Raw genomic sequence first — 57,515 nt, 5'->3', positions numbered from 1 at the left:
TGGAAGAAGAACCTCAACCTTTGCGTTCCCTTTATATTCAGCGGTTTCGCCTCGATCCTGATCGTCGCCGCATTTTTTATCGCCATGTTCCTGGCTGCAATGCCATTTCTGGGTGAAGACTGGACTCATTTGGAGGATTTAGAGGATGCTGAGGTGATGGAGGGGTTATTTGCCGGGATGGACTGGCAGGATTTTCTCCCCATATTAATCCTCTTCCTGGGCATGATTGTGGTCCTCTCATTAGTGGGATCGTACTTCAATGCCGGAGCTATAGGCATGGCCAGGCAGGCTCTTGTGGAGGGCAAATCGAGAACGTCAGCCATGTGGTCCGCTGGAAGGAAGCACTTTTGGAATATGTTTCTCTTGAGCCTCATCATGGGATTGGCGACGATGGCCGGGCTCATCTTCCTCCTCCCTGGTATGGGGCAGCTTACTCTAGCCTTATCCGGAAATCTTGACAATCTCGAGGGGCTGGGAATGATCCTGGCTGGATTTATGCTGTTCATCCTCTATGCCCTAATCCTGTCAGTCATATTAGCCCTTGCACCTTATGCTCTGGTGCTGGAGGGCGCAGGGCCGGTGCAGGCCATAAGGGCAGGAATAGATTTCTTCCGCTACAACAAGTTCGACGTCCTGATTCTGTGGCTGGTGGTGATGGCTCTATCCGTGGTCTTGCAGATGATTGGCAGCTTAATCTCCTCGGGAAACGAGGTGGCATATCAGCTGCTGTCATTGGCCACCAGTCTGGTGAGTCTGCTCGTCTTAGCCCCCCTGGCCAATCTCTGGTGGACAAGGCTTTATATGGTCCGTAAGGGTATGCTCAAAGAGGAAGAGGTGAAAGATCCTTGGTGAATTTTCCCAGTTTGAGCTATTCGGCGATCATCCTGCGCTTTCGGCAGTATGCACTGATTCAGCAGGCAGCCATTGCCGCGGCTTTTGTGCTGCTGATTTATATTCCATACTCTTATTTTCTGTTGAGAATGAGCTTCACAGAATCCATTGCCATGGCGGTCTATTCTGCTGTGCTCTTTATGGCTATATACTATCTAACATCCAGGTTCATCCTGAGGAAGACCAGAAAGCTGGCCGTTCAATCTCATGGGCCTAAGAAGGGCCTGAGAAAATAGGCGGGCTTCTCAGACCAAAGTATAAGTCCTGACAGCGGCAATAGTGATCCTCGAAGGGTTGAATATGGAACTTAAGGTCGTAAAGATGGAAATCCCTGAGGGATCGAATCTGGTTTTAGGACAGAGCCATTTCATAAAGACGGCAGAGGACCTCTACGAGGCTATGGCAGGAACCGCCCCCGGGGCAAAGTTCGGCATAGCATTCTCTGAGGCCAGCGGCGACTGCCTGGTGCGCTCAGAGGGAAATGACTTGGAGCTGGTCGAGGCGGCAAAGAAAAACTCTCTGTGTTTGGCTTGTGGCCATACCTTCGTGCTGCTGATGAATGGGGCTTTTCCGATAAACGTTCTCAATGCCATCAAATCCATCCAGGAGGTCTGCGGCATATTCTGCGCTACTGCCAACCCCCTGGAGGTGGTGGTGGCCGAGACCGATCTCGGACGAGGGATCATGGGCGTGATCGACGGCTTCGTGCCCAGGGGCGCTGAGAACGACCAACAGGTGGAAGAGAGACGCCTCTTGCTCAGGAGGTTTGGATATAAACTTTGATCTGGCGGTATCAAACGGCTTGGTCTATACAAATAACGGGCTGAAAAGCATCGATATCTGGATCAAAGAGGGGAGGATCGCTGCCCTGGGCGGCCCGCACCGGGCGGCAGAGAAGATCGATGCTCAGGGAATGCTGGTCCTGCCGGGATGCATCGATGCTCATGTCCACTTTCGTGATCCCGGGCCAAGCTACAAAGAGGACTGGCTCTCCGGATCAACAGCCTCAGCCGCGGGAGGGATCAGCACGGTCATCGACCAGCCGAACACCGATCCGAGGACCCTAGACCGCATCTCATTCGAGATGAAGCTGGAGCGGGCGCGAGCCAGCTCCGTGGTGGACTACTGCATCAATGGCGGTCCGGGCAAGATCGAGGAGCTGAAGAAGGCAGGAGCCCAGGCTATCGGGGAGATATTCTGCTATGAGCACAGCGATCCTGAGATTGTTCGGATTCTCGCCGAGACGAGGAGATTGGGGTTGCTGGCTACGATTCATGCTGAGGATGGCTCTATTATTAAAGAGATGGCAATGGCCCTATCCAGCCGGCAGGATCCTGAGGTTCACTCCCTCGCCCGGCCGGTGGAGGCGGAGGTTCAGGCCATTGAGAAGGTCTCAGGCTGGTCGGACCGTCTGCATATCTGCCACATAAGCAGCGGCCAGGGACTGAATCTGATTGAGAGGACCAGGCAGGAATGGACAAGAGAGGAGACTGTTGCAGCCGAGCCAAAAAGTGCAGCTCATAATAATGCCAACTCGAGACTGACCTGCGAGGTCACCCCTCATCATCTCCTTCTCAATGTTATGGACTATAAAAAGCAGGGGTCATTGCTGAAGATGAATCCACCCCTGCGGGGTAAGGCAGACAGCGAACGGCTCTGGGAGGGGCTGAGGACTGGCAGCATCGATATTTTAGCCTCGGATCATGCACCCCATCTCCCGGAGGAGAAGGGAGAGGACATCTGGGAGGCACCAGCAGGGGTCCCTGGGGTGGAGACCATGCTGCCGCTTATGCTTTTCGCTGTGAGGAGAAATCTTCTCCGCCTGGACCGATTGGTGGATGCCCTGGCCACCAGGCCGGCGAGGATCTTTGGCCTGGCTGGAAAAGGAGCTATTAAAGTGGGAAAGGATGCCGATCTGGTGATAGTCGACCCCAAGAGGGTGGCGGAGATAAGGGCCGATCGACTGCACAGCCGGGCGGACTGGACCCCCTATGAGGGGATGAAGGCCATATTTCCCAGGATGACGATCATAAGGGGCAGTGTGGTCTGGGATGATGATCTGGCGGTCGGACCAGGCTACGGACGCTTCCAGGGAGCGCAATTGCAGTGAATGCAAAAGGTTTTATGAGAACAGAGCACTATTTTAAGTTATGAGATCCGATTCTTCAGGCACCAGCGATCTGGAACGCATGATCGGCAAAGCCGCAGTCGAGGCGGCGAGAATGTCCAGCCAGGCGAGCCAGGCGGCGAAGAAGATCCTGGGCGATGTGACGGGCGAGATATCTGAGACGAAGAGCCTTGACCGGGCACCTCTTGACCTCATAGATGCCGATGTAGAGCTGATCGCTCTGGTGGCCCTGCCCGGCGCCAGCAAGGATATGATCGACCTGAGGGTGACCGAGGACAGCCTGTATGTCGACGCCAAGGCCAGTCCCAGGGAGGGCCGATATCTGCGCCAGGAGCTCAATTCCATAAGCCTAAAAAGGGAGATCAAGCTGCCGGCGGAGGTCAAGCCAGAGCAGGTGCGGGCAATGTTCAAGGACGGCATCCTGGAGGTGCATCTTCCGAAATTGGTAGTGGTAAATGCTCAGAAGGTCCAGGTGGATTAACGCTGCTGTCCACTGGCCGATCAATTTTTTTTTTTGCAGAAAAAAGAGAGAGGTCTGGTTTAGTATTCTCTGTCCAGACTCTCTGTCGTCTTCACCTGATAGGTGTAGTTGATTGACATCTCCTGGCGGGGCATGACCTCCAGCTTCCACTTCAGGGTGGTGGCAGTTCTCTCATCGGGCTCGGGGGAGACTGAGATCATCACCGCCTCCTGAGGAACAGTGTCCGTTACCTCCAAATCTGCAGTCCGGTCCAGGTTGCTCTTGATCGAAAGGTGATAGGTCCAGGCCTGTCTGATCTCCTTGACGGTGCGGTTACCCTCAGGCGTGCTTATCGCTTTGATCTCTTCGGTCTTGTTATAGTCGGAGAGCTTTTTCTCCAGCTTCAGATCGGCAGAGGTGCCCACCACAATGGAGGCGTTGGTGCCGGCAGGAGTATAAGGCATCTGGATGGTGGAGACATATTCGCCATTGCGGTAGAGCATGGCCTTCCCCTCGGGCCAGGGATTTTCCAGGGTGTTATTGATACGGACCTCCTCATCTGCCGGACCCTCAGACTGCCGGCTGGCATCCCAGGTATAGATCCTCACCAGGGGTGACTCCTTCTCAAAGAGGGGGAATCCGATCTCCTTGTCCATTGCCAGGTCCTTTCGTCCTTCCAGCTCGAAAATATAAAGGGTCTCCAATTCGCCCGTGGCCGGAAGATCCGGGGCGGCTTCATATGCCACCTCTTCCATCGCATACGCCATTTTGGCATCTGCCGCACCTGCGCTTCTGGGTGCAGCAGGATAGGCATGCACCTCTGGAGAGAGACCGGCCACCAGCTTGAGGCGCACGTTCTTCAGGTCCTCTCCTCCCCGGTTGCTCACCACAGCATTGGACTTCACCAGCACCTGATCCTCGCTGAGGTGCAGGTCGTATATGGGCTTCCAGGTGGCAGAGCTGTACATGAGGTAGCTCAGATCGAATCTCTGCGATCCAGCGGACGATATGTTCAGGGTATAGATGGGATCTGACTCGTAGACCACCCTATCGGTGGTGGCATTGCTCACCGAGAGAAGGACAGAGCCGAAATCGGCCTTATCCGGAACATTGACCACGAACTTGTGAGCTCCCTCGGTCACATCCAAAAGTCCCGTCCTTTTAACTGCCATCAGGCCGTCAGGATAGATGGTGACGGAATCCACGGGCAGGGTAATGGCGGTTGTGGCCTCGACTTCGCTCGCCTCCTGCGAGGCCGAGGCAGGAACGCATAACAACAGCACTAGAATAATTGCATAGGGCTTCATAAGAACACCTCATTCTTAATGAGTGGTAAAGAGTATTAGCTTTTTCTCAAATGACTTCCATCTCTTAGACCAATCTTCCGGTAGGCGCAGAAAATATCAACCCTGGAATCGCTGATCATCAAGCCCCACTCTGCGCTGGGCGGCTAGGCCCCAGGCCCGTGAATCCCAGGCTGGCCAGAGACGCTGCCAAGAAAAGAGCAGATCCTGCGGCAGAGATACTAAAAAGAAATCGACTGCAGAGCCTGAGGCGAAGTCACATGGTCAATATACCTCTTGGTGAGTTCCCATCGAGACAAGAAGTACGTCATCCGCCCCTGAATCAGGATTCTTCAAGAACATGAAGAGAATACGATTATCGTAATCTATACTGCAGGCCCACATCCTCTCCAATTGCCCTTTCAATTTATGAGAATGCAGCTCAGGATGAAAAGGGTCCTCAGCCAGGAGGCGCAATGCCTTCTCAACCTTCGGCAAAATATCCGGCCTCTGTTTGACAATTCTTTTGAGGGCTCGGCGGAAGGCTTTGGCCCAGATGAGCCGCCTCACTCTCTCAAATCCTCTTCGAGATCCTTCAGGAGGTCATCCACAGTACCCGTATGAACCTCGCCTCGCCCGCAGGCTTCCAAAGATTCTTTCATATCTGCAACCAGGCGTTCTCGACGCTGCTCAATGATGCGTTTATTGATAATCTCCACAAGCATTTCCCGATCTTCGATGGGCAGAGCCTCTAAAGTCTCGATAAGCTCCTGAAAGCCGGGCTTTGCCATTACTTCGCTCATTGAAACCACCCATCACAACTGATTGTTATCATTTAGATGCAGCAAGTAGTTTACTGCGTTCCCCTTATTTATTATATTCGATTTGCTTTGGATAAAATATCCAGCCCGTTGCCTCCGCGCAGCTGCGCATCACGAGCGCTCGCCCGGCCCACCCGTCCTGCCCGATCCTGTCAAGCCAGCTCTGCCGCAGGGCGTGATGTTGCTGCTTTTCACCGTATACCCAAGCGTTCCTTAATTGCTCGGACATCGGCCTGTACCTGCCTGAGATTGTCAGCATATCCGGGCTGGATATCATCCCTCAAGCCCTTGATCTTTCCCAAGACATTAGATATAGCGCCAGTGATTGCCTTTATTTGAGGTATCATGCGGGTGCTCTTTCGCACAGGTGGGATGCTCAGTTTCAACCTGAGCGCAGAAGGCTTTAATCGCCACCTCATCGCCATCATTAAAGGCCAGGACTGCCTGGCCTTCGCTGCATCTCATATTGTGGGCCTCCGTCTCCTGGAAGGATGGGGTCATCCGCCGGATAATCCGGTCGTATCCTGTCCAGCCGGATATGCTCATGGCGATCACTGCGTAAAAAAGCCTAGGCCCCAGCATGCCTATTATGCCTGGGTGAGCAGGAGTCCGGGGAAAGAGCTTTTCATGTCCGCCAGCCTCATGAGCAGGCTATCCACCAGTCCGCCTTTGAATCCGGACAGCAGGCTCACAGTGGTTCTGATAAAGAGAGATATGACTACGATTATGGCGGGCATGAGCAGAGAGAGCCGGGCACCCAAAGATAATCCTTGAAAGGACATCCCGCCCGAGCTTATCACTTCCCAGGAGATGATCCTGGTTCGGCCACTGGAGCCTGTGACTGATTTAAAGACCATGGGCTCAAGACAGGGGATGAGCTCATCGTGGATGAGATTTGAATCCCATGGTCTCTTGATTATTTTATGGTTGAATCGCCGTTAGCTATTGTTTACACCAAATTCCTAGGACGAACCATCCAGGCTCTCCGTCGTTACCACTCGATAGCTGTAGTCGATGGCCGTCTTCTGCCGCGCCAATAGCTGTAGCCGCCATTTCAGGCTGGTGGCCGTGGTCTCGGCGGGTTTGGGGGTGACGTCGATCATCTCCGCCTCCTGGGGCAGGTTGTCTGTGGCCTCTAAAGTGGCCGCACGGTCCAGATTGCTCTCGACTTTGAGGTGATAGGTCCAGGTCTCAGTGGTCTCTTTTACGGTATGATTCCGTCCGTTGGACGTGATGGCCCGGATCTTCTCCGTGACGTTGTAGTCCTTCAGCTTTCTCGTAACCTTGAGATCCGCAGACGGGCCGATGACAAGGGTGGCATTGGTCCCGGATGCAGTGTAGGGCATGTCTATGGTGGAGACATAGTCGTCATTTCTGTAGAGCAGCGCCGTCCCGGAAGGCCAGGGGTTCTTCATGGTGTTATTGGCCCGGATCTCCTCCACTGCAGGCCCCTCCTCCTGAAGGTAGGCATTCCAGGTGTAGACCCTGACCAGAGGTACGTTCTCTTGGAAGAGCGGGAATCCGATCTCCTTGTCCATGGCCAGATCCTTTCTGCCCTCCAGCTCGAAGATGTAGAGCGTCTCCAGTTCGCCTGAGGATGAGCCCTCTGGGGCAGCTGCCAGATCAAAAGCCTCGTTTAACGCTGCTTCGGCCGCATATGCCTGCTGGATTTGTGCGGACCTGTATATCGGCTCGACGGCAAGAGGCAGTCCGGCCACCAGCTTGAGTCGCACGTTCTTCAGGTCCTCTCCGCCACGATTGCGGACGACGGCGTTTGCATTCAGAAGAACGGAATCATTGGCGAGATGCAGATCGTATCTGGGCTCCCAGAAGCCTGCACTGTGCATCAGATAGCTGAGCGCAAAGTCCTGCGGTCCCGAGGAAGAGATATTCAGAGCGTAAACGGGATTGGAGTCATAAACCACTCTCTGTACGCTGGCATTGCTCACGCTCAAGAGGATGGAGCTCTTGTCGGCTGCATCAGGAATGTTGATTACGAACTTATGCTCGCCGACAGTTGTATCCAGGGTTCCCATGCGCTTCACTGCCATCAGGCCGTCCGGATAAACGGTGACAGAGTCGACAGGCAAAGTCACGGCTGTGGTGGCCTCAACCCCGCTCGATTCCGTCGAGGCAAGGGCTGGGGCGCACAACAGCATCATCAGAAAAACTGCGAAGAATTTCATTACAAATCCCATTTTAGAGTAAACAGTCCGAGATATTATACTTTCCTGGGCACAAGCTCCTAAATAAGTGATGTAGGCAGGGCACATTCTATCACAAATTATTAATATTATGATAATCATGTACCCTGTGTGACCCTACAATGACTGAGATGCAATTAAGCTTGATAAATTTTCCGTATCGTGAAATGCTTTCAAATATCTTCCAGGATTACTCAAACGACTTTGAATTTACTGCGAGCGGTATTTTTCGGAAAATAGTGCCGCCATTATGTCCCGAATGTGGCCATCCAATGAGCCATAATGGTTTTAACACCTGCCAGAAGAGACATCTCGGAGGGGCAAACGTCGGGAAATATTTATGTGGCGCTTGCGGAAAGTCAACTGAAGAAAATCGAGACTTCTGGGTCAATCTAAAGGCAGACTTCTTAGGGATTATCACGGAAATCTGCACTCGTCTGAGGCTTAACCACGTATCTTATGAAGTGATAGAATCGATAATGGGCTATCTATATCCTCGGGATAAAGATACTATCCGGAACATGGTCCAGTGCGCGATTGATGAGATGGATATCCCTCCGGTCAAAAATATCCAGTTTGTGCATTATGATGAGCAACATCCCAAGGCAGGTCGAAACCAAAAGTATCGCTTGACACTCCTTGATTCGGTAACAAGGCAAGTAATCGCGGATGAACTTTATGATTCAAAAGACGCCGATACTATCGAAAGTTTCCTTCGAAGAAATCTTGATACCCAAAAGCAGATATTTATTGTCACAGATCTCTACCGAGGATACAGTGATATTTTTAAAAGAGTTTTCGGTAATAAGGTCATCCATCAATTCTGTTTGCTCCATTTGAATAAGCTCATAGTCAATGATTTTCCTCGAAAAACGAGCATTGAACAGGAATTAATTAAATACAGATTGCTTAATATATTTTATGATCGTGAGCCTGAGATAGAGTTTCTTTCCTGCTTGATCGAAGAAGAGAAAACCATGAAACAGAGAAGCGACAAGGAATATAAGTCCTGGATTAAGGAGGCAAAGAACGCATTTCATAAATTCGTCCGAGATTTGGAGTTGAAACGCAGAAGGGAAAACAAAAACCTTAAACAAAGAGATTATTATGAAGCTTTAAATAATTTTAAAATTTTAAAGATGCAATCTGACTCGTTCATGATATCTGTAAGAAAAAGACTGGCGAAAATCGAAGAGCTTTGGCCAAATCTTACAGCGTTTTACTTTGTCGATAATGCTCCAGCTACAAACAATCCTATAGAAAATTTCTATTCAGCAAGCCTCAAGACTCATAGAAAAAAGCAGTTAGAGGAACTTGGAATCAAAGAGCAGATAAAGCTCTCTGCGCTGAAGAAAGCCGGAGTCTTTGGAAGACCTCAAAAGACGCTACTCGATGCATTCTTTATGTTCATTCCTTTTCTAGATACGGGTTAAAAGATTCAGCACCGCTAACCGCATCTAACGCCATAGTTATAGCCAACGAAATTTTTTAAAATATAGATATTAATTTATAATCTATTTTGATAAATCTATTTTGATCGAATCAAATTATAACGATTTATGCGACCACATTAGCAATAATATCGGGGATAGGATAATTTCTCGCTGACAAAAAACCAAATTTCACTTGATTTCTAGATAGTGCCCTTTCCTGAATTTGAGACAAAAGAAATCGCAACGTAATCCTTATATCGATTCATCCTTTCAGAGGACTCAGATCTAATTATGGTGTTTCCATGTTTCTTGATTTTATGAGCGAGGTCGAGGGCCTGCTGAAAAGCGCCCTCGATCGCTGTGGCTTCGCGCCAGAGGAGGGTATAAACAGCCTGGGGCTTGAGCTTACCCCCCATGCCGATCTGGCCTCTTCAGTGGCCTTCCGCCTGGCACCGGTCCTCAAGAAGAGCCCGGCCGCCATAGCTGGAGAGATCCACCAGGCGATCCCCCATGAATTCCGCTATGTAGAAAAGGTGGAGCTTGCCGGCCCCTACCTCAACTTCTTCATGAACCGAGCGTTCCTGAATGCTGTCTTGAACCAGGCCCTGGCAGACAATGCCTGGACTGGGAGGATGAACGAGAAGGTCATAGTGGAGCACACCTCCGCCAATCCGGACGGGCCGCTCCATGTGGGCCATATCAGAAACTCAGTGATCGGCGATACCCTGGTCAGAATACTGCGCCGGGCGGGCTGCACTGTGGACGCCCAGTACTACGTCAACGACATGGGCCGCCAGGAGGCGATGGTGGTGGTGGGATTGGATCACTTCCAGCTGGACGGCAGCAAGCCGGACCATGCCATCGCTCGGGTCTACATTGCCGCAAACAAGGAGATGGAGAGCAATCCCGCCATCCGGGAGGAGGCAGACCGGGTGATCCAGCTCTATGAGGCAGGCGATCCGGAGGTCACCGCCAAGGTCCAGTCTGCCGTTCGTTATGCTATCGGCGGAATAGAACAGACCTTGCAGAGGATGAACATCTGCCACGACAGCTACCACTGGGAGTCGGAGTTCGTGCGGGATGGCAGCGTGGCCGAGATCGTAGAAAGCCTGGAGAAGACCGGCCTTGTCGCCTGGGATGAGGGATCTCTTCAGCTGGACCTGAATGATTATGGCTTTGAGAAGAAGATGGTCCTGAAAAGAGCCAATGGGACATCGCTATACATCACTCGCGACCTGGCCTACCACCGCTGGAAGTCGGCCAACTCCGATCGCTCTGTGGATATCCTTGGAGCGGACCATAAATTGGTCTCCGGACAGCTGCGAGTGGCTTTGGGCCTTTTAGGCGTCCGCGAGCCGGAGGTGGTGATATTCGAGTTCGTCTCTCTGCCTACAGGCTCCATGAGCACCCGCAAGGGCAAGTTCATCTCCGCGGACGAGCTATTGGATGAGGTGGAAAAACAGGCTATGGAAGAGGTTAGGGCCCGCCGGCCTGATGAGAGCCCGGAGTTTTTAAAGGAGGTGGCCCGCCAGGTAGCCAGCGGTGCAGTGCGCTACGATGTGGTAAAGGTATCCGCGGACAAGGCCACCACCTTCGACTGGAAGCAGGCCTTAGACTTCGAGAAGCTGTCAGCCCCCTTCATCCAGTACTCCCATGCCCGGGCCTGCAGCATCCTTCGCAAAGGCGAACAGAGTGAAAAGTTCCAGGCTGATCTGCTGGTAAGCGATTATGAGGTCGCCCTGATCAAGAAGATCGCCCAGTTCGATCTGGTCATCGACAGGGCAGCATGCGAGCTAAAGCCCCATCATCTGGCCACATATGCCCGCGAGCTGGCGGAGAGCTTCAACCTCTTCTACCGCTACAGCCCAGTGCTGGATGCATCTTTTGAGCTTCGGGATGCCAGGCTGGCTCTGGCTAAAGCGGCCAGAAACGCCCTGCGAACCACCCTGGAGACCCTGGGCATATCCGCCCTGGAGACGATGTAAGCCATGGGACGCTTGCGCCTGCATCCAATCTCCATCCCCCTTCGAGAATTGATCGGTCTGATGATTGTGATCCTGCTCCTGCTCCTGGCTGCATCGGCTCAAGCCTTGCCCAAGTCCAATTATAGCTGGACAGAAGCCCCTTGGGTCAGCGATGAGACAGGGGCGGATGAGAAAATGGCCACAAAGCTATCTGCTCCTCTGGCCTTCAATCCGGGCGATGCCGAGACTCCTTCGCTTAATATCGGATCGCATCTTCTGAACTTCTCGGAGCTCGCATCCCTGCCATTCTCATGCCAGCTCTGGATTCGAAATGACTTGCAGTGGAGCCACTACCTCAAAGCCATCCAGGGAGAGGATGTGGATATAATCATTTATATGCCCGAGTATGGCGAAGTGGACGTCTATTTGATCTCTTATGCCAGCGGCACACGAGATCGCTGGAGCTTCAATCTCCTTGAAGGATATCATCTCCTCAGGCTGAGGGCAGAGGAAGAGGGGCGATACTTCATGATAGCAGCTCGGAAGAGCGAGCCTGGTAATGCCCTGATCTTGGACCTGGTCGCAAAGTCCGATAACGCTTCAGTCTCGCCATTGGATGTAGGGACCATTTCCACTGGAAGGGCAATGGTGACGATAAAGAGCGAGAGGATAAAAGGATATGACGTCTATCTGGACGGGGCCTTCTACAGCAGCGATGTGGGAGATGGGTCTATTGATGGCGTTGCCAGCTTCACTCTAAGTGCAGACAAGACGCACACCATCAGCATCTCCCAAAGGGATGTCCAGGGAAATATAATCAACAAGAGCGAACATACAAAGAGATTCAAGAGGGATATGGCCTATACCCTGTTGATAGAATGAGAGCCGAAACCGTAAAACCATCGTGCTGGCTCTTCGCTGTTTCATATGGGTAACCTCAGGATAACGATTTTCATTCTTGATTGGATTAGGCTTCAGATTTCCATCTCATCCATACAAAACAGTGAGGAACCAGAAATTGAGCCTTCTCCGAAGGCTCCGGCGCTTCAGTGCAAAACATTAATAAATGATCATCAAGATAACATTTTAAGGAATGCTCCTGGGCAATTCAGAGCAATAATCTAACTGAAACTGAAGCCGCACTTCAATCATCTCTCGATCAGGAACCTGTTAGTATGTCGTCGTGGTCGGAGCGATGTTGTCAGATTAAGATAAGCGAACAGCATGACATGGACATTCGACTGAGCAATCTTTGGTGATAAATATGAAAGGACTAAATAGATATTTTCTGGTTATAGGCCTGGTGGCTTGGCTCTCAATGTTTATGGCCGAGGCAGCTCCTGACCTATTTGTCAGCGAGTTCTCACTGAATCCCGAAACGCCAGTTCAGGGATCTCCGGTAACTGTGAGGCTTGGAGTTTACAACCAGGGCACCGGCTCATCCGGTCCGTTCAGTGTCCAGTGGTGGCCTGGTGAAAACTACCGGAATCTGGGATGCAGCTGGGAAGTGGATGGATTGGTGGCACGAGGCGGAAAGATATTGACTTGCACCTACGACGGCTACCCCAGCTGGTATGCTAACATCAATACCAAGGTTTTGGTCGACTCCGGCGGAGTTGTGGCGGAAAGCGATGAGGCAAACAACATCTTCCTCAAGCCCATCAGCGTGAGCAAGCCTGGCGCAGGATCGCCGGGACCGGTTGGACCTGGGTCGGCGTCTGGCTCTCCTGACCTATTTGTCAGCGAGTTCTCACTGAATCCCGAAACGCCAGTTCAGGGATCTCCGGTAACTGTGAGGCTTGGAGTTTACAACCAGGGCACCGGCTCATCCGGTCCGTTCAGTGTCCAGTGGTGGCCTGGTGAAAACTACCGGAATCTGGGATGCAGCTGGGAAGTGGATGGATTGGTGGCACGAGGCGGAAAGATATTGACTTGCACCTACGACGGCTACCCCAGCTGGTATGCTAACATCAATACCAAGGTTTTGGTCGACTCCGGCGGAGTTGTGGCGGAAAGCGATGAGGCAAACAACATCTTCCTCAAGCCCATCAGCGTGAGCAAGCCTGGCGCAGGATCGCCGGGACCGGTTGGACCTGGGTCGGCGTCTGGCTCTCCTGACCTATTTGTCAGCGAGTTCTCACTGAATCCCGAAACGCCAGTTCAGGGATCTCCGGTAACTGTGAGGCTTGGAGTTTACAACCAGGGCACCGGCTCATCCGGTCCGTTCAGTGTCCAGTGGTGGCCCGGGGAGAACTACCGGAATCTGGGATGCAGCTGGGAAGTGGATGGATTGGTGGCACGAGGCGGAAAGATATTGACTTGCACCTATGACGGCTACCCCAGCTGGTATGCTAACATCAATACCAAGGTTTTGGTCGACTCCGGCGGAGTTGTGGCGGAAAGCGATGAGGCAAACAACATCTTCCTCAAGCCCATCAGCGTGAGCAAGCCTGGCGCAGGATCGCCGGGACCGGTTGGACCTGGGTCGGCGTCGGGATCTCCTGACCTATTTGTCAGCGAGTTCTCACTGAATCCCGAAACGCCAGTTCAGGGATCGCCGGTAACTGTGAGGCTTGGAGTTTACAACCAGGGCACCGGCTCATCCGGTCCGTTCAGTGTCCAGTGGTGGCCCGGGGAGAACTACCGGAATCTGGGATGCAGCTGGGAAGTGGATGGATTGGTGGCACGAGGCGGAAAGATATTGACTTGCACCTATGACGGCTACCCCAGCTGGTATGCTAACATCAATACCAAGGTTTTGGTCGATTCCGGCGGAGTTGTGGCGGAAAGCGATGAGGCAAACAACATCTTCCTCAAGCCCATCAGCGTGAACCATCCCTGAGAATGTGGCCGAATCGAGATTGGATCCTGGCCCTATCATCTCTTTTTTTAGCTCTTCGCTGTTTCATATGGGTAACCTCAGGATAGCGATTTTCATTCTCCGGGTATGACTCCCCCTTGGAATTCCGACCTGATGGAAGATTGGTATTGAGATTATTCATAAATGGCGATATCTCGGCATTTTGGCGATTACTTGGATTAGGCTTCAGATTTCCATCTCACCCATATGAAACAGCGAGGCCCCTCCTTTCTCAAATCCCCTGCTATTTTCGTCTCCCGCCCTGATCTCGATTATATTTATTTTTGCACCTCTCTGCCATTGGACATGCCGATGCTTGCCCTCAGGAAGGCGAAGTCTGCACTGGTGCCCCTCCTCCTGCCGTCCGGGATCCGGCCATAAGCGAAGTGAGAGTGGCTCTGGTCGCTCTGGGGATATACTCGATCCATATTCTCTCCAAGGGCATCATACAGATAGACTGTACCGTTGCCAGTTGTCGCCCAGGCGTCCTTGCCCTTCGCCACCTTGAATCCCAGGGGATCTATGATTCCCTGCAGAGGAATGATACCCTTCCAGGCCCCGTCTTCGATCTGCACCGTCCAGCCGGTAAGGTCCACAGGGTCATCACCCGCATTGTAGAGCTCCACCCACACAGTTTCGTTATGGGGCGCGCTCAGTTCAATCTCGTTTATGACCACGTCGCAGATTCCAGAGGCTGAGAATGCCAGCAGGCATAAAAAGGCCAGAGACGCTCTGATGCCGCCTCTTGATGCCGGACGTGTCGTCATCCTCCATTTTGATTTATCCTTAGATTCCAAGATCCCTCAATCCCAAAACTGCAGCATATGACCGCTCAGCGCACATTGGTCGCACCACGGGTGGCAGAAGCCAGACCCCAGTCGCCATCGGTGTTCGTATCGTATCCGTCCGGATTCCTGCCATAGGTAAAGTCGTTTCCCAAGCTATCCAGGCGAAGGGCGGTCCTGTCTACCTCCTCACCAGATGCACTATAGAGGGTGCAGTATCCTCCGTCAGTATGGTTCCAGGATTCCTGGCCATCCAGGACATAGAATCCTCCTGCGGGAAGAATCGTACCCAGGGGTACAGGGGAGAATTCTCCCTTCCAGCTGCCATCGGTGATGATGGCCGTCCAGCTGCTTATGTCGACGCTCTCGTTTCCGGAGTTAAAAAGCTCGATCCATTCCGCTCCCCCCTCCGGAGGGTTCAGCTCTATCTCATTTACGACCACCGATGCCATCGCGCTGCAGGCGAGGATCATCAATGCAGCGGCTAGACAGGTTGCCTTCAAGATTGATTTCAACTCTTATCTCCTCCATGCTCTTTTTTCGACTAATGATCGCAAGGGAGATTTCCTGTACTTTCCCTTTGCGAAGATGCCACGAACGATTTCGATATTGTCAGGGATAGGTTTCAGTATATTATCGTATCGCAGTCACGGCATTATCGATATATTCATGGGAAAAATTCGCTATAAATCGGGAAAATGCTATATAGTTAGAGAGTTATAAACTGGCGCATATAAACCCACAGTAATCGAAAGGAAGATAATGGAAATAGCAATGAGGTGGAGTGAATGAAGATTGCGATACCATGCAGGCCAGCAGATATAGGATTTGTGATCTCCCTATGTATAGTGCTTGGCCTTCTGGCAGCTAATCCTGCTGCTGCCCAGGATGATATAGAGGAGAGTTTAGCCCCCTTGAGAATGCCCATTGGCGACGAAGTGAATAACTATGCAGAGTTTGTCACTCTCGTTCCCTCGGCAGCAGAAGCAAAGCCAGTCGAGCAGGAGACATTGAATTATCCTGGCGGAAAGGACATTAAGACATCCTTTCTCCTGAATGGAAGTGCAGTCGATATCTTTCTATTATATCCCTGCCAGCCTCCGGAGGTACTTCTCGATGCAGAGGGATTGAAATCCCTGCTCGCCACTGCTGATGAGAGCATAACACTGGTGAACTATAGCGAAAACGAGCTTTTTATCGCTGACAAGCCTGCCATTTGGGGAGCACTGGGGCCGAAATTATTAGCTGCCTACCAGCCCACCAACCAGACGGCGGCACTGATAGTGATGGACATCAACCTGGATGAGTATACATTATTCAATTTTCTGAGTTATATGAACATAACCGTCGACGAGAGCTTAACCCCCATCCCCCCCGGCTTCTGCACGGACACCACAGCGATTGCCGATGGAGCAGCGACCACCACTGGTGCCACAGCCTCCGCTGAAGCCTCAATGGATGAAGCCGACGCCGTGGATGGTTCTGCAAGCACCGGGGCGACCGCAGCTGTGACACAGACCGCATCAGGTCTAAATCAATCTCAATCTCGCCAAGAAAAGGCAGAGGCGGATAGGGCCGCAGCCTTGGCAAGGCTGGAAGAGGCCAAAGCGGCCATGAGAAAGTAGGGACGGATTTCAGGGCGGCAAAAGACGGGTTCATAAGGAATCGTGTTTTGCACCCGATCGGGCTGAATTGCTGCGGTCCGTTGCACCATGCAGGCCGCAACCATATTCGGCTCAAACCTTTTTTATTAACAATAAATATTCTTTTAGTCTAAATCCGCCTGGAAAGCAGATCCGCCCAAAACCTTTTAACCAGGCTATTAGAAATATAGAGCCATCATGAGCTAAACACATACAGGAGGTGTATTAGATGCCATATGCAAATATAAGCGAGCTGCCCAAGAGCGTCCGAAATCTGCCCAGCCGGGCTAAAACCATATACATGAAAGCCTTCAATAGCTGCTGGGAGGATCTGGAGATAGAAGATGAGACAGCCCGCGAGAAGGCATCTCACGAATCAGCCTGGTCGGCCGTAAAAGAACAGTATGAGAAGGACGACGAGACCGGTGAGTGGGTTAAAAGCGATGGGTACGCAGGAAGACGCTCGCGCCATCGCAAGAGCAGGTCCAGCGGGACCTCATTGCAGGCAAAGGCACATGCATGATATCAAAAGAGAGATGCTGATAGAGGAACTGAGACTGATTTGGTCAATCGAGCTCCTCTTCAGCCATTTCATGGGTCATATTCAATAGGAAAGCTTTTTGCCCTAAAAACCCCAATCTCTTCTTAGCGAATATTTCAGATCAAGGAGTTGTTTAGCATGTCCAAAGATATTCTGGAAAAGGGTGCCATTATTCAAAGGGACAAAGAGACCTTTGCCATAGCACCGCATATAGCAGGCGGCATAATCGATCCAGCCGGCCTTCGAAGGATCGCCGATGTGGCGGAGAAGTATCATGCCAAGGCCTTGAAGATAACATCTGCCCAGAGGATCGCCATAGTAGGAATCGATCCTGAGGATATCGATAATGCCTGGGCGGACCTGGGGATGAAGACCGGGGCTGCCATAGGTCTATGCGTTCGCAGCATCAAAATCTGTCCGGGAACTACGTTCTGCAAGCGCGGCCAGCAGGATGCTGTGGGCGTGGGCCTGAAGCTGGACGAGAAGTATCACGGAATGCAGCTTCCCTGGAAGTTCAAGATGGGGGTATCAGGATGCGCCAACTCCTGTGCTGAGCCCGCGGTAAAGGACATCGGCCTGATCGGCACCGCCAAGGGATGGAGGCTTCTGGTAGGCGGAAGCAGCGGGGTAAAGCCAAGGCTGGGCACGTTGCTGGCAGAGAACCTATCCGACGATGAGGTATTCTCTTGCATAGATAAGATCGTCAACTTTTACCGGGATCACGCCAAGAAGCAGCGCCTGGGCGATTTCATAGAAGAGATTGGCTTTGAGACCTTCAAAAAAGAGATCCTGAAATAGAATATCCCAACAGTCAAGGATAATACTGAACCTGAGGCGGGCACCATTGTGTCGCCTCACGATTTCTTCATCATTCTGCTTGCAGCATCTCCCGCCAGAGCAGCGTGGTTGATCACCCTTAAATAACCCTACATTGTCAGTTGATGCTGGTGAAGAGATGGGACTGATAGATGATGCACGAGCAGGCAGACTGACAGAAGAGATGAAGATAGTGGCCGAGGCAGAGGGAAAGACCCCTGACTTCATACTTCGAGGTATAGCCAGCGGCAGGATAGTCATCCCTCGCAGCCCTTACAGATACACTAGATCGGTGGGCATTGGCAAGGGGCTCCGCACCAAGGTGAACGCCTCCATCGGCACCAGCAGCGATATCGTTGATGTGGAGATGGAGGTGGCAAAAGCGCGCACCGCTGAAGCGAACGGTGCAGACACTCTGATGGAGCTCTCGACAGGTGGGGACTTCCTGGAGATCAGAAGACGGGTGATTGAGGCCACAACATTGAGCGTGGGGAGCGTTCCCCTCTACCAGGCATTCATCGAGGCCATAAGAAAGTATGGAGCAGGTGTGGACATGCCCGAGGACGACCTCTTCAGGGCGACGGAGGAGCAGGCGAAGCTGGGAACCAACTTCATGGCCATCCACACCGGCATCAATAGCATCTGCATAGAGCGGCTCCGCCGCCAAGGCGGTCGATTTGGTGGCGTATGCAGCCGGGGAGGGGCCTTCATGATCGGCTGGATGCTGCATAATCAGAAGGAGAATCCCCTCTACCGGGAGTTCGATTATCTCTTGGAGATCCTTAAAGAGCATGAGGTCACCCTAAGCCTGGGCAATGGCCTTCGAGCGGGAGCGGTGCACGACTCCACCGATCGGGGTCAGATCCAGGAACTGATAATCAACTCCGAGCTGGCGGACAGAGCCCATGCGGCAGGGGTTCAGACCATAGTGGAGGGGCCGGGCCACATCCCCATCGATGAGATTGAAGCAAACGTCCTGGTTATGAAGAGGATGACTGATGAGAAGCCCTTCTATATGCTTGGCCCCCTGGTCACAGATATAGCTCCCGGATACGACCATATCGTGGCGGCAATCGGTGCCAGCCTCTCTAGTGCCTACGGAGCGGACTTCATCTGCTATGTCACCCCGGCTGAGCATCTGGCTCTTCCTGATGTGGAGGATGTGAGGATGGGCACGATCACTGCCAGGATAGCAGCCCATATAGGCGATATGATCAAGAACAACGATCGCCAGAAGGATCTGGATATGGGAAGGGCGCGGAGGGATATGCTCTGGGAGAAGCAGTTCCAACTGGCCATAGATCCTGAGACTGCAAAGCTGGTCCGGGCTGATAGAACCCCCTCGGATGCAGAGGTCTGTACCATGTGCGGGGATTTCTGTGCCTTAAAAATAATAAAAGAGAATATTGACCTTGCCCGCTAGCCGAAGAATGTGTCGTAACCGAACTGCAGGACAGAGGTGCTGGAGAAAGCGGCCTTCAATTTGGCCCTGGAGATCAGATTATTTGCCTCGAAGGTGATACTGCCAGCATCCCTCTCTTTTTCAAAGGCTCCGATCGGATCCTTTGACAGTCTGACATTGTCTATTGCCTCCTCTGAGGCAGTTATGGTGATTGATGGATCGTCCCAGCCTCCTTCAATTAATCTGTCTATTCTCGCTGATTTCACATCCAAGCCTACCTGGAAGGTGCTGGCATTTTTTCGGAGTACTTCCAGGTTGATCTTCTCATCGCCCAAAATGGTTTTCAGAACCTCTGGCGCTCGATCGATATTCCGGTTGTACGTATCGATTTGCTTTTGCGTCTCCGCCATGTCAATGGTAAAGGCACTGGCAAAGGAGACCAGGAGCACTAGAGAAATTGCAATGCATAAGATTAGTCTTCTCATAGCCATCCATTGGCTTTATTAAAATAAATATTTTTTGGATATGGCCGGATCTTTTCTCTTTGCTGTTTGATCACAGAATCCTTTAAGTACAATCTTTTCAAATAGTAGACCATGGATGTCCTTGTGCTCTGCATAGATCGGGACAATGACCTGGGCCGCAAGGGCGGGGTGATAACCCCCGTCGTGGGCAGAGAGGCCAATATAGAGGCCGCCCTGAAGTTGGGCATGTCTGACCCGGAGGACTCGGACGTCAACACCATATTCGGTGGCATCAAAACCTTTGATGAGATTGCTGCATCAGGCAGGAATGTGGAGATCGCCTCTATTGCAGGAGACCTGAAGGTCGGCCTGATCTCAGACAGCAAAATTGCCTCTCAGCTGGAGGATCTGTTGGCGCGCTTGCATCCTCAAGGGGTGGTTGTGGTCTCTGACGGGGCGGAGGACGAGGCCATCTTGCCCATCATCACCTCCCGGATCAAGGTAGAAGGAGTGCGTCGGGTTTTGGTCAAGCAGAGCCCCAACCTGGAGAGCACCTACTACCTTTTAAAGCAGCTCTTCACCGACCCCAAGCTCAGCCATACGTTATTCATTCCTCCTGCATTGGCTCTGCTCATGTTTGCATTCTTCAGCCTGATCGGCTACCCCAGCTGGGCGATAGTGGCCATCACAGGCTCGGTGGGTCTGTATCTCTTATTCCGGGGGCTGGGCCTGGACGACTCCATGGAGGAGGCAAAGCAGACGCTCAAGAAATCCCTTTATGCCCGGAAGATAGCCTTTATAACCTATATCCTGGCGGCAATGCTGGTGGTCATAGCCACCGTAAATGGAGTGGCATACTTCTGGCAGTACTTCCATGAGCCCACCTTTCCTGGATACTTCACCTTGATCATGATCTATCTCTACGAGAGCATCTGGTGGTACATGGCTGCTGCCTTATGCGTGAATCTGGGCAAGGTCATGGATATGTATATGGAGGGTATAAGAGACGCTCGCACCATATCTTACCTCTTCTTCATCCTGGCTACCGGCCTGGTCATCTGGTCGACCAGCAGCTTTATCCTGGCCAGCAATGCCGATCTGGAGTTTGGCATTGGCATGGTAGAATCGGTACAGAAGCTGGCCATCTCAGCTATTGGGGCTATTCTAATTACCGTTATCGGGATCAATGTATCCAAACGCATTGCGACCGATAGTGCCTTCCTTCCATCGAAGTGATATTTCAATGCTCCAGATCCTGGCTTCAGGGGAGAAGTGCCTTGGCGACTTCACATTTGACTTTTATTGGCAGCATCAAGGCTCAAGGCTGGATATGGATCAGAAGATAGGGGAGGCTAGCCTCAGGCAGATCGTGCAATCGCTCCGTGAAGGGGAGAGGGTGAATATCTCCGGGGATGTTGGCAGCCGCCTGGGCTCCAGCCTGGGCGTCGATCTCATCCGGCTGGGGGGAAAGGGCGGGCCGATAGAGGGGACGGGCAGCATAGTGGTGGAGGGAGACGTGGGCCGGCGCATGGGGATAAGCATGCTCAGAGGCGCGATCTATGTCTCCGGCAGGGTCAGTGAGCCCATGGGGAATGTAATCGAGGTTGATAGCGATCTGACTGGATATCGAATGTTCGTCTCCATCACCGAGGCTCTGGAAAAGGGGTGGGATGTGATGGAGCCGAATCATCTGGACCAGCAGGGTCTGTTCATCGAGGACGGGATTTTCAGGGATACCCTGGGGGCAAGAAATCCCGCCGACAAGACCATCAAACTGGAGGGAGACGCAGGCATGAGCACGGGCATACTCATGCGCTCCGGCCAGATCATCGTCGAAGGATGCGCTCAGGAGAACACAGCAGTTCTATTGCGAGGAGGAAGGATCTTGGTTAGAGGCAGTACGAAGGACTTCACAGGTGCAGAGATGAGAGGGGGCGAGGTCTTCATAGAAGGAGATGCCGGCAGCTTCACCTGTGCCCGGATGAAGGGTGGAGTGGTCTATGCCCGGCAGGCTCTGCCCCTGCCACCAGCAAAGAGGCATCCACTGAGCCCTTCCGAGAGGACCGTGGTAGCCAGGGCCCTGGAGCTGAGCCCAATGCAGGCCCTGATGTACAGTCGGTTCGGCCTTCAGTAGATCTCTTCCAGATCCTCTATATGGGCGAATGCGTCGTCTAGCTGCTTTCTTGCCCTTGACCTCTTCTCCTTCTCGTCCTGCATCCCTCTTGCCGCCTGAGCATAGATGGATTCAAGCTCCGGTGCAGCAGCCAATGTGAATACAGAGAGCACTCTTGGATGGCCCTTCTTGACCACAATTCCCTTGAATACATGCCCCGCGCTGGCGGTGATCTTCTCCACCTCTTTGGTGATCTGATCCACGTCCAGATGTTCCCTGGAGCCCTGGATTATGACCATTGCCCTGGCGGCGTCATCCGCCACGTTCGCCGGATAGAGGAGGTTGTTAGGCTTTAGACTGTTCTCGATGGCGTCCTTGACCGAGTTGTTCTTCCCATCTGCCTGATAGTATCCCATGGTGCCTATGCGCAGGCCGCCGTTCATGACCGTCTTGAAGTCACCCAGATCGGTAACGGAGAGCATCTCACTGTCCAGAGATTCGATCAGGAAGAGCAATCTTTTGGCGATGGTGCTGTTGATCTTGTCATAGGCGCTGGCAATGTCGCCGCTAAACCTTTTCATATACTGATTGTCTGCCAGGATGATGCCATCAGCGTCCAGCTCCATCAGCTCCCTCATGCTGAAAGCAGCATTCTGGAGGTAGATCGAGCCCTCCTCCCGGAAGGGAAGAATAGCCACAGTGACCACGGTGATGTTCGGGTACTGCCTCTTCAGCTCATTTATAAGGAGCGGCGAGAATGAGGAGCCCGTTCCACCAGAGGTAGAGGTGAGGACGAAGGCTATATCAAAATCGCCTCTCTTCTCGATCTCTCCCATGATGCTGTCCCGGTTGTCCATAAAGGCCTGCTTGCCCACGTTCCTGTTGGCTCCCATGCCGTGCAGGTTCGGAACATGCAATCTGTCTTTGGCGGTGGTGTATCTCAGCTCCTTGAGATCGTTTATCGCCGTGTTGATCGCCACCGTCTCTACCCGGCTGGGGAATTTGGGCTTGAGACAGTACTTGGCGATCTTCGAGGCACCCCCACCACCCATCGCTTCCTTGTTCACTGCGTCCAGTATTCTATTTCCGCATTGGCCTACACCAAGGATAAGTACGTTAAGCATGATATCAGCCTCACTTTACTGTGGAATTTTATTAATATTTATATTCTCTGTGCCGCCTATACAGCCAGGCAGCGATAATTATGATTGGGATAAGGAGTAGTAAATATTCATATTTATACTCTCGTTTTAGGACCACTACCTCTGCAGATCCTTCTCTGATCGCAGAGCCGTCTCCTCCATCGAATGTGGTCTTGAGGTGAATGGTATAGTTACCAGAGTCCTTGCCCGAAAGCATTACTGAGTAATTGACCTCGCCGCCTGGCGGTATCTCAAAGAAGCTCCTCTCGAAGCCCGATGCCTCCAGCCCCACTGGCGGTTTTATGTCCCCTTTGGCCTCGATTCTGGTGGCAGGCGCCTTTCCAACATTTTCTATGCTTATGTTCGCCATTCCAGTGCCGCCAAGAGGGAGCGGCCCAGGTACTTCCATCCTTATCGCCAGGTCTGCCACGCTCTTTGGATTGATGACGATATCAAAAGGCTCAGAACTGTTCAATAGGACGTTATCCTTGGAGTCGGTGTAGCTGACCTGTATGGCCGAGACGCGTATGGTGCCCTCTTTTATGGCATTCATCATATATACAGCCGAGTCGGACTGGCCAGGGTCCAGGGTATCCTTGATCTTGGGCGGATAGCCGGCCACATAGGAGAACTCCGGCAGGGGTGGTGCATCATCCAATTTTATGTTCTGTGCTTTGCCTGTGCCCTTGTTCATGATGGTGACTGTGACCTTGACCTCATCCCCCACACTCATCTCGCTCTTGTCAAAGCTCTTCTGGACTGTGAGGGCTGGCTTGTCACCGGAGGATACAGGCCGGTCCGAGGCCCGTCTGCTGGGCGTTCCCAGGCTCTCCTGGTACTCGATTCGCACCCTGGCAGACTCATCATCCAGGATATCTACTACCGTAAGGGTTATACCCCCTTTCTCCGCTCCTCCGGCGAAGTTATTGGCCCGGTTCTCCAAGAATGCTCTCTGCTCGTCCAGTCCGCCTCCGGTTCTGGAAACCTGCAGGACAGCTATGCCATCTTTGACCGACTGGATCTCAATGAGTTCTGCTCGATAGTTGCTGATGTCTATTCTGTCTCCGATCCCCAGGGTGAAATCGTTATAAGTGACCTCATCATCATCATCGTCATCCGCCCCCTGGACCGCTCCAATGAAGGCCGTTGACAGCAAAAGAATAAGGACGGCCAGGCAGACCAGGCGCAGAATATCGAGGTGCTGCTTCTTGCCCATATCTCTATCCTGCAGGTCAATGGTTCTTTTAAGCGATTTCACTCTTCGCTCTCCACTCTTCATCGTTCTCTATCTCCAGGCTCAAATCAATCCATCTAGCATTTTTGGTGAGAGCACCAAGCGATATAACATCTACCCCACTTCTTCCGTAATCCTTGATGTTATCCAGGGTGATGCCCCCTGACGCCTCCAGAATCACTCTCTCTCGTAGACCCTCCTTCTTCAAGACATCAACTCCCTCGGCTATCTTCGCGGGGTCCATGTTATCGAACATGATGATATCCGCACCCTCTTTTGCCGCTATGAGCATGTCCTCAAGGCTCTCGATCTCCACCTCGATCTTCTTGGTGAAGCTGGATTTATCTTTAGCTCGGCGCAGGCATTCTTTCAGGCCGAGGATCATTATATGATTATCTTTTATGAGGATGGCATCGGATAGATTAAATCTATGGGTGTCGCCGCCTCCAAGATAGACCGCTCTCTTCTCGAATAATCGAAATCCTGGGGTGGTCTTGCGCGTGGCTGCCACTCGCACCCCCCCGGCCAGGAGAACGCACTCCCGGGTGAGGGTGGATATGCCGCTCATGCGAGCCATGAAGTTTAGGACCAGCCTTTCGGACTGCAGGATTTTTCTCGCGCTGCCCACTACCTCTAAAACAGTGCTCATCGCTGGCACAAACTCGCCATCATCGAATAGCAGCTCGGATTTCAGGCCAAAATACTGGAAGATCTCCACCGCCTCCGCCAGCCCGGAGATGATGCAGTCCTCCTTAGCGATGATGATCCCGCAAGCCGTCAATTCTGGAATGAGAGTGCTGGAATCATCCCATTCGCCTAGGTCCTCACCTATAAATCGCTCCAGCTCTGACCTTAGCATACCGCAAGGATTTTGATCCTTAATTGATTTATAACCTGCGATGCCTCTCAAGGTCGGGCTTGTGGGATGCGGTGCCATTGGGGCCGAGATCGCCAAAGCGATAGATTCTGGCGTGGTTGATGCAGAGCTGATTGCTGTATGCGATCATAATCCTCAAACTGCCCTCGCTCTCATCGAGAGCTTGCAGCATAAGACGAAAAAAGCCGATCTTGCGGAATTGGTTCGCCTTTCGGATGTGGTGGTGGAGGCAGCCTCCCAGAAGGCGGTCCCAGCAGTCGCCAGGGCAGCATTGGCCGCGGGCAAAAGGCTGATGATAATGAGCGTTGGGGCTCTTGCCGATATGGATCTATTCAGAGAGATCAAGAGCCTGGCCAAATCTCACTGCTCTCAGGTCTACATACCATCTGGAGCCATATCCGGCCTGGATGCCCTCAAGTCCGCTCGCGCCGGGAGAATTGAAAGGGTTACCCTGACCACCACCAAGAATCCCAGCGGCCTGAGAGGGGCGCCCTATATCATGGAGAATAGGATCGACCTGGATAGCCTCTCCGGTCCTACCCAGATCTTTTCCGGCAGCGCAATCGAGGCGGTAAGGGCCTTCCCCGCGAATGTGAATGTTGCCGCCACCCTTTATCTTGCTGCGGGGGAGAAAGAGGTGCTGGTGAAGGTATTCGCCGATCCGAATATAAGAGTAAACCGCCACGAGATAGAGGTGGAAGGCGATTTTGGCAGGTTTTTTACCCGGGTGGAGAACGTCCCCTCGCCGCGAAATCCGAAAACCAGCTATCTGGCCGCACTCTCCGCCATATCCACATTGCGCTCTATTGTAGAGCCGATCAAGATCGGGACCTGATCGAAGACGATCTAAAAGAGGCCGTGAACCTCATTCATCTTTTCCTTCAGGCCCTGAAGAGTCCCAGAGAGCTCTTTATTGATCCTGTTCTCGGTATTCGTGCCGACCCTCATCTCTATATCCGGATTAGAGAGGGGCTCATGCCCGGTGAGGTTCATGAAAAGCTCTACCCAGTAAGGGGGCAGATACTCAGGCAGCGGCTCGCCTCTCATGATATGAAGGACACTGGTCCAGGCGGTGGGCACCACCTCCATATTATAGCCCCCTCCGCCCAGGGCCAGCAGCCGGGACCCTGAATGCTGGCGGGCCAGATCCACTATCCGGCGGACGAGGCCGGTATAGCCGTTAAGTGTCACGTTAAGGCTGGTGAGGGGATCGGAATAGTGGGTGTCTATCCCCAGCTGGGCTACCACTGCCTGGGGCCGGAACCATTCAAAAAGGATTGGAACGATCTGATCGAAGGCCCTGAGGTATTGCTCGTCTCCGGAGTACATGGGCATGGGGATGTTCACGCTGTATCCTTTTCCCTCACCATCTCCCGTCTCCTCTATGAATCCCGTGCCTGGAAAGAGGTACAATCCGGATTCATGCATGGAGATGGTCAAAACAGTGGGATCAGTATAGAATATCTGCTGTACCCCATCGCCGTGATGGCCATCGATGTCGATATACAGCACCCGATCAAATCCATCTCTTAAAACCCGGATGGCCAGGGCTGGATCATCAAAGACACAAAACCCGGAGGCGACTGTGGGCAGGGCATGATGCAGTCCTCCGCCGATGTTAAAAGCGCTGCAGTCCTCAGCTATTATGCGGCGGGCGGCATCGATAGAGGCCCCTGCCAGCATTCTGGATGACTCACATATGCCCGCGAAGACCGGGGTGTCGTCGCTCCCCAGGCCAAAGGCCAGATCCGGCTCCTCCAGCTTCACCGCCGCCAGGTACTCAGGGGTGTGCACTCGGAGAATATCCTCTTCGCTAGCTGGGCGGGGCTCAAGCCTGCATACCTTCTCGTCTATTAGACCAGACTCCTCCATGAGGCTAAAGGTGAGCATCAGGCGAGCGGGATTGAAGGGATGCTCCGGACCGAAGTTATACCCTTGAAATTTCTCGCTGTAATAAAGGTAGATCATTTATAGCCTTTCTCTATCAGGCCGTCGCTCCAGTAGTTATCACAGTTCTTGCAGTAATAGATCGTCTCGATCACAATCTTCTTCCATTCATCTGCGTCCAGTGCCCGCCGGAGGTCTTTATGCTCGCACTCGTTGCCGCATTTGGGGCAGAATGGTATGAAGTGTTCCAGGACTGCGTGGTCTTCATCAGCCATCTGATATTCCTCTTTGAGGCAGAGTGTCGCGGGATAAGGCAAAAAGCTGTCGGTGCCAGAACTATACCGTGCCGGGCTAGAAGGGCTGGATGCCTGCGGCAAGACAGCCGGCGAGAAATCCGAGGATGGATCCCGAGTTCAGGAAGGGAAGGCCAGCCTGAGGTCGGTCCCTCGATGTAGTCATCAGAAGGATAAAGCCGGCATAGGTTCCGAGCATGGCTCCAAGAGCAGGAAGGTTCAGGCCGAGGATATCACCTGGTGGATATGACCAGCTCGCAGATATCACCAGGATGGATGGTATGATGGCATCGCCCATGCCCAGGAAATAGGCTCCACGATCCCCCTTCTTCTTGTCGTTTCCCATTGAGATCGAGACTGCATCTTTTCGCCTAAAGCTGTAGTCCCTGCTCTTGGGGACTACAAAAAGCAGTGGTGCCTTCATCTTTATTGCGCCCTCTGCCAAAGCGACCATGTGGCGGGTTTTATAGACGGAGATGGCATCGTAGACCGCCAGGATCACCATAAGGATGATAACCGGCATCACGGTCATGCTCACTCCCAGGAGGGAGGTAACTCCTGCGCACACCAGGATTCCAAATGCATCCAGAATATACCATTCCGGGTAGTAGTGCAAGAGCAGCATCACCGCCAAAGTTGGCAGGAGGGCAAGCCACATGGGCATGATGGCGGAGATCACATAGAAGATGGTGAGGGCAATGGAGATCTGTATGAATCCTCTCACCAGCCAATCTCCCTTCAGTTTTATGGCCAAAAGGAGAATGGCGGTGAATATGAGGATGAGCAGCATATAGATTATGGGATTGGAGATCGATGCCGGATCCTCGAATACCCGATTGTCTGTGGCGGATATGGCCGGAGTTATGGCCAGGGCTATCAACTGCACCGCTACCAGGAACGAGAGCATGACCAGCACATGGAATTTCGAGCTTATGGACAAGATATCATTTCCATTATATCGTCATCGGTCTATAGATCTGCCCTCTTCTCCTCTAGCAATTCTATGTATGAGCGGCGGATGGTGTCCTCCAATTCCAGCCGCTTCAACACGGAGAGGACCCGATCCTTTTCGTTCTCCCAGTTCGCTTCCGCCTGAGCCTCCACCTCCAAAAAGGTGCCAAGCCCCTCCACCTCGTCCAGAGCGATGACCATTCCCTGATAGGAATACTTCGTCCTCCTTTTGCGAACCTCTGCCGATAAAACAAAACCCAAAAGGGATAGGATATCCCTCATCTGGGTGGGGTCATCGATCCTTATCGTCAGCTCCCGGCGAGACTTGGTCTGCTGGTCGAGCTTGGGCCCCTTATAGGTGAGCCGGGCCCCATCCTCCTTAATGCGAATGCGCAGGGCCTCGTCGCTCTTCTTGAAGTCCCTTAATGGCGAATTGAAATAAAGGTCCAGATGATTCTCCACCCCGATGGAGGTGGCGCCCAGGGCGGCTATTCTCTCTTTTGTGTCCTCCCTGGCCCGGGCTTTGACCTCCACCTCGATCATCTTCGGACCAGCACCGTGGCCTCTTTCGTCTTCAGTATATCCACCGCCTCGCCAGCAGAGAGAGTCTGGATCTCCACCTCCGCCGCCTCGGGCGGAAGCTCGAGGATCTCGCCATCCAGATCGACTGCAATCGAGCCTGCCTCCTTCTGGCGAGCGATATCAGCCGGGTCCATGCCCATCAGGGCCATAATGATCCGCTGGCTCCTATCCCTGAATCGAGGGCCGATGACCTTCATTTGCGGTTTGACCGCTATGGGCTTCATCTCCAGCGAGGGCTTTCCTGTTCTGCTCTCCACCGGGGAGTTGGCCACACCGGCCAGGTCTGCTGTCTCCAGGTCGAGGTCGGAGTATACCACGATTCCCGGAAGAGGGGAGTTGAGGGCCACTCCCTTCTCCGCCTTATAGCGGCGCAGAGTTGAAGCTACCTCTTTTATCGCCAGGCCAGCCCTATCCATCGGCTGCCCCTGGGCCACGGGCCAGCTTTGCACATGAACGCTCTGGCCAGTTAGGGTGTGGTAGATCTCCTCGGAGAGGAAGGGGGTGAATGGAGCCATGAGTCGGGCAAGAGTCTCCAGGGCGGTGAAAAGGGTGCCCTGCGCTGCCCTCTTCTCCGGCCCGTCCTGGCCGTACAGCCGGGCCTTGACCAGCTCGATGTAGTTGTCGGCCAGAACATCCCAGGCGAAAGCCCGGATGGCCTTCAAGGCCTCATCGAACTGGAATCTGTCCATGGCCTCCGTGGTCTTAGTGATCAGCAGATCCAGCTCTGCAGAGAGCCAGCGGTCGACCTGCCCAGAATCGGCATCATACGGGGCGATCAGGGGCAGAGAGAACCGGAATATGGACCAGAGCTTCTGCTGGAATCTGCTGGCGGCAGTTATCTCCTTCCACTGGAATGGTATGTCATTTCCCGGGCTGCCGCCGATAGCCGCCCACTGGCGGAGGGCATCAGCTCCGTTGCTCTCGAATACCTCCTCCGGGCGGATGAAGTTGTTCAGGGATTTGGACATCTTATGGCCGTCCTCGCCCAACGCCATGCCATTGATCAGAATGGCATCCCAGGGCCTGATCCCTTCCAGGGCTCTGGTCCTGAGAATGGTGTAAAAGGCCCAGGTGCGAATGATGTCGTGCCCCTGTGGCCGGAGCTGGGTGGGCATACGCAGATCGGTCCTGTCCGGCCAGCCGGCGACGGCTAGGGCGGATATGGAGCTGTCCATCCAGGTGTCCAGAACATCCTGCTCCGGAATGAATTCCGAGCTGCCGCATTTGCATTTCTTTTTGGGCTGGGTCAGGTTGGGGTCCAGGGGAAGCCAGCTCTCCTCTGCCACCAGTGCTTCATGGCAGTTTTTGCAGTACCAGGCGGGTATGGGGGTGGCAAAGATCCTCTGCCTGGATATGCACCAGTCCCATTCCATGGAGTCGGCCCAGTTCTCCAGGCGGACGCGCATGTGGGCGGGGATCCATTCTATCTCCTCGGCCATCTTTTTTATCTCCAGGGCATCGATTCGGACAAACCACTGCTGCTCGGACAGGATCTCAATGGGGGTCTTGCACCGCCAGCAGAGCCCTACGTTCTGCTCCAGAGGCTCTTGCTTGAAGATTATCCCCTGCTCGGTCAGATCCTGGGTGATCTTCTCTTTCGTCTCCTCTACGGTTAGGCCGGAGTAAGGGCCAGCAATAGGCATCATCCTGCCGCCGCGGTCTATGGCCTGGCGGAGGGGAAGATGATGCTCCATCCACCATCTGACATCCTGCTTATCCCCGAAGGTGCAGATCATGACGAACCCCGAGCCGAAGCTCGAGTCCACCGCCGGGTCGGCAAGAACGGGAACGGAATAGTTGAATATCGGCACTTTGACCGTCCTGCCGATGTATTTCTGATAGCGCTGGTCCTCAGGATGAACCGCCACCGCCACACAGGCGGCCAGGAGCTCAGGCCGGGAGGTGGCGATCTCTATCTCGCCGTCCTCGGCGCAAAAGTGCATATAATTCAGTGTCGAGGTGCGGGAGTCGTACTCCACCTCGGCCAGGGCTATGGCCGTTCCGCAGCGGGGACACCAGTTTACCGGGTGGTCCTCTCGGTAGATCTGGCCTTTCTGGTACATGCGCACAAATGAAGTCTGGGTCTTGACATAATACTCCGGCTTCATGGTGGCATATTCATTGGACCAATCTATGGACAGGCCCAGCCGGCCCATGGACTTATGGAAACGATCTATTGCCTCCTCAGTAAGTTTTTCGCAGAGCCGTCTGAACTCCTCCCTGGGAACCTGGTTCTTGGTGATATGGTTTAGCTGCTCCACCTTCACCTCGGTGGGCAGGCCGTGGCAGTCCCAGCCCTGGGGGAACATCACATTGTAGCCCCGCATGCGCTTGTACCGGGCGGCGAAATCAATGTAGCACCAGTTTAGAGCGTTGCCGATATGGAAGTTTCCCGTGGGATAGGGCGGGGGTGTGTCGATTATATATTGGGGCTTCTTCGACTCCCAGTCAAAATAGTAAATGGAACTATCCCAGCTCCGCTCCCATTTCTCTTCTACCTGCTTGAAATTGTACTCTTTGGACAGCTCGCTCATTAAATGGCTCCCTGCTATTGGCTGCTAGGGGAAGGAACACAATGTTAATAGGATTATCGGTAGTACCCTCCATGAATGGAACTTGTGATCTATCATGCCAATCAGTGCGACCCGCGGAAGTGTTCAGGAAAGAAGCTTGCCCGCTTCAATCTTGTCCGGCTGACCCACCATATAAGCCAGCTCCGGCCGTACATTGTCCTCAGCCCGTTCTCGGAAAAGGCCTTATCCCCGGAGGATAAAGGGGCCCGCGGGCTGGCAGCCCTCGACTGCAGCTGGGCGCATGCTGAGGAGGTCTTCGCCCGGTTCAGGCTGCAGGAGAGGGCTCTGCCTTTTCTAGTGGCTGCCAACCCGGTGAACTGGGGAAAGCCCTTCAAGCTCTCCACCGTCGAAGCCCTGGCTGCAGGACTGGTAATACTGGGAGAGAAAAGCCAGGCAGAGCTGATCCTCTCCAAGTTCAACTGGGGGCACGTATTTTTGGAGCTGAACCGCGAGCCCCTCAGTGAGTACGCCGCTGCCAGGGATTCAGCTGAGGTGGTCAGGATTCAGAATGAATATATGTCGGAATAGATTTAAGCGCCAAAGGCCCATAACATTATGGTGTTGAGGATGACCGCAGGATTGATTCCGGCAGAAGAATTGCGCAAGCTGCAGTTCAGGATGAATAAATTGATGGATGAGCTGGGCCTGGATGCACTCGGATCCAAGTATATCGATGAGCTCGGGAGGATGCAAAAGCGCATGGGCGACCTTATGGAGGAGGTAGAGGGCCCGAACCTGAAGAAAGGGGTGATAAGGCCCCTGGCTGATGTTCATGAGACTGAAGAGGCGTTGGTTGTGACCATGGATATGCCCGGTGTGGAAAAGCAGGATATCAACATCTCAGTGGTGGAGGATGAGCTGCAGATCTCCGCCCAGAGAAAGAGTGAGGCTGAGGTAAACGAGCAGGACTACCACCGCCGGGAGAGGACCTACACCCGGTTCGAGCGAAGGGTGCTCCTGCCGGAAAGCATAAAGACAGAGGAGGCGCGGGCGACTCTTACGAACGGCGTTCTGCAGATAACCCTCCCCAAGGTCTCTGTGCTCACCCGCAAGCGAATAGCCATCGATTGAGGACAGATAACCCCATATCAGCTATTTTTCTTTTGGCTCCTCGCCATTCGGTATGGGCGAACTTGAATCAGGAGTTCTCTGTATCCTTTTGCAGCTGGGGTGAACCGCGATCCTGACCCAACCACAGAGGCGCAGAGGAACAGAGACTATAACCACTGCCGGGCCCGACCCACATAATTCAGCGAAGAGCCATAAACCACAAAGCACACAAAGACCGCACCAAATGATTATTGGGCTATCAAGAACTGGATTAACCTTTGCGAGGCCTTTGTGATCTTTGTGCTCTTTGTGGTTAAAATCCGTTATCTGTAATCCAATCAAACCTATCTACGACGAGTATAACCAGGCTCCTCGCTATTTAGCACGGATAGACTTGAATCACAAATTCTCTGTGTCTTTTGCGCCTTCTGTGGTGAACCGCGATCCTGACCCAACCACAGAGGCGCAGAGGAACAGAGACTAAAACCACTGCAGTGCCTGACCCACATAATTCAGCGAAGAGCCTTTCTTTTTTACTGCCCCTCATTCTGGAGAAGAAGGTGGTGCATCTTGTCTCTCTTGGTCTCCAGGTACCGGCGGTTGATGTTATTGGGCTCAACCTCTAAAGGTACTCGCTCTGCGATCTCCAGGCCGTAGCCCTCAAGCCCTATCACCTTGCGCGGGTTGTTGGTCAGAAGGCGAATCTGCTTTATTCCCAGATCAACCAGGATCTGAGCGCCGATTCCATAGTCCCTGAGGTCTGCCGGGTAGCCCAGCCGGTGATTCGCCTCTACCGTATCCGATCCGCCATCTTGGAGGGCATATGCTCTCAGTTTATTGGCGAGACCTATGCCCCTTCCCTCTTGGCGCATATAGAGAAGGACGCCATTGCCGTTCTTGCTTATGAGCTGCAGAGCCCGGCGGAGCTGCTCGCCGCAGTCGCATCTTTTTGAGGAGAAGACATCGCCAGTGAGGCATTCGGAGTGGACCCGGACCAGGGCATCAGGGCAGGTGGGGTCTCCTGCTACCAGAGCGATATGGCATTGTCCGTCCAGGACGGACTCATAGCCAATGGCGGTGAAGAGGCCGTACTCCGTGGGCATGCTCACCTCGGAGATCCTGCAGACGAGCTTCTCATATTGCATCCTGTAGCGGATCAGGCTCTCGATGGTCAGCATCTTCAGGCCGTGCTCCTGGGCGAAGCGCTCGAGCTGTGGGAGCCGGGCCATGGTGCCGTCATCGTTCATGATCTCCACAATCACCCCAGCGGGCTGGAGCCCTGCCAGCCGGGCCAGATCGACGCAGGCCTCCGTATGCCCCGTCCGCCGCAGAACTCCCCCCTCTTTGGCCTGCAGGGGGAACAGATGGCCGGGGGTGACAATATCGTTTCGTCTGGTCACAGGATCGATCAGGGCATGAACGGTCGTCGCCCGGTCGAATGCGGAAATGCCGGTGGTGGTATTGATTCTGGCATCCACCGAAACGGTAAACGCGGTGCCCATGGACTCGGTGTTCTGGCTGGTCATCAGGGGAATGTCCAGCTCGCGAAGGCGCTCGGCGGTCATCGGCATGCATATCAGACCCCGGCCAAAGCGGGCCATGAAATTGATGGCCTCCGGGGTCACATTCTCCGCTGCCATCATCAGGTCCCCCTCGTTCTCCCGGTTCTCGTCGTCCAATATTATTATGAAGCGACCGGCGCGGATATCGGAGATCGCCTCCTCTACAGTGCAAAATGGCATATGGAGCAGAGTCGGAGCGGGTCAGATATTAAGATTTTGTCAGGACCAGACTCCTGCCACCGCAGCTTTGCAGTTGGGGCAGCGCCCTTCGGTCACCGTGTTTTTCATGACCCTGTATCCGCGGCGTTCGATTAGGACGAAGCCGCAATCCGGACATATGGTGCTCTCGCTCTCTCCGATGATGTTTCCGGCATAAACGTACTTCAATCCCGCCTCCCGTCCGATGTTAAGGGCTCTTTTTATCGATTTTATTCCGGTGGGCGGTGCATCCAGCAGCTTGTAGGTGGGGTAGAAGGCGGATACATGCCAGGGCATATCCCGGCTGATCCCGGCCAGGAACCCTGCCATATCGGTCAGCACCTCAACTGAATCATTATAGCCTGGGATGACCAGGGTTGTGACCTCCACCCAGACTCCTGCCCGCCAGAACTTCTCGATGTTGCTCTTTACCGGATCGAGCTTTGCCTTGCACACCTTGCGGTAGAACTCATCATCTCCTTTCAGGTCGATGTTGATGCCATCCAGGAGGGGAATGATCTTATCCGCCGCATCCTGGCCAATGTAGCCGTTGCTTACAAAGACATTGCGCAGTTTGGAAGCTCGAGCCAGTCTGGCCACATCATAGGCGTACTCAAAGAAAATCGTGGGCTCGGTATAGGTATAAGCAACGGACTGGCAACCCCTGGAGACTGCCCCCGCTACCACATCCTCAGGGGGAACGTAATTGCCCGGCAGTTTGCCGGTCTCATGAGGAAGCTGGGAGATATCTGCGTTCTGGCAGTGCAGACAGCGGAAGTTGCAGCCCACAGTGGCTATGGAGTAGGCCAGGCTGCCGGGAAGGAAATGAAAGAATGGCTTCTTTTCAATGGGGTCCTCATTGGCAGCAATGAGGTTTCCATAGACCAGCGTCATTAGCATTCCACCTTGATTCTCACGCACCGCGCATATTCCTCTCTTGCCGGGACGGATGCGGCAGTTCTGATAGCAGAGGCTGCAGTTCACGTCCTCCGACTCCTGATCCGGCCTTCTCCAGAATTGGGCTTCTTGAGTGCTCTGCATGGACAATCACCACCTATTCTGCCCCAATATATGTGAATACGAGATGTAATACTTATTCGTCCCGTCGAGGCCATCTTTTTTGGGGAGCTCAAATTATTGGCAGATGGTTAGGGCCTTACCCCACAGAAAAACCAAACGCAATAGTGATGATATGAATTAAATGAAAATAAAAAAAAGAGATAGTTCTGGAGAAGCCCAGCTCCTCCAGCTATTTGATCTTTCAGTCTCTCCTGCTCAGGACGAGGTAAGCGACTGCCAGAAGGCCAGTCAGGGCGAAGATGCTGCCAAATCCAGGTGTCTGGTTAGCGGTTGCCTCTGCAGCTTCCTCAGCATGGGCTTCAGCTTCAGCTACCTCTTCTTTGGCCTCTTCAACTACTTCCTCAGCTTCCTCTACCGTCTTGTTGGCTTCCTCGACGGCTTCCTTAGCCTCTTCTACAACCTTCTCGGTATCATTGACAGGAGTGACTACAGCGGTCTCCTCCTCTGCTACTTCTTCCTCTCCCTCGATGGTTGCTTCCTTGTAGATGTAGTATCTGAGCTCATCGGCATCGGCGGTCTTGATGGAGACGCCAGGCATGAGGCTGATATCCTTGTTCTTGCTGAGGGTGATATCGTTATCCTCAATATCCATGGTGATGGAGTCGGCGGTGACCGTCTGGATGGTCATCTTATCGTACTCGGTGTTCTCAGAGACATCCCTTGGGTTGTCAGAGAGCTGCCACAGTCCATCTATGGTTGCCAGGTTCTGCTCGGCACCACGGAAGGCATTCTTGAAGTGAGCAGCGACGATGACTACATCCTTGGAGTCGCCGATATCCTTCTTGTAGTAGTAGGTCTTGTCCTTCATTGTGGCGCCATCTTTGGATGGGGAGATGACCTTGCTGTCCACAACAGCTCCGTCCTTGGAGAGCTCGAGATAGACCTTGTTACCATCGATATCGATGGCTGCAATGGACAGCTCATAGCCCTCTTCCATAGCCAGAGGTGTGCCGGAGGTGACCGTTCTCTCATCGTCGTTGTCCATCAGGATCTTGAGAAGCTGCTCATCGGAGAGAACATTCTCGTCGTCGGACTCCTCGAAGAGGACATCATCAGTGGTATCTGGGGTGTCTATGTATCCGGCAAAGTACTTCTCGGCCATGAAGCCAATGACGTTGTAGGATCCCCATGGCTCATATTCGAAGTCGTCTGCCATGACCTTGGTGGTATATACTACGCCATCAGGCTCAAGGAGCTTATTGCCCTCGGATATGGTTGCGACCAGTTCTTCGGTCTTGATGTTGTCATCGATATCGTAGTAGAATCCAGCGAAGTTGTCGGCAGTCCAGGTGAAGGTATCAGTGGCCACATTGCCCCTGATCTCATAGGTTCCTGGCTCGGTGATCTCCTTGTAGAGGTAGTATCTGAGCTCATCGGCATCAGCGGTCCTGATGGAGACGCCAGGCATGAGGGTGATATCCTTGTTCTTGCTAAGGGTGATATCGTTGTCCTCATTGTTCATCATGATGCTGTCGGCGGTGACCGTCTGGATGGTCATCTTGTCGTACTCGGTGTTCTCAGAGACATCCCTTGGGTTGTCAGAGAGCTGCCACAGTCCATCTATGGTTGCCAGGTTCTGCTCGGCACCACGGAAGGCATTCTTGAAGTGAGCAGCGACGATGACTACATCCTTGGAGTCGCCGATATCCTTCTTGTAGTAGTAGGTCTTGTCCTTCATTGTGGCGCCATCTTTGGATGGGGAGATGACCTTGCTGTCCACAACAGCTCCGTCCTTGGAGAGCTCGAGATAGACCTTGTTACCATCGATATCGATGGCTGCAATGGACAGCTCATAGCCCTCTTCCATAGCCAGAGGTGTGCCGGAGGTGACCGTTCTCTCATCGTCGTTGTCCATCAGGATCTTGAGAAGCTGCTCATCGGAGAGAACATTCTCGTCGTCGGACTCCTCGAAGAGTACATCTTCAACCGAATCTGGGGTGTCTATGTATCCTGCAAAGTACTTGTCGGCCATAAAGCCGATGACATTGTAGGATCCCCAGGCCTCATAGTCGAAGTCGTCTGCCATGACCTTGGTGGTGTATACGACGCCATCAGGCTCCATGAGCTTATTGCCCTCGGTCACGGTTGCTGTCAGTTCCTCGGTCTTGATGTCGTCATCAAGATCGTAGTAGAAGCCGGCAAAGTCGTCCGCGGTCCAGGTGTCGGTCCCTGTGGCGACCTTCCCGCGAATCTCGACACTGTCAGCCGCTCCTACTGCCATCGCTGTTGCCAGTAATAGCACCATCGATGTAAATGTAATTGCAGCCAATTTCTTCATCTTTTAACCTCCTATTTACCCTTCATGATCACTTTTAGCAGCATACAGTCTGATTATTCTTAAAACTATTGCCTGAATAACATCTCAAACCGCCCGCTAAAGGCATGGCGCACGGTATCTCCTGCATTGCCATTGCTTTCGGGCGCATCTCTGACATGTGTATAGCTACGTCACCCTCCTAATCCCATAAGGGACTATAGGGTAGTGATAGAGTATTTCCCTATTATATCTTTTTTGGTCAATGATAGCAGCTTGGTGCTGGTCTTTCCCACACAGAGCTAAGAGGTTGACCAAAGAGCTTTGCTAGGCTCAAAGCCTGCATTATCTGCCTTGTTTAAAAGCTTATTCTTTGATCTGGATAAACGAGAAAGGCCGCAATGGATGAGAGAAGATAGAAAATGAGAAATGGAGCAGATTGAGGATATCAGCTCAAAGAGGCAGCAGCAACCCCCGGAGAGAGTTGATCGATAGGATCGAACAAGAGGATTTTTGCCATCTACAACGGGCCTTTATGCATCGATGTATATCGTATAGGCAATCGGGTTGATGCGAATGAGGAAACACTGATCATACTCTTCGTATTCTTTCTGAATACATTATCTTCCAAAATATTAAAAAATTTTGATTTTTAAAGGGAAAATCGTTTTACGAGATGCGGTATTATATGCAAATATGAGTGAAGGGAAGTTCGCCCTGGTCTATCATCCCATCTATCTATTGCACGATACCGATGGACATCCTGAGAGAAAGGAACGCCTGACGGCGATCTTGGATAGAATCGAATCCGAAGGACTGGATATTGAGTGCATCACGCCGAAACCCGCGACGATCGAGCAGGTCGAATCAATACACGGGCGGAGGTATATCGATCAGGTGAAGGCCATATGCGAGCGGGGAGGCGGCCACCTCGATATCGATACCATCCTCTCCAAAGACTCTTTTGATGCCGCCCTCATGGCAGCGGGTGGCGCCATTGCTGCCGTGGATGCGGTGATTGAAGGCCATAGGGGAGCTTTTGCCCTGGTCAGGCCGCCCGGCCACCATGCCATGCCCAATCGCGGCATGGGCTTTTGCGTCTTCAATAATGTGGCCATAGCGGCAAGACATGCCCAGTCCAGGGATCTCGAGAAGGTTTTGATAGTGGATTGGGATGTTCACCATGGTAATGGGACCAATGCCATATTCTACTCCGATCGTTCGGTGCTGTATTTCTCCACCCACCAGTTTCCCCACTATCCGGGCACGGGCAGAATGAACGACGTCGGGGAGGATGGCGCAGAGGGGACTAATGTGAATGTGCCCCTGCCCTCGGGCACCGGGGACGAGGGCTATCTGATGGCCTACCGGGAGATATTAAAGCCAATAGCCATCGAGTTCTCTCCTGATATCGTCCTGGTCTCGGCAGGCCAGGATCCGCATAAGGATGATCCTCTGGGCGGGATGGGCCTGACAGCCAGCGGATTTGCCGCCATCGCCGGAGTGGTTAAGGAGGTTGCGGATATCTGCTCAAACGGAAGGGTGGCAGCCGTCCTGGAGGGAGGCTACAACCTCTTCGCCCAGGCGGAGGCCATTGTGGCCCAGATAAGGGCTTTTCAGGGGGATGTTCCGGATATTCACGGATTCGACCCCAAGGTCGCTAGGCGGATCGATGAGATAAAGAACATCCAAAAGGCCTATTGGAAGTGCTTTTAGCCTGGGCGAAAAAGCCTGTAAGCCCTCAATATATGGGGGCCCGAGCATCGAGGTATTGGGCCAGGAATATCCTGAACTCTCGATCCCTGATCTCCAGGATCTCCTGACCGGCGTATATCTTGTGTCCTCTGCGAATGGCCTCGGAGAGGTGCTTTCCCAGTGACAGCCCCTCCAGCTCTGCTGCCAGGAGATCCCGAGCGCAATTGTGTTTGCGGGATTCTTCCACCACCACTCTGCCCTCCTTGATGTAAGGTCCTGATAGGGGATGGGGATGGACGGCCAGGAAGCGGGCCACATGCTCCGCCTCCCAGACGGGCGGGCCCGTTCGGCGGCATGCTCTTGAGAGCTCCCAGCCCTCCATCTCAAAGAGCATCACCGCCCTGTCGCGATAGGCGAGGACATCGCTGCGCAGTATTAAAAAGCCTTTTCGAGTCAAGAGCGCCCTGATGGATTCTTCCGCTTTGCGCATCTGGGGGTAGAGGACATCCTCAACCACGTCCGGGGCCTGAAACTGGAGAATGAGGGGCATTGTCCCTCGCGCATCCATCCTGGCTTGAGCCTCCTCATCGGAGAGAGGCTCATCTTCGCGGGGGAAGAAGAACTCCAGGCTGGGCCGGTCGAGAAACGAGCGGGATGCGGCACTGAAAAGGAGCATCTTGTCCAGGGTCAGCGCCGCGGCCACGTTCCGGTTGGGGTCCACGGGATCCACCACCGTCAGAGGCTCATCATGCAGCTTCTTTCCCTCTCCCTCCAGGTCCAGGACGGTATCGGGCCTCCAGTGAGAGGCGGCCCGGAGAACATCGGGAAAAGAGCGATAGAGTATCACCAGCAGCTCCACCAGGTAGCCGGAAAAGCCGCCCGTCTTCAATTCTGAGCCGTAGACCCCTATTCCCTTGAGAAACTGCTTCAAAAGGAGGACATCATCCTCCAGGCCGGCGATCTTGCCCTTGATATATCTGGTATGAAATGGGGTTCTGTCCACCGCGGACTTCAGCCGGCTGGCATCATCGACCAGATAGCAGGGAACCAGATCCACCTCGAAGCCATCCACCCGAGCATGGACATATGGATGCTCGGCGTACCTCTCCTCGTGCTCCGGGGCAACCAGCCTGGCCAGTTCCATGGCTTCGCTCAGGTCGCTATTCTCCGGCACACCCAAAAAAATGTCCAGATCATGATCCTGGGCCAGCCAGGTGTCTCTGGCCGCCGAGCCCACCAGCATGGCCTGGAGGACCATGCCTCTCTCTTCTGCCAGACGCTCGATTTTTGCTATGATCTCCCTGGAGATAAGACGAAGCCTCTCTCTCTCTTTCGGGCTGGGCCGGACCTGGCTCAGCACCAATTCTCGAATCTCAGAGAGGGAACTCTGCCAGGTCTTCGTAGATGGGTCCTCCGGGGGTCAGTGTGCTCTTTTTGAGATAGAATTCCTCTACAGTGAAGCTTCCCAGGTCCACTGTAGACTGCAGGCCGATCTTCGCCAGAAGCTCCCGGCTGGTCCCGGCATTGGGCCTGCCCACCCTTCCTATTGTCACATGGGGGGTGAAGCCCCGCTCCTCCGGGGGAAATCCCAGGGATTTTGTGGCTGCTTCCACCTCAGCTGATAACTGGGAGAAGTCCCCTTCCAGGCCCAGCCAGACCACGCGCACCGATCTTCCGGGAAATGCGCCCAAACCCACTAAGCGGGCGGTGAAGGGGGCCGCCCTGACCGCAGCCAGAGCCTTTTTGACCCTCTCCACTTTTTCCGCGGGCACATCCCCCAGGAACTTGATGGTGACATGGACCAGATCCGGCCGGACCAGCCGCAAGCCCTCCGTGGCTATCTTGCTCTGCAGTGGTCCGACCTTTTCGCGCATCTCCTCTGGGAGATCCACCGCTACGAAGCACCTGATTCCCGTCATCTGAGTACGCTGCCCATGCTGGCCGAGGTCACCGACTTCCTGTAACGCGCCAGAACTCCGGTCTTTATGGCGTTCTCCGGCATATCTGGCATCCTCCATTCGCCTCTCCTCCGCTCCAGCTCCGCGGGGTCCACCAGCAGATCGAGCTTGCGAGCAGGGATATTTATGCTGATCATATCACCAGGCCGGACTAGAGCGATGGGACCGCCTACTGCTGCCTCAGGAGAGACATGGCCGATGCAGGGGCCTCTGGTGCCTCCGCTGAACCGGCCATCGGTTATCAGGGCGACGGATTCGCTCATCCCTGCCCCAGCGATGGCAGAGGTGGGCGCCAGAGCCTCTCGCATTCCTGGACCTCCTTTGGGCCCCTCGTATCTTATCACCACCACATCTCCGGGCTTTACCTCTCCTCCTACTATGCCGGCCATAGAAGCCTCTTCGCTATCATAGACCACTGCCGGGCCGGAATGGACGAGCATGGATGGGGATACTGCGGTCTGCTTGACCACGGATCCCTCCGGGGACAGGCTGCCAAAGAGTATGGCTATGCCCCCTTCGGCATGCACAGGTGAGCTGATAGTGCTTATGACCCGGGAGTTGGTGAGGGGGTTGATCAATTTGAATGAGTCCAGGTTCTCGCCCACCCTCTGGCCGGTAACGGTCAGGGCATCCAGGTCCAGTCGAGAGCGAAGGGCGCTCATGACGGCCGGAACCCCTCCTGCCCTCTCCAGGTCGATGATGTGGTGAGGCCCGCCCGGCCTGAGGTTGACCAGATGGGGCGTCTCGCGGCTGAGCTGATCGAAGCGCTCGATATCGAGGTCCAGGCCAAACTCCGCTGCGATCGCCATCAGGTGCAGAACTGTGTTCGTCGATCCTCCAATGGCCATGTCCACCCGGATGGCGTTATCCAGAGAGGCTGCTGTGACTATCTGGCGGGCGGTTATGCCCTTTTCCACCAGCTCCATGATCTTCATTCCAGAGAGCTTAGCAAGACGGATCTTTCGCGCATCGACCGCATGGGCGGTAGCGCATCCGGGCAGGGAGAGGCCCATGGCCTCGGTGAGGCAGGCCATGGTATTGGCGGTAAATAGGCCGGCACAGGAGCCTGCGCCAGGACATGCCATATCCTCCAGGGCATCCAGGGTCTCGCCCCCTTTCTGCCATTCCTCGAAGACATTGATCAGGTCAAGCTCCTTGTCGCAGGCGAAGCCGGGCATCATCGGACCGCCCGTGACCACGATGGTGGGCAGGTCCAGCCTCCCCGCAGCCATGATATGTCCGGGCACGATCTTATCGCAGGTGGGGATCATCACCAGGCCGTCGAGCTGATGGGACTCGGCCATGATCTCAATGGTGTCCTCGATCAGCTCGCGACTGGGCAGAGAATATCTCATTCCTTTGTGGCCCATGGCTATGCCATCGCAGACCCCGATGGTCTGGAATTCAAATGGAACTCCTCCGGCAGAGAGGATACCTGCTTTAACCGCTTCCCCCAGTCGATCGAGATGAATGTGGCCGGGTATGAAATCGTTACTGGAGTTCACAACGCCGATGAAGGGACGACGAATCTCCTCATCGCACAGGCCGGTAGCTTTGAGAAGAGCCCGATGAGGCGCTCTCTCTCTGCCTACCTTGGTGACATCGCTTCTCATATCCAAAACCTCCTTCGCCTCTGCCACTTTTGCGCTTAAGTAGTTGCTGTTAAATACCTCCAGATACTTGCCGCCAGATGGTGTTTGAAAATCATGGATGCCTATTCATTGTTCCTGGTATTCCTGGCAATTTACATAGCGATCTTGCTTGGAATCGGCCTGTATTTCTCCCGCAGGCAGAGGTCGGAGACCGACTTCTGGTTGGCGGGACGAGAGCTGGGACCAATCAGCATAGGACTTGCTGCTGCTTCAGCATGGACCACGGCCAGCGCGCTGCTCTTGGCCACAGGGCTTTTCCTCCTCTATGGCATTGGCTCGATCTGGATCTGGGTATTCCCGAATATCGCTGGCCTGGCCATCATCGCCGCCATATCGGGAAGAATCAAGAATATACCTGCTCTGACCCAGCCCGAGCTCATGGAGATAAGGTACGACCCAATGATCAGAGCACCTGTGGCCATCGCTGTGACCATTATGATGATACTCTTCTCGGTTACCGATTTCATCGGCTTTAAAATGGTGTTGGGGACCTTCTTCGGCATAGAGCCCATCTTCGCCATTGCCATCATGGCCGTCTCTGTAGCCCTTTATGTCGGTGTGGGCGGCTTTCGGGCGGTGGTCTGGACGGACATGATACAGTATATACTGCTGGCCGGCCTTGCCGCCTATGTTGCCCATATGGCTCTAGGCCTGTCTGCGAATGAGGGGGTCTCCCTCATCGCTGCATCCACAATGCTGGGCGCCGACTGGTGGGATATCTTCTCCATGGGCGGAATATTGGGTGCCCTGGTTTTCATAGTGGCTCTGGTGCCCGGCTGGGTGGCAGAACAGGATCCCTGGCAGAAGGTCTGGGCAGCTCGCGATGATCGCTCCGCGAAAAGAGGGCTTCTGCTTGGCGCCACCCTGTTGGTCCTGATATATTCTTTCTGCCTTCTCGCTGCCATAGGCCTCTCGGTGATCTATCCCCGGCCAGGGAATGAGATGGAAGCGGAGATGCTTTATCTCCGGATCATAAGCGATAACGTTCCTGGATGGCTCTTAGGCCTCCTGACCATTGGCTTTGCTGCGGCATCCATGTCCTGCACGGATACGTTCGCCACTTCGGGGGCATCATGCCTCTCCCGAGACCTGATCCAGCGGCACCTCTGGCCAACAGCCACGGTGAAAGAGATGCTGATTCTGAACAGGATTCTGATTGTGATCATGGTCTTCATATCCGCACTCATCGCTCTGAATGTGGACAGCATCATGGATGCGGTGATCATCGCCACGGTCATCGGCACTACATCTTACTTCTTTCCTATTATCGGGGGGCTTTACTGGAAACGGGCTACGAAGTGGGGGGCTATGGCGGCCCTGGTGGCGGGCGGGGGAACCCAGATCCTTCTCGTATCCTATGAGCAGTTCTGGCTGAAGGCGCCATTAGACAGCATCTCCCCCTATCTGGTTGAGCACGGCGTCCTGGTCGGCTTATCTTTGAGCGCCCTCTTCTTCGTGGGGGTGTCATTGGCCACCCGGCAGGCGGAGGATATCCGCCTCGCGCCATTCTTTACCGATATCGCAGAGCGGGTCTTCCAGGGCGATCTTCCCCGAGTGGACAGGACAAACCCTGACTATTTGAAAATAGCATCGGATATCGAAGAGAAGCTGGCAGGAGATCGCATTCATCTCAGACTGACCATTGAGTACTCCAGGGCCCATGAAGAGGCAGGGCATCAATTGCTGATGTGGAAGCCCTTTATAGAGAAGCTTCAAGAGAGGCATCCCGTCTGGTTCACTCCCACCGGGAGCCATGTCGCCTACCGCCTCAGCCAGGCTGATATGCAGGCCTGCATCAAGATGGTGCATGGCACCTCCCGGCAGATCTGGCTCAATTCAGAGCCGAGGCTGGAGGAAGGCGACCGCCAGAGGGATGAGCTGGTCATTGCCTATCTGGAGATAGGAGAGGTCTTGCTGGAGCTTGGCTTGCAAGCATCACCAAGGACATGAGAGAAGATATACAGCTGGCAGTGGTGGGTGCGGGGCCTGCGGGGAGCACCGCTGCCCTTGTAGCGGCCCGAGAGCTGGATGTGGTGCTCATCGATAGGAAGAGCGAGATAGGTAGCCCCGTCCAGTGCGGCGGATTTCTTCCGGAGGCCTGGGAGCTGGAGGCTCTGCTGCCTCGCGCCGGGCTCCCGGATGCCTTAAGGGAGATTCCCGAGCATTGCATATTGCATCGTACCCAGTTGCAGCGGATCTATTCTCCTTCGGGCAAGAGCAAAGAGTTTGCTGTCGCGGGGAGGGTTATAGACCGACGGGCCTTCGATCGCCATCTTGCCTCCCAAGCCGCTCGCGCCGGTGCCAGGATCCTTCCCGCCACCCGGGCGACGTTGGTGGAAGGCGGCCTGGAGCTCTCCGGCCATTATGCTGGGAGGCTCCGTCCTCAAATGATAATAGGTGCGGATGGCCCCAGCTCCATCGTCTCCCGCTATATGGGGAACCCCGCCCAGGAGGTGGGCATATGCCAAGAGTACGAGATGACTGATGTGGATATCGATAGCGATGCGGCAGAGATGTTCTTCTCGGCGAGATACGCTCCCGGCGGCTATGCCTGGATAATTCCCCTGGGCCCGGATAGAGCCAATGTGGGGGTGGGGGTGCGCGCATCTTACCTATCCGGCCAGAGGCTTTCCGACGTTCTGCAGCGATTTGTGCAGGATCATCCTCAGGCCTCGAAGAAGCTGGCCTCGGGCGAGGTGCTGGCGGTGATGCGCGGCCTGGTTCCCGCGGGCGGAACTGTAGGTTCGATCCAGAAGGGCAATATGATCCTGGCGGGGGATGCTGCCGGACACGTGCTGGCCACCAGCGGGGGAGGCATACCCCTTGCCGTGGTGGCGGGGAGGATCGCCGGCCAGTCTGCCATTGATCATCTGCAGTCGGGGACGCCTCTACAGGAGTATCTATCGAGCATTGGCCAGGAGTTCGGCCGGGAGCTGGACAGGTCGGTGCAGATCAGGAAGATGGTGGATGTAGCCATGAGGAGCGACCGGCTCATCAATGCCCTTTTTGCCGCCCTGAGCCCTGAGCAGATGAAATCGGTGATGCGCGCGCAGATACCATCGCCTCTCCGATCGCGCCATTGGGCTGATGGCGATCGGAGCGATAAAGAATAATAGGCTCCTCGCTATTTGCTATGGGTGAACTTGATTCGGTAATTCTCTGTATCTTTTCGCCTCTGTGGTGAACCGCTATGCTATGACCCAACCACAAGAGACACAGAGGAACAGAGGCCATATTCTCTGCTGGGCCTCACCCACATAATTCAGCGAAGAGCCGAATAATATGGTGAGAAGTAACATAATATCTATTAATAAGAGCGATCAGACCGCCCAAAGGAGGATCGGACTGCCTCCGCGACGGCCAGATCCCAGAGCCTGGATCGCTCTGATCGGGATCAAATCGATAATAAAAAGCAATAGGACGGCCGATCCCGTCCTTTATTATCGACTATTCTGCCTTCTCTTCTTTGGGAGCCTTGCCGAGCAGCTCCTCCAGGGATTTGGCTCCCGACTCCACTACCTTGACATTTATCTGGCCGACATCAGGAGAGATATCCCTTCCGTGGATGCTCTTCCTCTTCTTTTTCCCTTCAGCAACGGGATGATAGCCAGTTCCAGTGGAGAGGAGGATCTTCCTTCTCTTGGTGCCCGGCAGGTCTGCGCGCATGGGAAATCCCTCGCGATCGCTGCCGCCTGTGACCTGCATCGAGTATCCTGGCATGCCCAATATATCTCCTTCTATCTTGTCGCCGATATGCTTCCCCAGAAGCTTGCCTGCTCCCGGATCCTTAAGCTCTACCTGATAGGCTTTTCCGCTCTTGGGATCTGAGACTACAACTCTAAAATCCATCGTTCTTCCTCATCAATGAAATGTGACTTTGAGTCTAGGGATCAATGCCCTATAAAACCTTATCTTGTCTTTTAGCTTTAAATGATGGGCTTCATTCAAGGTCTGTCCAGATCGGTCATCCGTGAATAGTCCACGAGCATGGATATGGGCAGTGTCTTCATTCTCGCCCCCATCTCCTCCGCGGCCACCGTCCCATTAACACCAGCGTAAAAGGCTATGCCGATTTTTCCCGCAGCTACAGGGCAGCCCAGTATCGGCTCAGCAGGACCTCCTACCTTTATGAGGCCGCCAAAGCCCGCGGATCGGGATGCCTCCAGCAGCTCCAGAGCATGGCCAGCCGCCGCGACGGGAATCTCCCGAACATTGGCCAGCACTCTTCCCGAACCCAAGCGGATGGCATTGGCAACGCTCGTCACCTTCCGCCCCATGAAAACCTTCACCGGGTCCAGGGAGGATCCGGCATAAGCTATGAGGTCGGTGAACTCAATTGGCTGTTTTTCCTTGATCTTTGCCAGGCCAGCGAAGCTGGTGAGGACAGCAATTCCCTTCTTCATCAGGATTCCATCCATGGTTATGCTGCATACCGTAGCCAATCCCAGGGATCCAGCGGGCACCTCCAGGGTGGAAATCGCATCTCCTTCGTCCAGGATCAATACACGGCGGCTTATCGTATAGCCCTGGTCGAAGGCGCGACCGAGCATATCCAAGACCTCCTCAGCATCTGCCTTATCCACTATGCTGGTATTGGCGATGACCTGGCCCTGGCCGCTGCAGGGATCGAAGTTGCTCTTATACATATACTCTTCAATCCTGGTATTCACAAATCCAATTCGGTCGTCTATGAGCGCATCGCTCAGCTCCCTGGAGCCCAGAGAGGTAATAACACGACCACTGTACCCCTTCTTCCTGGTGAATCCCAGCTCATCCAGGATTTTGAGGTTGTAGCGCACCGCTCTCTCACCCAGATCATAGCCACGGCTGCAAAGGATGTCTGAGATCGCCCTCGCTCCCATTGGTATGCCGGCGCCCTCGATCACCCTGAGGATCTCTATAAGCCTGCGCTGGCTCATATGATTCTTAGTGAGCAGCTTCATCTACCCAGATCCTCCGGGAAAGGGAATATATATCTTATGCGGAGAACAAGGGCCAAAGCCTCCAAGAGCAATGGCCTTGGCGGCTAGTAGAGGCTAAAAGATATAGTCCCGTGGGGTAGAGGTCAATCCTGAGGGCCTTTGGAGCCCGCGACGGCGGTTCGAATCCGCCCGGGACTACTCAAAATCCCCAAGCCATCAGAAATGTAGATATATCTGGTCGATCTCATGGGGAGAGGGCCAGGCTGATTGATTATATCGCCCGTCACCAGTTGCTCCGGTAGTGTAGCCCGGCCAATCATTTCGGCCTTTCAAGCCGAAGACTCGGGTCCAAATCCCGGCCGGAGCATTTTACCATACTCTTCCCCAAGATCGGCCCTGCGCCGCTCCTGTGAGATTCCTTCTAACTTGGCCTCTTATCAGGGCTATGGCGCGCAATAATGGCCTTTTCTCCGGTGAAGATGCAGTCATTTTCGAACAGAATACCGCTGATCCAAAGAGAGGATATTGTCATATCCTTAAAGGGCATATGACCAATTGATATCGTTTTTTTCCTATAAAAGCCCGATATGTTTATATTCCAGAAGGCGGTATAGGGTGCTCGTGCCTGAGCAAAATACTCAAATACAAGCCGAGAAGCATGAGGATCAGGTACTCCATACCTCAAGCGAAAACCAGGTTGCTCTGCATGAGCATGGTCTTATGCTGGGAATTTGGACTCGTTGTCGTATGGTGTCATTGGATTTGGGCCTCTGCGGACGGCTTAGATCCTAAGCATTGATGGTAAATCAAGGAGGTGGGAAAGAAATGAGAAAACTAATAGCTGTTTTGATTATAGTCGCCATGGCCGTAGTAGGCATGGCCGGTGCAGCTAACTATATGTACGAAAAGGCATCGGTCAAGGGCGTTGGATACAAGAACGTAGAGATGATCATTTCCACCCAGTCTGGCTTCCATGGCCAGAAACTGGTAGAGAAGGAGTCCGGATCCGGAAACGTGATCACCGAGAGGACTGAGCTGGAAGCTGAGAGACAGTTGACTGCTGAAGGACTTCAGATGCCCTGCATATATCCCAATACCTGTGCAATGGACTACATCAACTTCACCAAGGAAGCTGAGTTCGAGTACATGCCAGTCTCTTACCAGACAGGCACCTATGACCAGAAGTGGGTTGAGAAGCTGTGCGTGCAGAACTACAGAATCGGCGCTGTGCTGACTGAGATGTACACCCATGCTGAGCACCTGCAGAAGACCACCGAGGTCAAGACCAGAGGCTACCAGAACATATGTGTAGATAACTGCTGCACCGGTGTCCTCGAGGCTAACCTGAACAGCAACGTCATCGGCGTTGCCCATATCGGCTGGATCTCCAGGGATCCCGAGCCCAGCAGGCTGCTCAAGGGCCGCCATGCTGAGTACGGCAGATCCGTCGAGGACCTGACTGGTGTCTTCGCCATTCAGAAGTTCATCCAGCTCTGGGGCAACTCCACCTGCGGCGCAATCAGCGTTGACTGGCTGCCCTGCGTATAAATTGAGTTAGATCTGCAAAAAGGAATATGACCTCAGGCTGCGAGGCCTGAGGTCTATGCAATATTTTTAAGATCGTATAACCTGCGTCTTACGCCTGGTTTTTTATTAGATTTTCCTTTAAGTGTTCTCTTCTGGCAATTGGGCGATCTGCCCGGGAAAAAACAGGCAAGAGAGGCGGAATCGTGGAATATAAAATTCTCTTATCCCTGCTCGATAGCTTTATATGTCAGTAATCTAATGAGGAAGGTTGTGCCTGAGACAATAGCTCAAGTAATATCTAATGGTAATCCTGGAATCAGGCGCCTCACGCCGGATAGGATGACATTTAACGCTTTTGGCTTATGTGCTGGAGCAGAGCGGAGCCGAGCGGTTTCATCTCTTCAGGTGGAGCGGTCCTGGATCTTTGATCAAGGATCTGTATATCCAGCCGGGGTGATGTACTGAGGGATCATTTGTTGCTGTCAAGAGCAGCTTTCGATCCTCATGTAAAGGAGGTGGGAAAGAAATGAGAAAACTAATAGCTGTTTTGATTATAGTCGCCATGGCCGTAGTAGGCATGGCCGGTGCAGCTAACTATATGTACGAAAAGGCATCGGTCAAGGGCGTTGGATACAAGAACGTAGAGATGATCATTTCCACTCAGTCTGGCTTCCATGGCCAGAAACTGGTAGAGAAGGAGTCCGGATCCGGAAACGTGATCCTTGAGAGGACTGAGCTGGAAGCTGAGAGACAGTTGACTGCTGAAGGACTTCAGATGCCCTGCATATATCCCAATACCTGTGCAATGGACTACATCAACTTCACCAAGGAAGCTGAGTTCGAGTACATGCCAGTCTCTTACCAGACAGGCACCTATGACCAGAAGTGGGTTGAGAAGCTGTGCGTGCAGAACTACAGAATCGGCGCTGTGCTGACTGAGATGTACACCCATGCTGAGCACCTGCAGAAGACCACCGAGGTCAAGACCAGAGGCTACCAGAACATATGTGTAGATAACTGCTGCACCGGTGTCCTCGAGGCTAACCTGAACAGCAACGTCATCGGCGTTGCCCATATCGGCTGGCTCTCCAGGGATCCCGAGCCCAACAGGCTGCTCAAGGGCCGCCATGCTGAGTACGGCAGATCCGTCGAGGACCTGACTGGTGTCTTCGCCATCCAGAAGTTCATCCAGCTCTGGGGCAACTCCACCTGCGGCGCAATCAGCGTTGACTGGCTGCCCTGCATTTAAATTAGATTAAGACTGTAAAAAGGAACATGACCTCAGGCTATGAGGCCTGGGGCCTATGCAATATTTTTAAAATCATATAACCTGCTTCTTACGCCTGTATTTTTGTTAGATGTTCCTTTGAGTGTTCTCTTCTGAGCAATTGGGCGATCTTCTCGGGAAAAAACAGGCAAGAGGGGTGGAATCGTGGAATATAAAATTCTCTTAACCCTGCTCGATAGCTTTATATGTCATTAATCTAATGAAAAATGTTGTGCCTGAGACAATGGCTCAAGTAACATCTAATGGTAATCCTGGAATCAGGCTCCTCACGCCGGATAGGATGACATTTAACGCTTTTGGCTTATATGCTGGAGGGAGCCGAGCGGTTTCATCTCTTCAGGTGGAACGGTCCTGGATCTTTGATAAAGGATCTGTATATCCAGCCGGGGTGATGTACTGAGGGATCACTTGTTGCTGTCAATAGCAGCTTTCGATCCTCATGTAAAGGAGGAGGGAAAGAAATGAGAAAACTAATAGCTGTTTTGATTATAGTCGCCATGGCCGCAGTAGGCATGGCCGGTGCAGCTAACTATATGTACGAAAAGGCATCGGTCAAGGGCGTTGGATACAAGAACGTAGAGATGATCATTCAAACCCAGTCTGGCTTCCATGGCCAGAAGCTGGTAGAGAAGGAGTCCGGATCCGGAAACGTGATCCTCGAGAGGACTGAGCTGGAAGCTGAGAGACAGATAACTGCCGAAGGACTGCAGTTCCCTTGCATGTATCCCAATTCCTGTTATATGGACTACATCAACTTCACCAAGGAAGCTGAGTTCGAGTACATGCCGGTATCTTACCAGACAGGCACCTATGACCAGAAGTGGGTTGAGAAGCTGTGCGTGCAGAACTACAGGATCGGCGCTGTGCTGACTGAGATGTACACCCATGCTGAGCACCTGCAGAAGACCACCGAGGTTAAGACCAGAGGCTACGGGAAAAAAGAGAGAATAGAAGACCTATGGGATTATAATCCCGACGACGGCCTTTGGTATGCTACCGGCTGTAAAATGGACTGCTGCACCGGTGTCCTCGAGGCTAACCTGAACAGCAACGTCATCGGCGTTGCCCATATCGGCTGGCTCTCCAGGGATCCTGAGCCCAACAGGCTGCTCAAGGGCCGCCATGCTGAGTACGGCAGATCCGTCGAGGATCTGACTGGTGTCTTCGCCATTCAGAAGTTCATCCAGCTCTGGGGCAACTCCACCTGCGGCGCAATCAGCGTTGACTGGCTGCCCTGCGTGTAGATGATCGTTATCGACATCGGGTGAATAAAAATCTTTAAAATAGGCCCGTCTCGGCGATCTGCTGGGCGGGCTTCATTTCGATCTTTTTTTTAATTAGCAGGGATTTGTCGTCATCTCAAAATGGCATGCGTTTGGTTGAAGCTTCTGCAACGAACCGGCCTTTGGATGACCATTATTATGAACAGATACATTTATATCGAATAAAAGCATCAACTTACAATTGTAGCTCAAGTCCTGCGCATGCGGGCAGGATAGCTACTGATCTAAAGGGATCAATAGCTGTTACATCAATCATCGGGGGTAAATGTATAATGAAGGGAGTAACGATAGCAGTTCTTGCAGTAGCCCTAGTGGGGCTATGTAGCATTACAATGGCTAATCCACCACTGGTACCGCCAGTGCAGTATGAGCAATTTTGTGAAAGCCATAAGGTATCCGGTTCAGGGATTATCGATGTTGCTAACTCGGTAATAGACAAAAAAATAGCTCTCGAGTACTTCGATACCATGACCGGGGATGGAGACATTGAGCTGGATCAGGAGACCGCATTTTCTCAGAATGCTGATGTCCTCAAGAGGAACATCTCCACGGTCAACGGCGGAAATAAGTCCAACCTGAACTTCGTCCAGAACACCAAGATGACCTACAGCGGACAGACACCATTGACCGGCGGACGTTACTTAAATTCCAAGGAGTTCTATGGCGGCATCGGCGCGAATGTGCAGGAGCTGTTCTCGGTTACTGAGATGGAGCAGGATGAGACCGCATTCTTCTCATCTACCACGCCCTACAACCCGCCAGGCACGACGCCTGAGAAGCTAGTAGATTCGCTAGCGAAAGCGGGAAGGGATCAGGATGCTGTTGCAGCCCTGATGGGCAGCAATCCCGCTCATCTGGTGGGAATCGAGACCAAGAATTCCTTCAACGGCACATGGGGCACAGACGCTACATGGCACAGGATATTCTACAAGGATATCAAAGCTCATGAGATGTTCACCGGAACATTCGAGGCTGAGAAGGTATTGAAGTTCCATGAAAATCCAGTGCGTGAGAAGCATCGCGCTCCTTGTGAAGGCATAGACTGCTAGGTCAAATGGCCTGGCTAGTTTTTTTATGTTGTTTAAAGGGGGTTACCATGAGAATATGTCTGATCATTACAATAGCAATGTTGATCCTGACAGTATGCCAGGTGCAGGCTACGGTTGAGGATCCGGGAATGGAGTTGGGTGATGTTTCTGCCACTTGGTCGGGTCCCTCTACTCCATCCATTCCCAACTATCTGCCCAGTCCCTGTTCAGGAGATTCCGGGGCTCTATCGGTAGATGTCAGTCTAACCGGGCCTGAATCGGAGGCGGACAAGTCATATACCACTCAGGGAAAGGAATTGGACTTCGTGGTTACTGTAACCAATGAGGGCTCAACTGATGCAGATGTTGAGGTTTGCGTCAAGCCAATGGACTGCGCCCTGGATTGGTTTGGCTGGACCAGAAGCCCTATGAATATACCTGCCGGAGGGTCCCGCTCCCAAACCCTGACCGTGCAGCCGGATATCAATGCCGTAGCCGGGAAGTACAGGTTTGCGGTTGAGGCATCGGCCAAATGCCGCACTTCAGCCTCTAGGGAGGCAACGTTCAGAGTGCAGGCATACGACTACGCCTCAGAGACCGCTATCAGTGGATCAGGACAGTTCCTGATGAACAAGGACCTGAGGTCGATGGAATCTGGTATCAAGTCCAACAAGGACGTGATATTCAGCGGCAGCGTGGATGCTCTGGTCAAGAACGAGTACATGGTGGATGATGCAAGGGGAAAGAATGCCAACTTCGTTGAGCAGGATGCAGTCGATAACTACAATGCAGTGGCCATTGGAGATGCACTTGTGGGAACGGAGAGCTTCAAGAGCTCTGCCATATTCGGCGGGGTCGGCTCCAAGATCCGGGAAACCTATGATTTGCAGCAGATGGAGTTCAAGAGCCAGGATTTCACACTGCATCAGACTGGATCTTTGAAGAAGACCGCTGAGTTCCAGACGGCGGATAACTTCACTGGATATTACCTCTTAGATGCCAAGCAATCTATCCCCGGCCAGAAGAGCCTTAAAGAGATTGAGGAGTACTTCGGATCCTTTGAGATCAACAGGAGGATTCTCTTCCGCAATAATGCTGAATCAGAGCCCGCCTGTCAGAATGGAGACTGCGAGGGAATAGCCACTCCCGCAGTCGATACTTCCAAGAAGATGCCGGTCGCCAGTCCCTGTACGAGCAGCTCATGCTATAACTTCGTAAATAGGCTGAATAATTTCGGCCAAAAGGCATAAGCTCTACTCTTTTATTTTTTATTAATTCTCTTGCTCTATTCAGTCAATTCGATTTGCGTTCTTTCTCAAATGTATATACATTCAGCCCCAAATATTTCAGCCAAAACCTTAAAATAGGCTGCAGAGAAGCTCATAGCGGGTGTTAGGGTTCTATAGGAGAGTGACCTTCCCGGACTGTGGGGATATCGGGCTGCCCGAATCGAATTATCATATCGGCCAGCAAATCCTTAAATCAAGAGCATCCGGGCAGAAAAGGAGGTAGTGTGGATTGAAGAGAGAAATGATCGTTCTAGCGGTTATCGCCATGGCTCTAATAGGCATGGCAGGCGCTGCCAATTACATGTACGAGAAATCGTCTGTAAAAGGGGTGGGTTATCGAAGCCTGGAGATGGTCATCTCCACCCAGTCTGGCTATGAGGGCCAGAAGCTGGTAGAGAAGCAGACCGGCTCAGGAAATGTGATCCTCTCCAGGATAGAGCTGGAGGCGGAGAGGCAGCCTTTGGACATGGCTTGCGAATGGGCGAACGGCTATCCAATGGATTACATCAACTTCACCTCAGAGCAGGAGCTGGAGTACATGCCCGTCTCCTATCAGACCGGCACCTATGACCAGAAATGGGTGGATAAGCTGTGCGTTCAGAACTATAAGATAGGTGCTGTTCTGACTGAGATGTACACTCATGCTGAGCACCTGCAGAAGACCACTGAGGTCAAGACCAGGGGATACAATGCCCTGACCGATACTCCCTGCTGCAACGGTGTCCTTGAGGCCAACATAAACAGCAATGTAATCGGTGTGGCCCATATCGGCTGGATCTCCAGAGATCCCGAGTCCAGCAGCGCGCTCAAAGGGCGGCATGCTGAGTATGGCCGATCGGTCGAGGACCTGACTGGCGTCTTCGCCATTCAGAAGTTCATCCAGCTCTGGGGCAACTCCACCTGTGGCGAAATCAGCGTTGATTGGCTGCCCTGCGTATAAGCCCTAATCGAGAATATCAAATTAATGCGCCGGAAACGGCGCAATTCTCTTTTTTAAAAGTTGATATCAATGGTTCTTCCCTGGAGAACATCCTCCTCGCTCACCTCAACCATCTGTGCCTTCACATCGTCTCCATGCACTGAGAACACCATATACGGGTCAGTTGCATGGACCTCATGCTCTCTCTCGGTGGAATAGGGGACTCTTACCTCAAGTGCATCTCCATTCCAGGTGGCCTGGTTGAGGTAGACGAACCTCCTATCCATATTGGAGGTCATATTGAGCAAAGCCATGCCATTTCCATCCCGGCCGGTATGGATTTTCAGCAACGCTCCGGGAACATACTGGAAGATCATAACCCTGCTCTTTCCTACATTTCCCATGATAGTGCTCGACTCGTGGATCAGGCGGAACCGGCCCATGCCTGTTCCGTCTGCTAGATAGAGCTTGCCCAATGTGGTGTTGAAGAACCTCTCTTTGGGTTTGGCTGAGAGCTGAGCGCCGTACTCCTCCAGGGCCATATAGCTGCTGATATCCTCATCCGCCCATTCTGTGAGGGAGGGCAGCTTGCCATAGGCAATGCCGAAATCGGCAAAGACGTACCTGGCACCTCTGGCATCCATTATCTCCGTCGCTTCCTTCTCGTCCTCTGCCAGATAGAACTTCACCGCATCCTCTATTCCGGTCTGGAAGTTGTTCGCCACCACCGGCCTTTCAGATAGATAGAGGATCCAGTTGCCATAGTCCCACCAGCTCATCACGCTGTACTCAGGGATCTCTTCCGGATCGGCAAAGTGGCTGGTTGGGTCGCTGTTCTCCTTCAGCCAGAATAGAGAGTCCTGCCAGTCGCCTGCGATCGCAGGTGGCGAATTGCTGGCGAAGTTGAAGGCATCAATTGCCGTCGGCAGGACAAGAAGCAGGATGATGGCTGCTGCCAGGGCCCTGTGGAGCTTTGCGCCCCTCTCCTCCTGGAACTTCTTAAGGCGATCCAGGGCATAGAATATCAGTATGCTTATCAGCATGCCCATGAATATCGTGGAGATGTACAGAAATCTGCCCTGTCCCAGGGTGAGAAGGATGGAGAAGACTGCCCATATCAGAAGGAGAAGCAGGCTCTGCTGCATTCTTCTTTCTTCTTTTCGCATATAGACTACTATGGCGGCTGCTCCTGCTAGGGAGAATAGGATGTTCAGTCCCAGCCAGGAGAAGACCACCTGAGATAACGTATCAAGGTCATAGATGAGCGGTTCTGCCTCTCCAATCTTGCCGATCATCTCCCCTCCCCAGATGTATCCCATTCCCGTTCGGATCAGACCCTCCAGTCCAAAGAATCCGCCCAATATCTTTGAGAGCAGCAATGATATAATGAATATGGCGAGGATGGCCAATGGGAATGCCTTCCAGGATATGCTCCTCTTAGCGATAATGTGTGCCAGTGCCAGCATGATGGCCAGGGCGACGAATATGGCTGCCAATCCCAGGAATGAGGGTGACATCCAGGGGGTATTCCTGAAGGGCAAAACGAGTATAAGGGCGAGGAAAAAGGCTACAAGCAGCGTTGAGACGATGTTCAGGTTTGGCTTTTCCTGGCGCAGTTCCAGGCTCATACCAAATGCTGCGAATAGCAGATACGCCCCGAAGTAGACATCTGCGCCCTGCCAGGTATATGCCAGGGCGGCCAGTGCCACACCTGCCGCAGAAGCGTAGAGCCATCTCTTATCCGGCCGGGAGAATGCGAGGACCATGAACAGGAGAGAGAGGAGCTGAAACAACACCTCCAAAGAGTGATGGTCGGTGGCGGCAACCATAGTATAGAGGAGGTAGTAGGGGGCGAGAGCGGTCATGAAGCTTGCCAGAAGGGCAATTCTGTGATCGAAGAGCTCTCGCATGATATAGTAAACGACGACCATCGCCAGCAGACCGATGATGACAGGCACAAAGGCCGCCGTCATCTCCACCCCCTCTTTTGTATGCTGGCCCAAAGCGATGCATAGGGCAGCGGAGATCTGGTCGAAGAGCGGGGGCCAGGTTATGGAAAAGCCATGAGGGTAGTTCAGGTAGGTATCAAACCATAGCGTATCAGGAAAGTTGCTGGTCCCATAGAGTATCCTGCGCATATGATAGTATTCATCGTAGCCCGGGAATACTATCCCATGTTCGGTAAGTGAGTTCCTTCCTGCAAAGAGCTTCAACAAGAAGCCGAAGACAAGGACTGCTATCAGCTCAACCGGCTCGCTTCTCTTCCCCTCATCCATGAATTCAAGCATTGATATTCGATAATATAAAGCCTTTTGAGGATAGTTTATCTAAAAGAGCATAGAGAGATCTTAGAGCGGATTCAGAATGAAGGTCGCTGTCTACTGGTGCCGGACGGCAGAGATATCACCAAAGAGCCCAATCTACTGCTATCGCGGCTCTGCGCCAGCGACCGTGGAATTCTCG

53 protein-coding genes and 2 tRNA genes (1 of these 55 running past the window's edge) are annotated in these 57,515 nt (G+C 53.3%); 29 read left to right on the top strand and 26 right to left on the bottom strand.

Annotation, left to right across the window (positions count from 1 at the left end):
- The 5 genes from MCON_RS05160 to MCON_RS05140 form a co-directional block, all read left to right on the top strand.
- A protein-coding gene (locus MCON_RS05160) for a DUF7847 domain-containing protein (RefSeq protein WP_157863680.1) crosses the window boundary here: on the top strand, window positions 1-852 show its 3' portion. It extends 42 nt beyond the left edge of the window; 852 of the gene's 894 nt are visible here — the last part of the coding sequence; the start codon falls outside the window, past its left edge; it ends in the stop codon at window positions 850-852.
- Window positions 853-980: 128 nt separating this feature from the next.
- On the top strand, window positions 981-1,127 hold the full coding sequence (locus MCON_RS16395) for a hypothetical protein (RefSeq protein WP_162144999.1): 147 nt from the start codon (window positions 981-983) through the stop codon (window positions 1,125-1,127).
- A gap of 64 nt (window positions 1,128-1,191) precedes the next feature.
- Window positions 1,192-1,674 (top strand): adenosine-specific kinase, encoded by a 483-nt coding sequence (locus tag MCON_RS05150; RefSeq protein ID WP_013718962.1) that lies wholly within the window; start codon window positions 1,192-1,194, stop codon window positions 1,672-1,674.
- Entirely contained in the window at window positions 1,658-3,001 is a 1,344-nt protein-coding gene (locus MCON_RS05145) for a dihydroorotase (protein ID WP_013718961.1), read from the top strand. Before MCON_RS05150 ends, MCON_RS05145 begins: the two co-directional genes overlap by 17 nt.
- A gap of 40 nt (window positions 3,002-3,041) precedes the next feature.
- A complete protein-coding gene (locus tag MCON_RS05140) occupies window positions 3,042-3,500 on the top strand; it encodes an Hsp20/alpha crystallin family protein (protein WP_048131933.1) in 459 nt (152 codons plus the stop codon).
- A 59-nt stretch (window positions 3,501-3,559) separates the two neighbouring features.
- Here the strand turns inward: MCON_RS05140 and MCON_RS05135 are convergent, their stop codons facing one another.
- The 6 genes from MCON_RS05135 to MCON_RS05110 all read right to left on the bottom strand — a co-directional run bounded on the left by MCON_RS05135 (window position 3,560) and on the right by MCON_RS05110 (window position 7,745).
- Window positions 3,560-4,786, bottom strand: coding sequence for a DUF4139 domain-containing protein (locus MCON_RS05135; RefSeq protein WP_013718959.1), 1,227 nt, complete (start codon window positions 4,784-4,786; stop codon window positions 3,560-3,562).
- A gap of 261 nt (window positions 4,787-5,047) precedes the next feature.
- Window positions 5,048-5,332: a type II toxin-antitoxin system RelE/ParE family toxin gene (locus MCON_RS05130; RefSeq protein WP_013718958.1), complete on the bottom strand. Its 285-nt coding sequence runs from the start codon at window positions 5,330-5,332 to the stop codon at window positions 5,048-5,050.
- Window positions 5,329-5,565, bottom strand: coding sequence for a hypothetical protein (locus MCON_RS05125; protein ID WP_013718957.1), 237 nt, complete (start codon window positions 5,563-5,565; stop codon window positions 5,329-5,331). Before MCON_RS05125 ends, MCON_RS05130 begins: the two co-directional genes overlap by 4 nt.
- Before the next feature lie 324 nt (window positions 5,566-5,889).
- Entirely contained in the window at window positions 5,890-6,165 is a 276-nt protein-coding gene (locus MCON_RS15115) for a hypothetical protein (protein WP_013718955.1), read from the bottom strand.
- Between the two features lie 5 nt (window positions 6,166-6,170).
- The gene (locus tag MCON_RS15110) at window positions 6,171-6,440 is read right to left on the bottom strand and encodes a hypothetical protein (protein WP_013718954.1); all 270 of its coding nucleotides are present in this window, start codon (window positions 6,438-6,440) and stop codon (window positions 6,171-6,173) included.
- A gap of 105 nt (window positions 6,441-6,545) precedes the next feature.
- Window positions 6,546-7,745, bottom strand: coding sequence for a DUF4139 domain-containing protein (locus MCON_RS05110; protein ID WP_232844346.1), 1,200 nt, complete (start codon window positions 7,743-7,745; stop codon window positions 6,546-6,548).
- Window positions 7,746-7,909: 164 nt separating this feature from the next.
- Here MCON_RS05110 and MCON_RS05105 point away from each other — a divergent pair, with 164 nt between their 5' ends.
- The 4 genes from MCON_RS05105 to MCON_RS05090 all read left to right on the top strand — a co-directional run bounded on the left by MCON_RS05105 (window position 7,910) and on the right by MCON_RS05090 (window position 14,026).
- Entirely contained in the window at window positions 7,910-9,220 is a 1,311-nt protein-coding gene (locus MCON_RS05105; RefSeq protein WP_013718952.1) for a transposase, read from the top strand.
- A 302-nt stretch (window positions 9,221-9,522) separates the two neighbouring features.
- Entirely contained in the window at window positions 9,523-11,205 is a 1,683-nt protein-coding gene (gene argS, locus MCON_RS05100) for an arginine--tRNA ligase (RefSeq protein WP_013718951.1), read from the top strand.
- Between the two features lie 3 nt (window positions 11,206-11,208).
- A complete protein-coding gene (locus MCON_RS05095) occupies window positions 11,209-12,066 on the top strand; it encodes a hypothetical protein (RefSeq protein ID WP_013718950.1) in 858 nt (285 codons plus the stop codon).
- A 436-nt stretch (window positions 12,067-12,502) separates the two neighbouring features.
- The gene (locus tag MCON_RS05090; RefSeq protein ID WP_162144998.1) at window positions 12,503-14,026 is read left to right on the top strand and encodes a CARDB domain-containing protein; all 1,524 of its coding nucleotides are present in this window, start codon (window positions 12,503-12,505) and stop codon (window positions 14,024-14,026) included.
- A 296-nt stretch (window positions 14,027-14,322) separates the two neighbouring features.
- On the opposite strand, the gene MCON_RS05085 is transcribed toward MCON_RS05090, so the two are convergent.
- Both MCON_RS05085 and MCON_RS05080 read right to left on the bottom strand, forming a co-directional pair.
- Window positions 14,323-14,841: a lamin tail domain-containing protein gene (locus tag MCON_RS05085; protein ID WP_013718948.1), complete on the bottom strand. Its 519-nt coding sequence runs from the start codon at window positions 14,839-14,841 to the stop codon at window positions 14,323-14,325.
- Between the two features lie 35 nt (window positions 14,842-14,876).
- Window positions 14,877-15,344, bottom strand: a complete 468-nt coding sequence (locus MCON_RS05080; protein ID WP_013718947.1) for a lamin tail domain-containing protein — start codon at window positions 15,342-15,344, stop codon at window positions 14,877-14,879.
- Window positions 15,345-15,617: 273 nt separating this feature from the next.
- On the opposite strand from MCON_RS05080, the gene MCON_RS05075 reads away from it, so the two are divergent.
- The 4 genes from MCON_RS05075 (at window position 15,618) to thiC (ending at window position 19,252) form a co-directional block, all read left to right on the top strand.
- Complete coding sequence (locus MCON_RS05075; protein ID WP_013718946.1) at window positions 15,618-16,454, top strand: hypothetical protein; 837 nt, start codon at window positions 15,618-15,620, stop codon at window positions 16,452-16,454.
- 247 nt (window positions 16,455-16,701) lie between these two features.
- Window positions 16,702-16,995, top strand: a complete 294-nt coding sequence (locus MCON_RS05070) for a ChaB family protein (RefSeq protein ID WP_013718945.1) — start codon at window positions 16,702-16,704, stop codon at window positions 16,993-16,995.
- A 156-nt stretch (window positions 16,996-17,151) separates the two neighbouring features.
- On the top strand, window positions 17,152-17,811 hold the full coding sequence (locus tag MCON_RS05065) for a nitrite/sulfite reductase domain-containing protein (RefSeq protein WP_013718944.1): 660 nt from the start codon (window positions 17,152-17,154) through the stop codon (window positions 17,809-17,811).
- A 157-nt stretch (window positions 17,812-17,968) separates the two neighbouring features.
- A complete protein-coding gene (gene thiC / locus MCON_RS05060; protein WP_013718943.1) occupies window positions 17,969-19,252 on the top strand; it encodes a phosphomethylpyrimidine synthase ThiC in 1,284 nt (427 codons plus the stop codon).
- Here the strand turns inward: thiC and MCON_RS05055 are convergent.
- Window positions 19,249-19,716, bottom strand: coding sequence for a hypothetical protein (locus MCON_RS05055; RefSeq protein ID WP_013718942.1), 468 nt, complete (start codon window positions 19,714-19,716; stop codon window positions 19,249-19,251). The two genes, thiC and MCON_RS05055, sit on opposite strands and share 4 nt — an antisense overlap.
- Before the next feature lie 111 nt (window positions 19,717-19,827).
- Here MCON_RS05055 and MCON_RS05050 point away from each other — a divergent pair, with 111 nt between their 5' ends.
- On the top strand, window positions 19,828-20,931 hold the full coding sequence (locus MCON_RS05050; protein WP_048131923.1) for a DUF373 family protein: 1,104 nt from the start codon (window positions 19,828-19,830) through the stop codon (window positions 20,929-20,931).
- A 7-nt stretch (window positions 20,932-20,938) separates the two neighbouring features.
- Window positions 20,939-21,829 (top strand): tributyrin esterase, encoded by an 891-nt coding sequence (locus tag MCON_RS05045; protein WP_013718940.1) that lies wholly within the window; start codon window positions 20,939-20,941, stop codon window positions 21,827-21,829.
- Here MCON_RS05045 and MCON_RS05040 read toward each other — a convergent pair.
- The 3 genes from MCON_RS05040 to nadC are packed head-to-tail and all read right to left on the bottom strand — an operon-like array spanning window position 21,823 to window position 25,043.
- Window positions 21,823-22,932 carry an FtsZ/tubulin family protein gene (locus MCON_RS05040; protein WP_013718939.1) on the bottom strand — a complete coding sequence of 370 codons (1,110 nt, stop codon included), beginning with the start codon at window positions 22,930-22,932 and terminating at the stop codon, window positions 21,823-21,825. The two genes, MCON_RS05045 and MCON_RS05040, sit on opposite strands and share 7 nt — an antisense overlap.
- A gap of 31 nt (window positions 22,933-22,963) precedes the next feature.
- On the bottom strand, window positions 22,964-24,229 hold the full coding sequence (locus tag MCON_RS05035) for a COG1361 family protein (protein ID WP_048131921.1): 1,266 nt from the start codon (window positions 24,227-24,229) through the stop codon (window positions 22,964-22,966).
- Window positions 24,195-25,043, bottom strand: coding sequence for a carboxylating nicotinate-nucleotide diphosphorylase (gene nadC / locus MCON_RS05030; RefSeq protein WP_013718937.1), 849 nt, complete (start codon window positions 25,041-25,043; stop codon window positions 24,195-24,197). The genes MCON_RS05035 and nadC overlap by 35 nt, the downstream gene beginning before the upstream one ends.
- 40 nt (window positions 25,044-25,083) lie before the next feature.
- Between nadC and MCON_RS05025 the strand changes: the two genes are divergently transcribed.
- On the top strand, window positions 25,084-25,896 hold the full coding sequence (locus tag MCON_RS05025; RefSeq protein ID WP_013718936.1) for an aspartate dehydrogenase: 813 nt from the start codon (window positions 25,084-25,086) through the stop codon (window positions 25,894-25,896).
- Window positions 25,897-25,907: 11 nt separating this feature from the next.
- Here the strand turns inward: MCON_RS05025 and MCON_RS05020 are convergent, their stop codons facing one another.
- From MCON_RS05020 to MCON_RS05000, 5 genes are all read right to left on the bottom strand, one after another.
- Window positions 25,908-27,029: an acetoin utilization protein AcuC gene (locus MCON_RS05020; RefSeq protein ID WP_013718935.1), complete on the bottom strand. Its 1,122-nt coding sequence runs from the start codon at window positions 27,027-27,029 to the stop codon at window positions 25,908-25,910.
- A complete protein-coding gene (locus tag MCON_RS05015) occupies window positions 27,026-27,223 on the bottom strand; it encodes a hypothetical protein (protein WP_013718934.1) in 198 nt (65 codons plus the stop codon). The genes MCON_RS05020 and MCON_RS05015 overlap by 4 nt, the downstream gene beginning before the upstream one ends.
- A 76-nt stretch (window positions 27,224-27,299) precedes the next feature.
- Complete coding sequence (locus MCON_RS05010) at window positions 27,300-28,148, bottom strand: presenilin family intramembrane aspartyl protease PSH (protein ID WP_048132924.1); 849 nt, start codon at window positions 28,146-28,148, stop codon at window positions 27,300-27,302.
- 62 nt (window positions 28,149-28,210) lie between these two features.
- Entirely contained in the window at window positions 28,211-28,735 is a 525-nt protein-coding gene (cyaB, locus tag MCON_RS05005; RefSeq protein WP_013718932.1) for a class IV adenylate cyclase, read from the bottom strand.
- Entirely contained in the window at window positions 28,732-31,308 is a 2,577-nt protein-coding gene (locus MCON_RS05000; RefSeq protein WP_013718931.1) for a valine--tRNA ligase, read from the bottom strand. Before MCON_RS05000 ends, cyaB begins: the two co-directional genes overlap by 4 nt.
- Before the next feature lie 75 nt (window positions 31,309-31,383).
- Here MCON_RS05000 and MCON_RS04995 point away from each other — a divergent pair, with 75 nt between their 5' ends.
- Complete coding sequence (locus MCON_RS04995; RefSeq protein ID WP_048131919.1) at window positions 31,384-31,875, top strand: DUF367 family protein; 492 nt, start codon at window positions 31,384-31,386, stop codon at window positions 31,873-31,875.
- A 39-nt stretch (window positions 31,876-31,914) separates the two neighbouring features.
- The gene (locus MCON_RS04990) at window positions 31,915-32,418 is read left to right on the top strand and encodes an Hsp20/alpha crystallin family protein (RefSeq protein ID WP_202795830.1); all 504 of its coding nucleotides are present in this window, start codon (window positions 31,915-31,917) and stop codon (window positions 32,416-32,418) included.
- Between the two features lie 512 nt (window positions 32,419-32,930).
- Here MCON_RS04990 and MCON_RS04985 read toward each other — a convergent pair.
- The 3 genes from MCON_RS04985 to MCON_RS04975 form a co-directional block, all read right to left on the bottom strand.
- A complete protein-coding gene (locus MCON_RS04985) occupies window positions 32,931-34,139 on the bottom strand; it encodes a bifunctional 3,4-dihydroxy-2-butanone-4-phosphate synthase/GTP cyclohydrolase II (RefSeq protein WP_013718928.1) in 1,209 nt (402 codons plus the stop codon).
- 39 nt (window positions 34,140-34,178) lie between these two features.
- Entirely contained in the window at window positions 34,179-35,198 is a 1,020-nt protein-coding gene (gene amrS / locus MCON_RS04980) for an AmmeMemoRadiSam system radical SAM enzyme (protein WP_048131917.1), read from the bottom strand.
- A gap of 220 nt (window positions 35,199-35,418) precedes the next feature.
- A complete protein-coding gene (locus MCON_RS04975; protein ID WP_013718926.1) occupies window positions 35,419-37,515 on the bottom strand; it encodes an S-layer protein domain-containing protein in 2,097 nt (698 codons plus the stop codon).
- Window positions 37,516-38,187: 672 nt separating this feature from the next.
- Here MCON_RS04975 and MCON_RS04970 point away from each other — a divergent pair.
- Window positions 38,188-39,207 (top strand): histone deacetylase family protein, encoded by a 1,020-nt coding sequence (locus MCON_RS04970; RefSeq protein WP_013718925.1) that lies wholly within the window; start codon window positions 38,188-38,190, stop codon window positions 39,205-39,207.
- Window positions 39,208-39,232: 25 nt separating this feature from the next.
- Here MCON_RS04970 and cca read toward each other — a convergent pair whose 3' ends face one another.
- The 3 genes from cca to ilvD are packed head-to-tail and all read right to left on the bottom strand — an operon-like array spanning window position 39,233 to window position 42,757.
- Window positions 39,233-40,546 (bottom strand): CCA tRNA nucleotidyltransferase, encoded by a 1,314-nt coding sequence (cca, locus tag MCON_RS04965; RefSeq protein WP_013718924.1) that lies wholly within the window; start codon window positions 40,544-40,546, stop codon window positions 39,233-39,235.
- Window positions 40,547-40,559: 13 nt separating this feature from the next.
- On the bottom strand, window positions 40,560-41,105 hold the full coding sequence (gene thpR / locus MCON_RS04960) for an RNA 2',3'-cyclic phosphodiesterase (protein WP_013718923.1): 546 nt from the start codon (window positions 41,103-41,105) through the stop codon (window positions 40,560-40,562).
- A complete protein-coding gene (gene ilvD / locus MCON_RS04955) occupies window positions 41,102-42,757 on the bottom strand; it encodes a dihydroxy-acid dehydratase (protein ID WP_013718922.1) in 1,656 nt (551 codons plus the stop codon). The genes thpR and ilvD overlap by 4 nt, the downstream gene beginning before the upstream one ends.
- A gap of 93 nt (window positions 42,758-42,850) precedes the next feature.
- Between ilvD and MCON_RS04950 the strand changes: the two genes are divergently transcribed.
- Window positions 42,851-44,746 (top strand): sodium:solute symporter family protein, encoded by a 1,896-nt coding sequence (locus MCON_RS04950; RefSeq protein ID WP_013718921.1) that lies wholly within the window; start codon window positions 42,851-42,853, stop codon window positions 44,744-44,746.
- The gene (locus MCON_RS04945) at window positions 44,743-45,909 is read left to right on the top strand and encodes a geranylgeranyl reductase family protein (protein ID WP_013718920.1); all 1,167 of its coding nucleotides are present in this window, start codon (window positions 44,743-44,745) and stop codon (window positions 45,907-45,909) included. The genes MCON_RS04950 and MCON_RS04945 overlap by 4 nt, the downstream gene beginning before the upstream one ends.
- A gap of 334 nt (window positions 45,910-46,243) precedes the next feature.
- Here the strand turns inward: MCON_RS04945 and MCON_RS04940 are convergent, their stop codons facing one another.
- Together MCON_RS04940 and MCON_RS04935 are read right to left on the bottom strand one after the other, a co-directional pair.
- A complete protein-coding gene (locus MCON_RS04940) occupies window positions 46,244-46,645 on the bottom strand; it encodes a 30S ribosomal protein S6e (RefSeq protein ID WP_013718919.1) in 402 nt (133 codons plus the stop codon).
- A 95-nt stretch (window positions 46,646-46,740) separates the two neighbouring features.
- Window positions 46,741-47,739 carry a DUF128 domain-containing protein gene (locus MCON_RS04935; RefSeq protein ID WP_013718918.1) on the bottom strand — a complete coding sequence of 333 codons (999 nt, stop codon included), beginning with the start codon at window positions 47,737-47,739 and terminating at the stop codon, window positions 46,741-46,743.
- A gap of 104 nt (window positions 47,740-47,843) precedes the next feature.
- Here MCON_RS04935 and MCON_RS04930 point away from each other — a divergent pair.
- The 8 genes from MCON_RS04930 to MCON_RS04890 all read left to right on the top strand — a co-directional run bounded on the left by MCON_RS04930 (window position 47,844) and on the right by MCON_RS04890 (window position 55,073).
- Window positions 47,844-47,916, top strand: a tRNA-Gln gene (locus tag MCON_RS04930).
- A gap of 94 nt (window positions 47,917-48,010) precedes the next feature.
- Window positions 48,011-48,085 (top strand) — tRNA-Glu (locus tag MCON_RS04925).
- Between the two features lie 458 nt (window positions 48,086-48,543).
- Window positions 48,544-49,266, top strand: coding sequence for a hypothetical protein (locus MCON_RS04915; protein ID WP_013718917.1), 723 nt, complete (start codon window positions 48,544-48,546; stop codon window positions 49,264-49,266).
- A 505-nt stretch (window positions 49,267-49,771) separates the two neighbouring features.
- Window positions 49,772-50,494, top strand: a complete 723-nt coding sequence (locus MCON_RS04910) for a hypothetical protein (RefSeq protein ID WP_013718915.1) — start codon at window positions 49,772-49,774, stop codon at window positions 50,492-50,494.
- Window positions 50,495-50,994: 500 nt separating this feature from the next.
- On the top strand, window positions 50,995-51,777 hold the full coding sequence (locus MCON_RS04905; protein ID WP_013718913.1) for a hypothetical protein: 783 nt from the start codon (window positions 50,995-50,997) through the stop codon (window positions 51,775-51,777).
- A 311-nt stretch (window positions 51,778-52,088) separates the two neighbouring features.
- Window positions 52,089-52,865 carry a hypothetical protein gene (locus tag MCON_RS04900; RefSeq protein ID WP_013718912.1) on the top strand — a complete coding sequence of 259 codons (777 nt, stop codon included), beginning with the start codon at window positions 52,089-52,091 and terminating at the stop codon, window positions 52,863-52,865.
- Between the two features lie 47 nt (window positions 52,866-52,912).
- A complete protein-coding gene (locus MCON_RS04895) occupies window positions 52,913-54,094 on the top strand; it encodes a COG1470 family protein (protein ID WP_013718911.1) in 1,182 nt (393 codons plus the stop codon).
- A gap of 268 nt (window positions 54,095-54,362) precedes the next feature.
- On the top strand, window positions 54,363-55,073 hold the full coding sequence (locus MCON_RS04890) for a hypothetical protein (RefSeq protein WP_013718910.1): 711 nt from the start codon (window positions 54,363-54,365) through the stop codon (window positions 55,071-55,073).
- A 53-nt stretch (window positions 55,074-55,126) separates the two neighbouring features.
- On the opposite strand, the gene MCON_RS04885 is transcribed toward MCON_RS04890, so the two are convergent.
- Window positions 55,127-57,328 (bottom strand): oligosaccharyl transferase, archaeosortase A system-associated, encoded by a 2,202-nt coding sequence (locus tag MCON_RS04885; RefSeq protein WP_162144997.1) that lies wholly within the window; start codon window positions 57,326-57,328, stop codon window positions 55,127-55,129.
- Between the last annotated feature and the right edge of the window lie 187 nt (window positions 57,329-57,515).

It is taken from the genome of Methanothrix soehngenii GP6, from assembly GCF_000204415.1.
In the GTDB taxonomy this organism is placed as follows: domain Archaea; phylum Halobacteriota; class Methanosarcinia; order Methanotrichales; family Methanotrichaceae; genus Methanothrix; species Methanothrix soehngenii.
The sequence above is the reverse complement of the archived record's forward strand: the minus strand, read 5'-3'. Positions and strand labels throughout refer to the sequence as shown.

Excerpts from the sequence above, each read along its gene's own strand:
- MCON_RS16395 (WP_162144999.1), top strand. The coding sequence starts at position 981 with ATGAGCTTCACAGAATCCATTGCCATGGCGGTCTATTCTGCTGTGCTC.
- MCON_RS05150 (WP_013718962.1), top strand. The coding sequence starts at position 1,192 with ATGGAACTTAAGGTCGTAAAGATGGAAATCCCTGAGGGATCGAATCTG.
- MCON_RS05140 (WP_048131933.1), top strand. The coding sequence starts at position 3,042 with ATGAGATCCGATTCTTCAGGCACCAGCGATCTGGAACGCATGATCGGC.
- MCON_RS05135 (WP_013718959.1), bottom strand. The coding sequence starts at position 4,786 with ATGAAGCCCTATGCAATTATTCTAGTGCTGTTGTTATGCGTTCCTGCC.
- MCON_RS05125 (WP_013718957.1), bottom strand. The coding sequence starts at position 5,565 with ATGAGCGAAGTAATGGCAAAGCCCGGCTTTCAGGAGCTTATCGAGACT.
- MCON_RS15115 (WP_013718955.1), bottom strand. The coding sequence starts at position 6,165 with ATGCTGGGGCCTAGGCTTTTTTACGCAGTGATCGCCATGAGCATATCC.
- MCON_RS15110 (WP_013718954.1), bottom strand. The coding sequence starts at position 6,440 with ATGGTCTTTAAATCAGTCACAGGCTCCAGTGGCCGAACCAGGATCATC.
- MCON_RS05110 (WP_232844346.1), bottom strand. The coding sequence starts at position 7,745 with ATGATGCTGTTGTGCGCCCCAGCCCTTGCCTCGACGGAATCGAGCGGG.
- MCON_RS05105 (WP_013718952.1), top strand. The coding sequence starts at position 7,910 with ATGACTGAGATGCAATTAAGCTTGATAAATTTTCCGTATCGTGAAATG.
- argS (WP_013718951.1), top strand. The coding sequence starts at position 9,523 with ATGTTTCTTGATTTTATGAGCGAGGTCGAGGGCCTGCTGAAAAGCGCC.
- MCON_RS05095 (WP_013718950.1), top strand. The coding sequence starts at position 11,209 with ATGGGACGCTTGCGCCTGCATCCAATCTCCATCCCCCTTCGAGAATTG.
- MCON_RS05090 (WP_162144998.1), top strand. The coding sequence starts at position 12,503 with ATGTTTATGGCCGAGGCAGCTCCTGACCTATTTGTCAGCGAGTTCTCA.
- MCON_RS05075 (WP_013718946.1), top strand. The coding sequence starts at position 15,618 with ATGAAGATTGCGATACCATGCAGGCCAGCAGATATAGGATTTGTGATC.
- MCON_RS05070 (WP_013718945.1), top strand. The coding sequence starts at position 16,702 with ATGCCATATGCAAATATAAGCGAGCTGCCCAAGAGCGTCCGAAATCTG.
- MCON_RS05065 (WP_013718944.1), top strand. The coding sequence starts at position 17,152 with ATGTCCAAAGATATTCTGGAAAAGGGTGCCATTATTCAAAGGGACAAA.
- thiC (WP_013718943.1), top strand. The coding sequence starts at position 17,969 with ATGGGACTGATAGATGATGCACGAGCAGGCAGACTGACAGAAGAGATG.
- MCON_RS05055 (WP_013718942.1), bottom strand. The coding sequence starts at position 19,716 with ATGAGAAGACTAATCTTATGCATTGCAATTTCTCTAGTGCTCCTGGTC.
- MCON_RS05050 (WP_048131923.1), top strand. The coding sequence starts at position 19,828 with ATGGATGTCCTTGTGCTCTGCATAGATCGGGACAATGACCTGGGCCGC.
- MCON_RS05045 (WP_013718940.1), top strand. The coding sequence starts at position 20,939 with ATGCTCCAGATCCTGGCTTCAGGGGAGAAGTGCCTTGGCGACTTCACA.
- MCON_RS05040 (WP_013718939.1), bottom strand. The coding sequence starts at position 22,932 with ATGCTTAACGTACTTATCCTTGGTGTAGGCCAATGCGGAAATAGAATA.
- MCON_RS05035 (WP_048131921.1), bottom strand. The coding sequence starts at position 24,229 with ATGAAGAGTGGAGAGCGAAGAGTGAAATCGCTTAAAAGAACCATTGAC.
- nadC (WP_013718937.1), bottom strand. The coding sequence starts at position 25,043 with ATGCTAAGGTCAGAGCTGGAGCGATTTATAGGTGAGGACCTAGGCGAA.
- MCON_RS05025 (WP_013718936.1), top strand. The coding sequence starts at position 25,084 with ATGCCTCTCAAGGTCGGGCTTGTGGGATGCGGTGCCATTGGGGCCGAG.
- MCON_RS05020 (WP_013718935.1), bottom strand. The coding sequence starts at position 27,029 with ATGATCTACCTTTATTACAGCGAGAAATTTCAAGGGTATAACTTCGGT.
- MCON_RS05015 (WP_013718934.1), bottom strand. The coding sequence starts at position 27,223 with ATGGCTGATGAAGACCACGCAGTCCTGGAACACTTCATACCATTCTGC.
- MCON_RS05010 (WP_048132924.1), bottom strand. The coding sequence starts at position 28,148 with ATGCTCTCGTTCCTGGTAGCGGTGCAGTTGATAGCCCTGGCCATAACT.
- cyaB (WP_013718932.1), bottom strand. The coding sequence starts at position 28,735 with ATGATCGAGGTGGAGGTCAAAGCCCGGGCCAGGGAGGACACAAAAGAG.
- MCON_RS05000 (WP_013718931.1), bottom strand. The coding sequence starts at position 31,308 with ATGAGCGAGCTGTCCAAAGAGTACAATTTCAAGCAGGTAGAAGAGAAA.
- MCON_RS04995 (WP_048131919.1), top strand. The coding sequence starts at position 31,384 with ATGGAACTTGTGATCTATCATGCCAATCAGTGCGACCCGCGGAAGTGT.
- MCON_RS04990 (WP_202795830.1), top strand. The coding sequence starts at position 31,915 with ATGACCGCAGGATTGATTCCGGCAGAAGAATTGCGCAAGCTGCAGTTC.
- MCON_RS04985 (WP_013718928.1), bottom strand. The coding sequence starts at position 34,139 with ATGCCATTTTGCACTGTAGAGGAGGCGATCTCCGATATCCGCGCCGGT.
- amrS (WP_048131917.1), bottom strand. The coding sequence starts at position 35,198 with ATGCAGAGCACTCAAGAAGCCCAATTCTGGAGAAGGCCGGATCAGGAG.
- MCON_RS04975 (WP_013718926.1), bottom strand. The coding sequence starts at position 37,515 with ATGAAGAAATTGGCTGCAATTACATTTACATCGATGGTGCTATTACTG.
- MCON_RS04970 (WP_013718925.1), top strand. The coding sequence starts at position 38,188 with ATGAGTGAAGGGAAGTTCGCCCTGGTCTATCATCCCATCTATCTATTG.
- thpR (WP_013718923.1), bottom strand. The coding sequence starts at position 41,105 with ATGACGGGAATCAGGTGCTTCGTAGCGGTGGATCTCCCAGAGGAGATG.
- ilvD (WP_013718922.1), bottom strand. The coding sequence starts at position 42,757 with ATGAGAAGCGATGTCACCAAGGTAGGCAGAGAGAGAGCGCCTCATCGG.
- MCON_RS04950 (WP_013718921.1), top strand. The coding sequence starts at position 42,851 with ATGGATGCCTATTCATTGTTCCTGGTATTCCTGGCAATTTACATAGCG.
- MCON_RS04945 (WP_013718920.1), top strand. The coding sequence starts at position 44,743 with ATGAGAGAAGATATACAGCTGGCAGTGGTGGGTGCGGGGCCTGCGGGG.
- MCON_RS04940 (WP_013718919.1), bottom strand. The coding sequence starts at position 46,645 with ATGGATTTTAGAGTTGTAGTCTCAGATCCCAAGAGCGGAAAAGCCTAT.
- MCON_RS04935 (WP_013718918.1), bottom strand. The coding sequence starts at position 47,739 with ATGAAGCTGCTCACTAAGAATCATATGAGCCAGCGCAGGCTTATAGAG.
- MCON_RS04915 (WP_013718917.1), top strand. The coding sequence starts at position 48,544 with ATGAGAAAACTAATAGCTGTTTTGATTATAGTCGCCATGGCCGTAGTA.
- MCON_RS04910 (WP_013718915.1), top strand. The coding sequence starts at position 49,772 with ATGAGAAAACTAATAGCTGTTTTGATTATAGTCGCCATGGCCGTAGTA.
- MCON_RS04905 (WP_013718913.1), top strand. The coding sequence starts at position 50,995 with ATGAGAAAACTAATAGCTGTTTTGATTATAGTCGCCATGGCCGCAGTA.
- MCON_RS04900 (WP_013718912.1), top strand. The coding sequence starts at position 52,089 with ATGAAGGGAGTAACGATAGCAGTTCTTGCAGTAGCCCTAGTGGGGCTA.
- MCON_RS04895 (WP_013718911.1), top strand. The coding sequence starts at position 52,913 with ATGAGAATATGTCTGATCATTACAATAGCAATGTTGATCCTGACAGTA.
- MCON_RS04885 (WP_162144997.1), bottom strand. The coding sequence starts at position 57,328 with ATGGATGAGGGGAAGAGAAGCGAGCCGGTTGAGCTGATAGCAGTCCTT.